Source organism: Coprococcus ammoniilyticus (assembly GCF_025567345.1).
Taxonomy (GTDB): Bacteria; Bacillota; Clostridia; order Lachnospirales; family Lachnospiraceae; genus Coprococcus; species Coprococcus ammoniilyticus.
The window spans coordinates 288,356-330,422 of record NZ_JAOQJS010000006.1 but is presented as its reverse complement, the minus strand read 5'-3'; the positions used below and the strand labels follow the sequence as shown (position 1 = coordinate 330,422).

Sequence of the window (42,067 nt, the reverse complement as noted above, 5' to 3'; positions counted from 1 at the left end):
TGTTATCACATCCAGTGTTCTTTGTCAACAACTTTTTTAATTTCTTTTTTGATGTTCTGCATGCTTTCCAGATGAGAATCATCATGAAATCATTTGTCGTTGTTTGTTACTGTCTCGAACAGCAACTTCGATATATTAACACATATCGTTAATGTTTGTCAACAACTTTTTTCGATTATTTTCAATCTTTTTTGTTGCTCAAGCTGTTCTCGCGACCAGCAAGTGATACTATACTAAATCTTTTCCAAGATGTCAACTATTATTTTCAAAAAAATGTCTTTTTTGTAAAGCCATGCCAAAAGCGGACTTTCATCGATCATCTGTATGACCTGATATGCCCAGCTAAATGTTGACAACAGCGTCACAATCCCCATAAAGATCCAGACAATTAAGATTCCCTGTCCGGCACCAAATATTGCACCTCCGGCTTTGTTAATGCTTTTTACGATTGGTATATAGTTTGCAACATCAAGCACCATAATCAATATATGAAGAAGAAGCAACAGCACCAGGAGTGTAAGCACATAGGAAATTCCTCGCATTACCATCGCTGTTAAAGACTTTGCAATATAACTGCATACATTATCCACCCCACTCTCCAAGAACGTTTCTCCGTTGCAGTTTGCAATCAGCCAGCCTTTCACATTATCCGGAAGGTCCAGATTTTCTATCGTATCAATCTCTTCATTTCTTGTTGCCGTCTTTGTTTCTTCCGGCAGTTCAAATTTTTCTATAATTTTCTGTTCTATGACATCATCCAGAACGGTATACTGACACAACAGTTTATTCACGCCAGGATATAATATAGCAGTAAGAAGAACTGCCAGCACAATTCCTATCGCGCTGGCAGCACTTTTAAAAAAGCCTTTTCTATATCCACGAAATACCAGTAGCAAAATAAATGCCAGAATTCCGAGAACTAACAGATTCATTTTTTCTCCTTTTCGTTCTTTAACTTTAATTTGATCACCTGGGTTTCATTTTCAAATATCGCAATATACTCCAGCTTATTTTTGGATGGCACAATATTGATCAGATTCTTATTAAAGGTCGTTGCAAACTTTCTTGCTCCATTCAGATAATAAATACTGCAGTCGAATTCCCCCGAAATGATAAGTTCATCATCTGTTGCATATATATTGGAAAATGAATTGTTATAATCCGTTTCTGCTGTCAGCTTACCACTCATATCATAGATATAGATATGGTATCTGCTGTCACTATCTTCATTATCTGCCGTGATATAACCCAGATATTTTGTATTTGCAAATACACCAAGCATCTCACGGTTCTCCAGATCGATCTCCGCTTTTTCACTTGGTTTTTCAGACATGGCGTATACAACGATCTTATTATCACCAAAACAGACAACTGTGTCATTGTCTACAAAATCTATGTATGGAAATATGGTGTCATCAAAGGTAAAGCCACCCATCAGACGATCCGCATTCTCGTTCTGTCCCACAGATCCGAAATTATAGGCTGCAAGATAATCCGGCACAGAAGTCCCGTCTACCTTCACATAACTGGTAAATAACTTGGCTCCGTCATCTGATATTGCAATATCCAGCGGATACCCACTGTTCTCGATCGATGTCTTCATCTCATATATATTCTTGCTGTCTTTATCGTAAGCATTGATATAATTTTCTTTTTCTCCCGACAGGATCACTACATAAACGCCCTGTGCTGCCACGTCGATATTGGTAATATCATAGTTCAGTGTCTGGTTACTGACCTTACCGGATTTATTAAATACATACACATCTCTGCCATTCAGATCTGCAACTGCAGCATAGTCTCCATTTACAACTACCTGCGGCATCTTCATGGAATAGCTGCAGTCCCAAACAGTATTACCACTCTGATCAATATAGGATACTCCATCTTTTGTTACCTTCAGGACATTATCACTGAACAATACATAATTGGCTATATTATCTCCGGATGTCTCGGTAGATGTCACCACGTCATATGCTCTATATTCTCTCGTGCTGATGTATCTGCGCACGGATACGATCGTTACCGCTGCAATTAATATCACAAGTAAAAGGATCAGCAGCTTTAATCTTCCTGACATTCCTGGTGTTACTTCTATTATGTTGCTGTCTGTATCCTGTGTCCTGTCCTGTTTTTCAAAACGACGTTTCCCAAAAGCAGGTTTTCTTTTTTTATTCAGTTCTTCAGTTGTTTCTTTTGTCATACTATACCTCTATATTATCTGCAATTTTAAATAAGAGTTTTTCTTTTCACATGTGGACAGTATATCATTTTTAGTTTACAGATGGAATAGCTATTTTTTCCCCCGGATAGATTGTATCTCCTTCTTTAATTCCATTTGCATTCATCAGGGCATCCACATATTCCGGAGACTTGTACATCTTGATCGAAATACTCATCAATGTATCTCCTTCTTTAATCGTATAATACTGCAGAATTCCCTCTGCCATTGTTTCCTGGGTATTTTCCTGAGTATTGTCCTGTGAAGTTGTCTGTTCCGTTGTTATCAGACTCTCTGTATCCGGTTGATCTACCTGCGTTTTGTTCTGTGCCCCATTTGATCCTGTTACTCCTGCCTTATCTGTGCCGGCAGACTCTGTCTGCGTTTCCGTAATAGCCGATGTTCCGGCAGCCGTACTGTCTATATCTTTTGTATATATTGTCTGTTCTGTGTTGCTGTTTGAAAATACTTGTACCCCGGAATCTCCATTTTCCAGTTCCATTTTGCGGATCGTAGATTCGATGTTCTTCATTTTATCATAGTTTCCGGATACAACAACTCCCATGGATAGTACAAATAAAGCTGCAAAAGATGCTACTGCATACCGGACATAGGTGCGGTTCTTCTTTGGTTTTTCAGGTGTGTCACCGCGCATGGCGCGGAAATTCTTTACAAGCTCCGCATCCTTCCGTACTGCTGCGTTCTGCTTGTCCTCACAGGACATATTCTTACGGCTGATAATGTAGCTCTGCATTGCTTCATTTCTGACATAATAAATATAATATCCACGTTGCCGCATCAGCCGGTTCTTCTCACATACATAAAAGGCATCATCACATTCCAGAGAATCCATAACAAACAGTACCTTATCTCTTCCCCGAAAATTTTCCAGATGAAGTCTGGTAATCTTGTCATTGATTTCTGTTGAAAATCCCATCCTGGATAAAAACCATCCCACAACTGACAGATTTTCAAAATATTTATTGATATCCGCATAGAGCTTGCTCCAGATATGATCATCAAATTTAATCTGTTCTACATCAAACTCCAGATTCTGTGCTTCTACCGCTCCACTGATGAACAAGGTCTCTGTATCCCCGTCTTTAAAATATTCTCCAAGCAGGATCGCACCGCGGGAGGTTGTATTTCCCGGCTCTGCAATCTTGCGAAGAAATGTCATTACATAATCTTCTATGTATATCTTCTTTTTATCCGGGGCATTTCCTATCTGTCTGATATTCTTTGGCATTCTGTAGTGACCATCATTTTTTGCATTTTTTTCTGCTGTCGCCTTGTCATATACAATCTCTATCATGATAACACTCCCCATTCTTTTATTTACTTTCGTTCTATCGAAAGTTCTCTATTTTGAGATTAATTCTGATAATAGCATTCCAGATAGCCTGTACTTATCAAATTTTGTCAACAGATCCTGCAATCCATATTTTTTCTTTTTTATTATTTCGACATTTTATTTTTCAGCTTTGTGTAAACTTTATCAATCCTGGTAATACTTTATAGTAAGATACATTTTCTGGAAGGTGTTTATGAATATCAGCAAAAAACAAACGAAACGAAAAACTGAATATTTTGATCCCAGCCGTAGCCATACCTGTAAAGCACTTGGGGATAAAATCATAGAAATGATATATGAAATGGATGGTGCTTCCAAAGATATCATCGTTATCTGCATCGGCACAGACCGCGCAACCGGAGATGCCCTTGGTCCTCTGGTCGGTGATTATATCCTGGCTCACAACACAACCTATCAGGTTGCAGGCACGCTGCAATACCCTGTCCATGCTTTAAATATCAAGGATACCATCGAACACATTTATGCGGACTTTGACAATCCTTTTGTGATTGCTGTCGATGCCTCTCTTGGCATGTCAAAGGACATGGGACTGGTCACGCTCACCAACTCCCACCTTTTTCCCGGAAAAGGCGTAAATAAAAAACTTCCGGCAATAGGCGATATGTCCATTACCGGAATTGTGAATCTGTCTGGTCACACCGGAGCAAATCTTCTCCAGAATACCAGATTATATACTGTTAAACAAATGGCAGAATACATCGGAAAGGCTTTGATCTATGCCGATCATCATCTGTCATCTCCCTTATAAACTTTGATAGCCTCAGATACTGTACTTGCTGATCCTTCTTCCATGATTGAGATCAGATCAGATAATTTTTCTTCTGTACAAAAATCCTTTCCGAGATATGTTTCATATTTGTTCGTGATCATAAGCTCGTATTCAGATATCTTCTTCTGCGTATCACCGAAATCATTTTCCAGTGTATCACGTTCGGATTTCAACCGGTCCAGTTTCTCTTTTCTGCGTCCGGTAATCTCATCCGTAATCAACTGCCTGGTTTCTTTCTCGAATGTACGAAGCGCATCCAGTTTTTCATCACTGATCACTCCACCTGCATCCTCTAATTCCTGAATCTTTTTATCATATTTACCCAGTCTGTAAATACTCTCATCCTTATCCTTTGCAATTGAATTCTTGATCGCTTTTACAGCCTTCTCATTGGCTATGATCTTATCGCGGGTTCTTCTTCCCTCCCGGATCAAATCCCTATGTTTCACCTTTGTCAGGTTAAATACAATAAAATAAATAATAAACTCAGCAATTATGATCAGTGCTGCAATCAACACGCACATTGCAGTATGACTTCCTGTCTTAAACTTTGTATTCATCAAAACCGCTATCACTGCTGCAGGAATTCCTCCACATGCAACCAAAAGAATTACAAACAGCTCCAGAAATTCGCTCATGCCTTTTGGGGAAAACAGACAATAATACATCTTCGTATTACAAAACGGCGGAACATGGTTCTTTTTGAATAAGGTCTTGATAGTCGCATTCAGCTGACGATTCTCCTCCCGGATATCTGCCGTCTCCTTATTGATCCTATCTTCCATTCTCTGGTTTTTCTTTTTATCCTTCTTCGTCTGCACCTGACGGATCTTGGAATTATTTACATCGATCTGTCTGTCATAGCTTGCAGCGATCTGTTCTTTTCTTTTCTTTAGCGTGGCACTGATCTCATCGCCGGTCGCCCGTTCTTCCCGGACGATTGCCCGTTTATTCTTCTTCTGGAGCAGTTTGATCTCCTCCAGCTTATCTTTTAAATCTTCTAATTCGGAGATTGCATCACGCGCTTCGATCAGGTATTCCTGGTCTTCATCATATACGTTATCCGCAGCCATAGCTTTCCTCCTGTCTGTAAATGTGCACGCACAAGCCTACACTTATATTTATTTTAACAAATAACACCTTATTAAACAACCCGAAGTTTTTTCTCTGTTTTTTCTGAAATCTGTCACACTTTTTTCAAACAAAATTAAGAGAATGTAAATTGCAAACCCTGTCGACATCTTCTATAATAGATACAGGCACGAATAATAAACCATTGCCGCTGATCACCAATAATACAAAGTTATATTTTACATAAAGGAGGATTTTCCCTGACCTATGAATATTTTATTTTTTCTGACTCCTAAGAGCGAGGTTGCATTTATAGAAAGCACATTTACTTTAAGACAGATTCTTGAAAAGATGGAGATCCATCGATATTCAGCAATCCCGATTCTGTCGGGTAACGGCGAATATGTCGGAACAATCACCGAGGGTGATATCCTCTGGTTCTGCAAGAAAAACGGATTGAACCATCTGTCCGAATCCGAAGATATCCGTTTGTCCGACATTCCGAAAAAATTCGAATATGCTTCCGTATCAATCAACTCAAATATGGAAGATCTGATTGCCCGTGCGATGGCACAGAACTTCGTTCCTGTAGTAGACGACCACAACAAATTCATCGGTATCGTAACCCGAAAAGATATCATCGGCTACTGCTATAAAAAGCTGAGCCAAACTTCATAATTTTTTCAAAAGCACTAAAAAGCCATCCAACCGATACAATTATTATACCGGCTGAATGGCTTTTTATTTATTATAACACGCCTGTTCTGTTGATTGCTGAGATTAAAGCATATACAGATGCATCAATAATATCATCCTTAATGCCTGCACCCCAGGTAACTGTTCCGTCTTTTCCTTCCAGACCTACATAAGCGACTGCCTGTGAGTTAGAGCCTACCTGTAATGCATGCTCCTCATAGCAGATGATTTTGAAGTCAATGTCAAAATGCTTCTTAATTGCATTACTGACAGCATCCAGACGACCATTTCCTTTACCATGATATACTTTCTTTTCGCCATATTTCATGATCGTGATCTCAGTTGAGATTCCATCTCCCTGAACGAAATGACACTCCAACATCCGAACAGGATTTTCTATATTGACATATGTACTCTGGAAAATATCCAAAACTTCGGTAGCGGATAATTCCTTATGTGCCTTATCAGATACATCTTTAACTGTATAACCAAGATCCTCACGGAATTTTGGCGGAAGGTCAAAACCGTACTTGGACTGGAGAATATAACCGATACCTCCCTTTCCTGACTGGCTGTTGATACGGATAACATCTCCATCATATTTTCTTCCGATATCCTCCGGATTCAGCGGAAGATATGGTACTGTCCACATACCATCTCCCTGATCCTTTCTGTACTTCATACCCTTTGCTATCGCATCCTGATGAGAACCTGAAAATGCTGCAAAGACTAATTTTCCCGTATACGGAGAACGCTCATATACATGCATATTTGTTACGCGTTCATATAATTCTGTCAGCTTTGGAATATCAGACAGATCAAGTTCAGGATCTACTCCATGTGTGAACATATTCATCGCAAGTGTGATGATATCTACATTACCGGTTCTCTCACCATTTCCAAATAAAGTTCCTTCGATTCTGTCTGCACCTGCAAGAATACCAAGCTCTGCATCTGCTACGCCGCATCCACGGTCATTATGCGGATGTAAGGACAGGATAACATTTTCTCTGTCAATCAAATGTTCACTCATGTACTCAATCTGGCTTGCATACACATGCGGAAGTGACATTTCTACAGTTGCAGGAAGGTTAATAATAACCTTACGATCCGGAGTAGGCTTCCATTCTTTAATAACTGCATTACATACGTCCAATGCATAGTCAATCTCTGTTCCGGTAAAGCTCTCCGGTGAATACTCAAACGGATAATTTACTCCGTGCTCTTCTGCCATCTGGTTCAACAATTTTGCCCCATCAACCGCAAGCTGTAAGATCTCTTCTTTTGATTTCTTAAATACCTGTGTTCTCTGTGCATAGGATGTCGAATTATACAGGTGAACGATCGCATGCTTTGCGCCGTCAATTGCTTCAAATGTTTTCTTAATGATATGCGGTCTTGCCTGTGTCAGCACCTGAATGGTTACATCATCCGGTATCATATTCTTCTCAATCAGGGTACGGCAGAACTCATATTCTGTTTCCGATGCTGCAGGGAAACCAATCTCGATCTCTTTGAAACCGATTCGTACAAGTTCTTTGAAGAACTCCAGTTTCTCATCCAGATTCATTGGAACGATCAGTGCCTGATTACCGTCTCTTAAATCTACACTACACCAGATCGGCGCCTTATCAATATACTCTTTTTCTACCCATTTTACAGACTTTTCCGGTGGCATATAATAGCCTCTTTTGTAATGCTCAAAATTCTTCATGTTTAACCTCCTGTTTCTGTTTTCTGTATAAGCTCCTGTAACGGCTTTTGTTCTTCTATTCATATATTACATAAAATATGGCAATAAAAAAACCTACATCTCATCACCTATAGAGACGTAAGTTATACGCGGTACCACTCTATTTCATACATGTTGTATGCTCTCGTTACAGATACAGATATGAATCTCTTATATCCTCCTGCTATAATGGGCAGGCTCCATCCCATCCTACTTCCTTTCAGCGGGCTACTCTGAGGCGAGTTCAAATCTGTTCCACTGCTGCCTCACACCAACCGACAACTCTCTGAATGCTTCATAGATTCTACTATTCCTCTTCATCGTATTATCTGTATCGACTTTAACACAGTGTCTCGCTGTCTGTCAACCCCATTTTTGCAGAAAAAATATGCACGCGGTAACTGTTCTTCCTGTACCCGCGTGCAAAGGATTGTCATTCCTACCATACAATATGACGTTTGTTCTTCAAGAGACAACCGCCCGATGCGATCATCAATATACCGGATGCAAGTCCAAGCACCAGAACGACTACGCCTAATGCAATATTTATTGCGCCTGAAGTTTTCATTGTCTTATATGCTTTCTCCATTTTCAGCACCCCTTCTGCAAAAATTTCATTTGAAAAGATGATACCACAAAGTCTCTCACCTGACAATGTTTCAGAGTAAAATTACGCCTTAAAATTTACATTAAATATTCTTTATGTTACACTATTTTTAAAAATGAACACATATGCTATTCTTTTTATTTTCAGAATGCAGAATGTCGTCTCGAAATGAAAAACGTATCCTATACACTATAGATAAGGAGTCTGAATTATGCCAGCTATTTCAAATGATTGGGCTGCGGAACTGAAGCCCGAATATAAAAAAGAATATTATAAAGAACTGTTTAATTTTGTTGGACATGAATATGCCACAAGAGAGATCTTTCCTCCTGCCGATGATATATTCAATGCGTTCCATCTGACACCATTATCAAAGGTCAAATGTGTTATCATCGGTCAGGATCCTTACCACAACGTAGGGCAGGCGCATGGTCTGAGCTTCAGCGTAAAGCCGGGTGTCGACATCCCGCCTTCTCTTGCTAATATCTATCAGGAGCTTCACGATGACCTTGGCTGCTATATACCCAATAATGGTTATCTTGTCAAATGGGCAGAGCAGGGTGTCCTGATGTTAAATGCTGTTCTGACCGTCCGGGCGCATCAGGCAAATTCCCATCAGGGACATGGTTGGGAACAATTTACAGACGCCTGTATGGAGATCTTAAACCGCCAGGATCGTCCGATCGTATTCATCTTATGGGGATCGTATGCACAAAAAAAAGCTTCGATGTTAAACAATCCGAATCATCTGATCTTAAAAGCTCCGCATCCAAGTCCGTTATCTGTCTATCGTGGTTTCTGGGGAAGCAAGCCTTTCAGCAAAACGAACAACTTCCTGACCGAGCACGGTGTTGAACCGATCGACTGGCAGATTGAAAACATATGACAATAAATCTGCCAAGCAAATAAGCAACGTGTCTGTATAAAGACAACGTTGCTTATTTATTTGGCAGATAAACAGATATGAGCAAGAAGGGCGAATAGCCCGGAATGCGAATAGCTGTACGATTTCGAAAGTCCGACGGATGGAGAAATCGGTATTATTGAATTGTCTCCCGCTTCTTGTCCAGTTCTGCCTGAACAACAGCAAGTTGTTCGATAATTTTATCTTTTAACATAGATATCTCGGAAGCATAGTTCTCTCCCAGATTGTCTTTTACCCGTTCTAACCGATCAAGGATATCGGTATAAGTCTGATTTACTTTTCTCTGGATCCATTTGCGATTGGATACAAAAAGGATAGTTCTTAGATTATGCAGTCTGTCTGCAAGTTTGATCATGACCACCTGTGCCGGGGCGTGGTCAAATAGACGTTTTGAATAGTCAGAGAAGGTCTCTCCTTCAAGTTTACTTAATAAATATACATGATCCCTGATATCCGTACCAAAGATCTTTTCAATATCTTCAAATGTACAGTCCGTATCTTCTACCGTATCATGCAATAACGCAACTACAAGTACAGTTTCATCCTCTACATGGCATTCGTCCTTTAATATATGGTAAACGCCAAGAATATGTTCATCATAATACGGCACTTTGCCATCTCTTCCAAGACGTGTCTGCCCCTGATGACATTGCCTGGCAAATGCCATTGCAGTCTTCACGCAATCTGCTTCTGCTGCTTCTGTCTGACAGCCACATTCTTCTATATAAGAAATTGTTCCATTCCTGTCTGCTGTATTTGTAAAACCCTGCATGTTCTGCTCCATTCTGTACCTTAACTGGTATTTAATATGACATAACCGGACATGTCCACCCGCACCTTGTATCTATTTCAGTATAACACAGCCGCCCATATCTTTCCAGCAAATCTGTCATTTTATAGATACTTCATTTTTTCATCTGCTTCGTTTTTCTGTCTTATACTTTTCCATAATTTGTCTGTCTCCAAGCTTGAATCCTGCCGGAATTTCGCATATACTAGATTCTGCTTTCCCGTAATATTCAACTATATATTGTTCCAACCTGTCCGTGCGGGTTGCAACAAGCGGACTTGAACGCACAATATATATGTCATTGCACTATATTCGTTTGTTCTCGTATCACCAGATCCGCATCAGAACACACATTATATACATGGCATTGCCTGTTACGGTGAATGATACAAATTAAGAAAGAGGTTTCACGATTATGGATATTATTTTGAAAATCAGTCAGGAACTTATGTGCCGACAGGAGCAGGTAGCTGCTGCCGTTAAATTGATAGATGAGGGATGCACGATCCCTTTTATTGCAAGATACAGAAAGGAAGCTACCGGTTCTTTAAACGATGAACAGCTTCGTACTCTGGATGAACGGCTCACTTATCTCAGAGGACTGGAAGACCGGAAGGAAAAGGTCATCGCTTCGATCGAAGAACAGGGCATGCTGACCGATGAACTAAAGAAATCAATTCTGGCTGCTGAAACACTCGTTGCAGTGGAAGATCTGTATCGTCCTTATAAACCAAAGAGAAAAACGCGTGCGACAATCGCACAGAGCAAAGGTCTTACCGGACTTGCCAACATCATCTCCCTTCAGATGACAAATAAGCCGATTCTGGAGGAAGCACTGGCTTATGTATCCGAGGAGAAAGAAGTCCACTCTGCAGAAGAAGCCATCGCCGGAGCTATGGACATTATTGCAGAATCTATTTCAGATAATGCTGAATATCGTACAGAAATCCGAAGCCTTACAATGGACAAGGGTATTTTAATGACAACTGCCAAGGATCCGGAAGCAGAATCCGTATATGAAATGTATTATGATTTCAGCACACCCGTACGCAAAATGACCGGATACCGTACACTTGCGATCAACCGTGGAGAAAAGGAAAAATTTCTCTCTGTTAAGATTGAAGCACCGGTTGATGAGATCACCGGTTATCTGATCCGTCAGGTGATCGTACGCGACAATCCAAATACAAATGACATTTTAAGGAACACTATAACTGACAGTTATGAACGTCTGATCGCACCTTCTATTGAGCGCGATATTCGAAGCAGTCTGACAGAAGCTGCTGAAGATGGCGCGATCAAGGTATTTGGCAGCAACTTAAAGCAGCTTTTAATGCAGCCACCGATCAATGGTCATGTGGTTCTCGGCTGGGATCCTGCTTTCCGTACCGGATGTAAGCTGGCAGTCGTTGATGCAACCGGAAAGGTGCTCGCCACTAAGGTTATTTACCCAACTGCCCCTCAGAACAAAGTGGAAGAATCCAAGAAGATCTTAAAAGATCTGATCAAGAAATATCATATTTCCCTTATCTCAGTTGGAAACGGTACTGCTTCCCGTGAATCCGAAGCGATCATTGCAGATCTTATCCATGAGCTGGATACAAAGATTCAATATGTGATCGTAAACGAAGCCGGCGCATCCGTCTACTCTGCAAGTAAACTTGCAACAGAAGAATTCCCGAACTTTGATGTAGGCCAGCGTAGTGCTGCTTCAATCGCAAGAAGACTTCAGGATCCGCTTGCCGAGCTGGTCAAGATCGATCCAAAAGCGATCGGTGTCGGTCAGTATCAGCACGATATGAATCAAAAGAAGCTGACAGAAGCATTAAACGCTGTTGTAGAAGATTCCGTAAACCAGGTCGGTGTCGATCTAAATACCGCTTCCGCTCCTCTGATGGAACATATTTCCGGTATCAACAAAACCCTGGCAAAAAATATCGTAGAATACAGAGAAGCAAATGGCCGTTTTAAGAACAGAAAAGAACTGTTAAAGGTTGCTAAACTTGGCCCGAAAGCATTTGAACAGTGTGCCGGATTTATGAGGATCACTGGTGGTACAAATCCACTGGACGCAACCTCTGTCCACCCGGAAAGCTATGAGGTTACTGAAACACTGATCCAGCATCTCGGTTATTCCATGGATGATCTTGCATCCGGTCAGTTAAAGGGCATTACAAAAGCAGCCGGTGATATCAAAGCACTCGCAAAGAAACTGGGTGTCGGAACAGTAACCGTCACCGACCTTGTAAAAGAACTGGAAAAACCAGCCAGAGATCCTAGAAGCGAAATGCCACAGCCGATCCTGCGTGGTGATATCCTTGAAATGAAGGATCTGAAGGAAGGCATGATCTTAAAGGGAACCGTCCGCAATGTAATCGATTTTGGTGCATTTGTCGATATCGGTGTTCATCAGGATGGTCTGGTGCATATCTCCCAGATGTCCGATAAATTCATCAAGCATCCATTGGATGTCGTCAGCGTCGGTGACATCGTAACGGTTAAGGTTATGAGCGTGGATCTTGCCAAGAAACGGATCCAGCTTACAATGAAAGGAATTAACTGATCGATTTCCCACGACAAATGTCTGATTCTGTCTTTTGCGCTTGATTTATATATAATTATAAGATAAAATAAAACTATATGTGGCCTGTTAAGGTTTATAAATTATATGTAAAGTTCAGGGAGGAACTATCGTTTTGAAGATAGGGATTATTTCAATAAATACACATACGAAAGCACTTAATTTTGCGTGTCCTTTACACACATATGCTTTCCAGCAATTTTTATCAGATCATGGCATCGAAAGTACAGTCATTGACTATATGCCTATCTACAATAACAAAGAATACGATCCGGTCTATCCTCTGCATTTTTATCTGCAACATGGCTACAACAAAGCTCTGACAGAAATAATGCCGGAAGGCCTTACAAAAGATGAACAAAAGGTCTGGACACATAAGCATAACCTGAAAATACTTACGATCAATAAATTTGCCAAGTTGTACACGATATGGCCAAAGCGGTATCAGAAATTTGAGAACTTTATCAATGCTCATTATATCCGCACCAAAGAAACCTATCACCATGACGATCTGGATGATCAGAAACTGGATTTTGACTGCTACATCTGTGCTACGGATGTTATCTGGCAGTACAATCCGGATAAAGGCTTTGACCGTGGATTTTTTCTGGCTGCCGAGCCTATGAAAAACGCTCCAAAGATCGGATATGCTGTCAGTCGTGGTGTCTTTAACGGCTGGACAAAAGAACAGGAAAAAGAATTTATCGAATATACAACGCCATTCGAGGCAATCGCTGCGAGAGAGTCAAGCTTTGCCGAACACATTCATGAACTGACGGGGAAAGATGTTCCGGTTGTACTGGATCCTGTATTTTTAAAGGATAAAAAATTCTGGCACGATATTGCGCTCCCGCCCAGAAATCAGGAACGCAAATATGTCCTGCTCTACGCTGTAATGGAGCGTGCGATCGACTCCATCCAGAAGGCTCTGGCATTTGCAAAGGAAAAAGGTCTGGAACTTATCATTCTGTCCTCCTATGAAAGCAATGTCCATCTGCCAAAAGAAGGCGATTACAAAGTCATCTATAATGTTGGTCCGGATGAATGGCTTGGATATATAGAACAGGCAGAATACATCTTTACAAATTCATTCCATGCCTGTGCATTCTCGATCTTATTTGAAAAGCAGTTTTATGTTGGTGCAAGACATGGCGATAAGGTTGATACAATCTTAAAAACCTTTGATTTAGAGGATCGCCGTTTTACAAAAACCTATGACAGTACAAAATCAGCAAAACCGATCGATTATAGCAAAGTTGGTCAGCTTCTGGAGGAAAAACGAAAAGCCTCCGGTGATTTCATACTGAATGCGATCCATTCTGTTGAAAAGAAATACAATCTGGCAGATACGCATTTTAAGAAGGAACCATTTAACCTGATCTATGCTTCCTCTGCTAAGAATAAAAATCTTGTCTGTCGGTTATTTACTTTTGGATTGAACAAATCGATCCGGGAAAAATCGATTGAATTTCGTCCAAATGAGAACTATGACGGCAACGCAGTTGTAAAACTGGCAAAGAATCCATTCCGTTATAAAGGCTTTACCTTCCTTGGATGGTATTGCCGTACAACTTTTCACGGTATCTACAAATGGTACTGTACGGACGGACAGTTCCACACCGCAGCCGAGATTCTATATCATGATGATATCGAATTATGTCGTTTTCAGGATCAGGAACAGACGGATGCCTTTACAAGGAATCGTTTCCTGACCGGAAATTCATTCTTCCTGCAGGCGGTATGGCAAAATAATGAAAACGGACATATTATTCCGAATATCGAGCGAAGCCTGCGTGCCTCTTTCAAAGAATATATGGTACAGGCTCGTAAAAAATAAATAATGATCCGGATTTTATCGGATAGAAACACAGGAGACCGTGTACAACTCATGCTTGTATACAGTCTCCTGTTTTAATTCGTCTTTATTTCTATTTTTTGATTCTTTTTATTTTGTCGGTTCTTTGCCCTCGTTTATATTCTGAACAAGCATGTGTCATCTGGCAAGATAGGTCTGTGCTGTCTGCTGATATATAACCATAGCTTTCATAACCTGTTCCAGTGTACTTCCATATGTCTGAGCCGACAACACCGTATACGCATAACTTAAAACACCATATGTTATCGCTCCACTCTCTCCTGCTGCCAATGTATTCATCTGTGTAATGTTCTGAATATGCACGGCAGGAATTTCTATATAAAACATATTGGATCCGATGGATACCGGAGTTACTGCATTTCCATTTAAGGTAAATGTTATATCACTCAGCTCCACATCACCTGCTTTTGTAAAATAATGACGGATCAGTGTTCCTGAACGTAGCACCAAGGAGCTTCCATAATAGGAAATTCCATCCGGCATATTTCCTGTCTGCACGGACTGATAGGATGCAAGTGCAGTCAGATCCATGCTTCCTATCTGACGTTCCGTCTCCGGCAGAATTGCATTTGCCAGATCACCGGTATGATAACCAAACAATTCCTGTGCGGCAGTTCCGTAATTCAGCATTGCCTTCACGACCGGAAGTTCTGCTGTATAGGTACTGCTCCGGCCTAACATATATCCCGCATAATCCTGAACCGAATACCGATATATTGTTCCGCAGGCAGTTCCATCGGACAGAAATACCTGTGCCCGGATATCATCCGCCATCTCCTTTGCTGCCACGTAACAGGTAAATACATAATACTGTTTTCCATTTACTGTCTGCTTCTCTGCATCCGTCACCTTCTGTTGCGTTGTGCTTCCATCCGGCATCGTAAATTCCATATATGCGCCGCTGTCATTTAAAACTGTATTTGTAAACCGCAGATAAAAGCAGATTCCCGTCTCCTCCTCCAGCCGGAGCGAATATCCGGCAAGTGATGCGCTCATACCATCTAACATTGCATTACACAGATCACAGATTCCATCTCCATCCTGATCTTCATGATACAGGTCTGTACTCAGTTCCGGATAGACGAATTCATATGCGCCATTTGCATCCCAGGCGCCTTCTGCTATATGACAGCTTCCGAAATCGGTCTTTGCAAAATGATCCGGCTTCGTTGCATATCCAACCAAAAAGAAATCATAATAGGTCCGGCCGGTCTGGTCATCCCAGGTCGCATCTACTCCATACCAGATACCGTCCTCCATCTGAACCAGATCCCACATATGGGCTCCACCGGTATCTGTCACTCCGGTCACAAGCACACATGGTATTCCATATGCGTCGCACAACAGCTTAAAGCCTCTGGAATATCCTGCACAGACCGTCTCCACCGTTCCATCACCATTCGCGTCACGAAATGCACTGTAAGCCGATTGATATTCACTGCTTGTCGTATTAGATTTTGCATAGGATGTACTGTTACAGATATAATCATGAATCTCTTTTATGGTCTGATATCTGAATGTACTTCCCGCGAGCTTCTTATTGATCGATTCCGTTGCTTCCGACACGATCGTATCCATCTCCGCCTTTGTAGCATCAACCGACGGTTCTTTGATATAGGTCGTAATACATGGAACTGTTACATCCTTTACCATACTGTTATTCTCATCCAGCTCAGACGAATAATATGAAATTCCATTTATTTTGTATGACATATAATAGGTTGCACCCGACAGCCAGCTAAGCTCCGGATGGTCATAGATCAGAGCAAGAAATGCCGGAGTCAGCATGTCACGTTCCCAGCTCAGCACCTGTGGATGAAAGGTATCCGGCATGACCATCTTATTATCCGATGTGATCGTAATCTTCTGATCCTTCCAAACGCTGGAATAATTCAACGTGATCGTACTCGTTGTAGAGCCATCTTTATAGGCATCATATAAGATATTATATATTTCTTTTGACACATCATCCAACTGATCATAATACCGGTCCGTTGCTGTCCTGTCTTCCCGAAGGTTATAGGCGGATATTCCATTTCCCATCGTGACCGCATTTACGTCACCCAGGATTTCTTCCCAGCCATACGAATTCTCTTCCGGCTCCGCAGCCAAGATCTCATCTTTATCTGTTTCTTCTTGTCGATCTTCAACCTGTGTAGATGTATCCGCTTCTTCCTCTGTCTGTTCTTCCGTTCCTGACAGAGTATCGTGCGTTTTATCTGTTGTTATCTCTGCCATTGTTGTTCCCGCTGCAAATACGGTTCCGCCGCCCGTTGCCGCCGCTGCGATCATGGCAAGCCCTGCCACAAATATTTTCAGTTTCCTATATCTTCTCATAGCATCACCCCTGTATCAATCTGCTGTGCATCCAGTCTGCGCACCCTCTTGTTTTATACTGTATTCCGTACCTTTTATACTGGTTCTATTTTATCATAGATGGTAAGAGGATACTATGAGATTTTTTATTTCTAAATAGCTGCATGATGTGCTTCGCGCATTTCATACATTTATCATTCCAATTCTGCAATCATCTGTTTTAAGTGTTCCGTCAGTTTTGTATTCTCTGCATAGTCAACCGGGCAGTCAATGATACAGACTTTACCAGATGCAAATGCCTGTTCCAGAACATCCTTCAAATCTTCTGTTTTATCTACACGAAGTCCAACTGCATGCATACTCTCTGCCATTTTTGCAAAATCTGGATTTGTAAAATCTACAAAACAGTGATCGCCAAATCGGTCATCCTGTTTCCATTTGATCAAACCATAGCTGTCATCCCGCATGACCAGAACGACGATCGGAACATTCATCCGAACAGCTGTTTCAATCTCCTGACAATTCATCATGAAACCACCATCACCTGTAACAGCAAGTACCTTTCTTTCCGGATATAACATCTTCGCTGCGGTTTAACCGGGTTGCGCTTCTGCTTCCAACAATCTTAACGAAGTTCCAGACCGACTACCCAGATATCAACATCCAGGTTATCGAAGATAATTCGATCGAGCTGCAGAACATGTTGGTAAAGGGGGATATCGACCTGATGTTAGAACAGCTTCCGTTTGCCGATGATATTGCATACTATACCTTAGGGGAAGATCATCTGTACCTGCTGGTTACGGATGAATATCTAAAAAATTGTTTCGGACCGGACTTCAGTCACGTCAAGAGCATCCTGATCAGCACCGGAAGGATCCAGGTTCTGGAACCTTGCAATTTTCTTCTCAATAAAACCGGCAATACGATCCGAAGTGCCATGAACAGCATCTTCCAGTCTGAAAAAATGGCTGTCAAGGTTGGTGTGGAATCCAACAATCTGGAAACCTTATATAATCTGTGTATCAACCACTATGGATGCACGGTTTATCCCGGCAATTTTCTGTCTGACCGGAAGCTGACTGACAACCTCAATGCGATCCAGCTTAACTATCCAAGCGCCAGCTATACACTTGGCATCGGCTATATGAACGGGCATTATCTGTCAAATGCCGCAAAGGAGCTTATCCGGCTGATGGAGGGGTGATGTGATAGCGTAACCTTGCTTATGGTGTTTGTATCGCCCCCGACATAGCACATATGACTCGCTCCGTTTTCTATAGAATGCATATGTCTAATTCGTAAATACTCCTGTGCCAACTCGCCTTCGGCTCAAACAGGCACTCGTATTTACTGACAATATGCATTCTATTACGAAAGCCTCGCTAATGTCATATCATGCTATGCCTTGGTCGATACAAACACCATAAGCAAGGACTGTATTTGAACGCATCTACCCATCATCCAATCTCAACATTTATCTCAGGCAGGCTGATATGTAACGGGATATTTATTAATACTTTCGGCTTACTACTTTGGATTATCTATCGCAGGTCGTCAACGGACTTTATAAGGGAGATTTTGATAGAATGTATAATCTGCCAGATATAGCCGCAAGCCGCCTATTTTCTTGATTTTTTCGTCATTTTGACGATACTTTTTCAGTACCGGATGTGCATATGTATATGGTATAATTTATATAAGCATATCGATCTGATGATATGTTGGAATTTAGGGTTATGGAGCCGTATATACAGGTATAGAATTAACATTTATCTTTTATATTCTGTTTGTGTCTATGGCAATATACCTTGTAATATGACATACACGAGGCTTTCGTTATGAGATACATATTGTACATTAGAGTAAGCTACACTAACCTCAAACTACGCTAACGCTTGTTTTCGCTAAGTGTACTTACATGGCACGCACTAACCTCAGACTTCGCGCTAACGCTCGTCTTCACTAAGTGCTCCGCTCAGCCGAAGGTGAGTTGGCACAGTAGTATTTACGAAAAAGACATATGTATCGAATAGAAAGCGAAGTGTGTCATTTATAAGGTATGTTAGCAAAGACATAAGCAGAATATAAAAATACATCTAATATAAACTGTATATATCGGACGAAGAAAGGAGTTGAAGGTTATGAACAAAAAGATTATCAGTCTCATACTCATGTTTATTATGATCGGGGAGCTCATGTTTACAAGCATGCCGGCAGCAAAAGCCAGTGGCTATCTTGAAATAAAGGCAACCGCTACATCGATGACCTCGGTAAAAATAACATGGAAAGCACAAAAAGGAGTTACTCAGTATAAAATCTATCGTGCCACAGAAAACAAAAACGGAAATGTCGGCAAATATAAGGTGGTAGCAACCATCTCCGGCAATAAGAAAAGTTACACCGACAAGAAATTAAAAACAGAGAAAACTTACAGCTACATGGTTCGTGGCTATAAGAATAAAAAATGTGTAATTAAAACCGGAGTTCCGGAATCTGCCTATACCGGACTGACATGTTCATTTGACGAATACCAGTTTGCAGAAGCCCCAAGAAGTACAAAGTCGATCACGCTGAAATTATACAGTTCAGGCGGCGTACTTCCCACCGGATATGAAATCTACCGGAAAGAAATGGGTATCGTGGGCTACAAGAAGATTGCCACAGTCAAGAAAAGTGTAGACAGTCTGAACTACAAAGACAAGACAGTAACAGCAGGCAAGACATACCGCTATAAGGTCAGAACTTATCTTAAAGTCGGCAAGAAGAAATATTACAGTGCATTTACAGACTACGAACAGATATCTGCAACAAACCGAAGCGGTAAATATACGTTCAAATTTGACAACAGTGTAAAATGTGCTGATAACGAAACAGTATATAAGATTACCAGCAAAGCCTATAATGACACATTGAAATTATATGACAATGCTGTACTGACGATTGAACTGGACGATGGTTCGACCATTGAAACAGGTGTTGATATCATTTCCTATCGCAAAGGTGATGGCCCATGGAAGAAATACAAAAGCAACCAGAGCCTGACTCTTAAGGCAAATGAAACACTCCGGCTCAAGGTTCGTGCTACACAAGATGTAAAGATTAAGAATCTCAAAAATGTACAGTCCTATGAACTGAATATGGATGTTACTTATAGTAAAATAAGCAGTTTTCTCTGGGCTTACCCTTATGCCGGTACAGCTAAGACTGTTATGAATTCAGAAGCGATTCATTAAATAACCGCATAATATAAAGTACCTCTGCTCCATGGTGGTTATATGATACAAGACAGAATTTCTGAAATGTATTGCATATGAAACTACTATGGGGTGGAGGTGTTGTTTTTTTGCCGACATTTTCTTGTTCAGTTCGATAAAATTATATGCTATACTTATTTTGTTCTGGTTAAACGAGGTGATCATGAGAAATATATTTTTTGTAGATAGTGAGAACGTCGGTGATTCCTGGATACAACTATTTGATTATCTGAATGACGATGACTGTATCCTTGTATTCTACACCGATAAATCTCCTAACATGTCCTATGCAAATGTTGTCGCATTGAAACAGTCCCCTTTTGAACCTGAGTTCATCCTCTGTGAAAACGGAACTGATAATGCCTTAGATTTTCAACTTGTAACCTACCTTGGTTCGTATACAGTTAAAAATCCGGACGACAACCTCATCATTGTTTCAAAAGATAAAGGTTTTGACAGCGTGGTACATTTCTGGACGGAACGCGGATACCATGTATGCCGCAAGGCTCCCTCCATTTTCCACACACTGGCAAATGAACTATCTGTACAAAAGCCAATGCTTCCTGCAATTCCAGCTTTTACTGCAGTACCGGAAAGTATTGATGATTCAGTAATAAAGGCAGAAAATCCAAAGCCGGACGTGATCGTAGAAGCCACTCCCGCTGCGAATCCTGTCAAAATTGCTGTTTCTGCTAAGATTGATAAACAGGCTGCTATTCCAGAAGCTGTATCTACGCCGCTGTATGATAAGGAACAGGTCGATACATTACTTTCCTGTGTCGGGAAAAGTAATCTATCCGCCATCCACAACATACTTATATCAATCTACGGTCAGGAAAAAGGAAGTTATATCTATGGTATAGTAAAGAGTTCATCCTACGAGATACCAAAGGTCAACTGGCAAAAGAAAACAAAATACCGTAAATTCTTATCGATTGTTTACTCTAATGCCGGTATTGCTCTCATTGATGATTTCTATAAAAAACTATACCCGCATAAAGCAAACCTTCGGGAAATTCACAACCTCTTCGTAACCAAGTATGGTCAGGAAAAGGGTACCGAATACTATCGCTACTATAAATCGCATGCAGAATTTCTGCAGAAGACATTCTAGCATGTAACAAAAAGGAACCAGAACAAAGTTCTCCCCCGCCACAGGAGCTGAAGCGCATATAGGGGATGTGGTAAGTAAGGCTGTGGTGGGGGAAGGATATGTACATGTGCCACTTTTCGGTCTCAGTGTTACATTTGTATCTATATGACCTTATCAAATTCTCTTATAATTTATAACTGCATATATCTATATAGCTCACTTCTTGTTCTTTTATGGTTGTATAGCAAACCAATCTGGGGTTCTGCTTTATATAGCACTGATTCTCAAAATCCCATTCACATATAAACACCTTTTCAAATGGTGATTTCTCTATAACCCTAAGAAAATAATCCGTAACACCGTTTCTTTCTTTTGTTTTTAACAGATGTTCCATACAATCAAATTCATCATCTAAAACAAATATAAACAAGTCCGTATCACCTTTAGGATGTAATTTCTCCTTTTTCCTTATTCCCGCAATAATATTATCTATATCAGCTTCTATCACTGGTATATCCGATTTAAATTCTGAGGGCTGCCCATCTTTGTAATTAAAACTTTTCGCAAGAAGTCGTTTATCTTTATCGAATTGACATTTTCCTTCTTCTGTAAATGAACCATTAATATTTCTTTCATAATCCAATGCAATAAAACGCATTTGTGCTTCACTTATTTCCTGTAATTTCTCCGTTTTCTCTCTAATAGATAATCTATCAAATTGTGTTGGAGATTTTGCTATTTTATTATTATGTTGCGTATGTGTTACTTCTAAATAATTCCCTCCTTGAAATTTTAGATCAGGCATACTCTTACTTGAATTATCATCATAATATTGATTGTCAAATATATAGCCTTTTAATTGTAAAATCTCCTTCGCTTCCTGTTCTCCTTGTTTCATTTTATTTTCCCCCTTTTATTTTAATTATATTTTCTTTGTTATCATTCCACTATGTATCTATTAAAACGTAACTCAAGCTCAATACTATGTAAAATGTCCATAATTCACATTCCACCATGTGTCTATTAAAACCCGGCATATCCGATACAGCCGACCAATCCTTGCGCCAATTCACATTCCACTACGTATCTATTAAAACAAAGATCCCGGCTCCGGTCTATTTCGTCCTCTATAAATTCACATTCCACCATGTATCTATTAAAACGATAAGGAAGCTGCATAATGTAACACAGCAGGAGTATTCACATTCCACCATGTATCTATTAAAACTATATAACGCGGGTGCTACGGCTGTTACCGGAATGAATTCACATTCCACCATGTATCTATTAAAACTGGTTGGATGGAGACAAGTAATCGGTAGTCAGCCTAATTCACATTCCACCATGTATCTATTAAAACAACTGCCAGACACATCATCTGCCAGGACTTAAATGATTCACATTCCACCATGTATCTATTAAAACTAAAACCGGCTTCTTTAAGATAATTTGTAAATTCTTCATTCACATTCCACCATGTATCTATTAAAACTTCAAGCACAAAGAGTATAATAGATGTCCTTACTTATTCACATTCCACCATGTATCTATTAAAACTGCGCATGGGTTAAATAAAATTCTATAAGAAAAAGATTCACATTCCACCATGTATCTATTAAAACGATAAATATTTGATAACCAGAATCGCTATTGCAACATTCACATTCCACCATGTATCTATTAAAACGAGTAAGCAAGTGCATGATATTTACAAGAAATACAAATTCACATTCCACCATGTATCTATTAAAACATTAATCGGTGTTGGAGTATTAAATTTTGCAACACATTCACATTCCACCATGTATCTATTAAAACTTACTCCTCCTTTTCGATTCTTTACACCTAAATTAATTCACATTCCACCATGTATCTATTAAAACCAGCTTCACAAAGTGATGCTTTACACAGATTTATGATTCACATTCCACCATGTATCTATTAAAACGGTTGTGTCAGCATCTCCTGCATATGATGTTGTTGATTCACATTCCACCATGTATCTATTAAAACGGTTGTTGTTTCAACACACGATAAGAACTATTCTTCATTCACATTCCACCATGTATCTATTAAAACGAAAGTGTTTGCCCGGACATTAAACTTTGACGCAGATTCACATTCCACCATGTATCTATTAAAACAATGATACGCTCGCCACCATTCCGCTCACTTCAACATTCACATTCCACCATGTATCTATTAAAACACAGGCATACTCATTGATGTAGTTAATATCAATAACATTCACATTCCACCATGTATCTATTAAAACTCGTGGACAATCGGTAACAATGCTACGACATATGCATTCACATTCCACCATGTATCTATTAAAACGATATTTGTGCATTTAAGTTAGCTAGGTCAATGCCTATTCACATTCCACCATGTATCTATTAAAACGATAGAATTATCGCGCAAAATAAAAAACTAGGTTTATTCACATTCCACCATGTATCTATTAAAACTACAATCAGTGCCGATGCAACACCGCCCATAATTCATTCACATTCCACCATGTATCTATTAAAACATGGTTTGTTTGCATTTTGTTACACCGAACTTGACATTCACATTCCACCATGTATCTATTAAAACCATATTTGATGAATTCATATCAAAATACTATATGCGATTCACATTCCACCATGTATCTATTAAAACAGTACCATTTCCTAATGATTTTTTTAAGGCAGAAACATTCACATTCCACCATGTATCTATTAAAACATCGAGGATATAGTTTACAAGCGTGTGATGAAATTCATTCACATTCCACCATGTATCTATTAAAACTCAAAGATTCTCAACCCAAACAAGTCACAAAAATTCATTCACATTCCACCATGTATCTATTAAAACTCTATCATATGATTTTACATATTTAAACGATTTTCATTCACATTCCACCATGTATCTATTAAAACTTCTTTACCTTAAAAGTAAAATCTAACTTTAACCCCATTCACATTCCACCATGTATCTATTAAAACTACTAGCTGAATGTTCATTGTAAGACACAAGCCATTATTCACATTCCACCATGTATCTATTAAAACCCTAAGACCTTTGTATAATAGTCAAAGACCTCCTGCATTCACATTCCACCATGTATCTATTAAAACTATGTACAGCCGGATGGAACTTACAGCATGGGTCACAAATTCACATTCCACCATGTATCTATTAAAACATATTTGAAATTTGTGACAAAGATTTTGATGATGAATTCACATTCCACCATGTATCTATTAAAACTAATTACAAATATCTTCCTCCTCTATCTCTATGTCTTCATTCACATTCCACCATGTATCTATTAAAACTCGTTTGTGCGTTACTGTATTTATGTATGTAAAAATTCACATTCCACCATGTATCTATTAAAACGAAAAAATGATGCAGAATATATTAAAAATATCATCATTCACATTCCACCATGTATCTATTAAAACATCAAGCATAAAGAATCTGTCATTGCGTTATTCAAAATTCACATTCCACCATGTATCTATTAAAACTTGTAATCTAGTTACACAAACTGCGGCGTTTGCTCTATTCACATTCCACCATGTATCTATTAAAACTCCCCGGTATACACAAGTTCATCAGAAGTATATACATTCACATTCCACCATGTATCTATTAAAACGATAATCACGTTAGATTATCTTTAGTGGTAGCGGTATTCACATTCCACCATGTATCTATTAAAACATCGAACTGGGCGCGTTCGCTCATGGTGATTATTTATTCACATTCCACCATGTATCTATTAAAACTTTTTCCACTTGCGTAACAGTATTCTAACATTTTATTATTCACATTCCACCATGTATCTATTAAAACTGTTTACTGGCTCTAACATTCCTAACGCGCTGTGAAATTCACATTCCACCATGTATCTATTAAAACCTATCCCTTGACCGAACCGCGATATATAAATCATCCTATTCACATTCCACCATGTATCTATTAAAACCAAAATATCAGTTTTGCGAATAGTTGCATAGATAAAATTCACATTCCACCATGTATCTATTAAAACCTAAACTGTCGGTAACAGCTCCGCTCTGAATATTTTATTCACATTCCACCATGTATCTATTAAAACTAACTTATATTTACACGATGACAGCTTTTATACATATTCACATTCCACCATGTATCTATTAAAACCTCTAATTCCTGCTGACTTATATATCCTCGTTTCAAATTCACATTCCACCATGTATCTATTAAAACAAATGCTGCGGCTCAGTGCGTTACTAATCTAATCGGATTCACATTCCACCATGTATCTATTAAAACTACGCATCGGGAAATACATCAGCCAACATTAATTTATTCACATTCCACCATGTATCTATTAAAACGCCTGCCGCTTTAGCTTCTGTGAGCAGATGCACCGATTCACATTCCACCATGTATCTATTAAAACTTGAGGGTGTAAAGTCAAAAATGAATGTAATTGAGTATTCACATTCCACCATGTATCTATTAAAACTAGCTGATAAACAACTACGTCACGACCGATGCCGTATTCACATTCCACCATGTATCTATTAAAACGGTATATCGGCAACTCTGACGAACTCTTTTGTAGATTCACATTCCACCATGTATCTATTAAAACTAGCTGAGTGTTCATTGTAAGATGCAAGCCATTCATTCACATTCCACCATGTATCTATTAAAACTTAAGGATAGTGTGCCGACTAGCAGTATATGCAACATTCACATTCCACCATGTATCTATTAAAACGGTTGACATTTGCGCCATCTTTCCGCTAAAATTGAATTCACATTCCACCATGTATCTATTAAAACTTCTACGGCATCTACTCCTGCACCGAGTTTGTTTGTATTCACATTCCACCATGTATCTATTAAAACCATAACAAGTTCCGAAGCCTGTCACCACGTCAATTATTCACATTCCACCATGTATCTATTAAAACAAATGCCGCGGCACAGTGCGTAACTAATCTAATCGGATTCACATTCCACCATGTATCTATTAAAACTATAAGATTTTGTTGTAGTATCCGTTCCGGAATTTAATTCACATTCCACCATGTATCTATTAAAACTGTATACGCAAGGGGAACAGGAAATCCGTTAGATAAAATTCACATTCCACCATGTATCTATTAAAACGGACCAGTACGATGATAAAAAAGTAATGTACATACATTCACATTCCACCATGTATCTATTAAAACGGTTGTATACCAAACCATTTACATATAGATTCCGTATTCACATTCCACCATGTATCTATTAAAACACTCAAAAGGATTCAGCGAAACAGTATGTTGTATCATTCACATTCCACCATGTATCTATTAAAACATGTTATCACAATCACACCGTCAGAATTTACTTCAATTCACATTCCACCATGTATCTATTAAAACGCTATTCACACCGTTCAGGTCGAGATGGGAATATCATTCACATTCCACCATGTATCTATTAAAACAGGATTCTATGTCAATTATAGAGAATTTCAAACCATATTCACATTCCACCATGTATCTATTAAAACGATACGTTGGTCAGTCGGTAAGTATATAGCTCTCATATTCACATTCCACCATGTATCTATTAAAACGGCTACCACTTCCGAGGGGTTTTTTGAGCGAACTAACATTCACATTCCACCATGTATCTATTAAAACGGGTTCCCGATTTACCAAACTTTTCATACGCGAATCAATTCACATTCCACCATGTATCTATTAAAACAGGGTATGCTTATCGGTGTATGACTGCTTTTTTGTATATTCACATTCCACCATGTATCTATTAAAACTTCAAACGCTTCTTTTCTACACGCTAGGCGGTCATAATTCACATTCCACCATGTATCTATTAAAACTTGCACTCATTCCGTATATACCGTTTAACTTATTTTATTCACATTCCACCATGTATCTATTAAAACTGCTACAATCTCAACCTCAACTGTAGCAGGATTTGAATTCACATTCCACCATGTATCTATTAAAACTGCATGTGCAACGCTTACAAGTATCGTTTCCGCGCATTCACATTCCACCATGTATCTATTAAAACACCGAAGATCATTAAGGCGATAGTGGCAGTATGGGATTCACATTCCACCATGTATCTATTAAAACGATACAGACGATTAAGGTTGAAACGGACGAAGAAAAATTCACATCCGTTTTCAATTCACATTCCACCATGTATCTATTAAAACGAGAGAAAGAGGGAGAAAGAACATGAAAGAGAAAAATTCACATTCCACCATGTATCTATTAAAACTACACCGTTTGACCTTTTTCTTGTAACGGCAATCGTATTCACATTCCACCATGTATCTATTAAAACTGCTAAGAAAACAGCCAAATAAGGATTACCTACAAATTCACATTCCACCATGTATCTATTAAAACACGTTATTGTAACTAGGACACGTGACCAGTACACTGATTCACATTCCACCATGTATCTATTAAAACTGTCGTTTACTACTTCTAACATTCCCAACATACTGATTCACATTCCACCATGTATCTATTAAAACCAGATCACAGCTAACCTTGTGTGCGTTAAGAAAACGATTCACATTCCACCATGTATCTATTAAAACCCAGGAGCCTCGACCTTACGACCACCAGCTTCAAAATTCACATTCCACCATGTATCTATTAAAACTATGAACCGGTTGATACGATCATACCGGCTATATAGTATTCACATTCCACCATGTATCTATTAAAACTTGAATCCCTTACTTGTCTTACCTTCTTTGTCGGTATTCACATTCCACCATGTATCTATTAAAACGATCAATGCCGTTCTGTCTATACAGCCTTAATTCTTTATTCACATTCCACCATGTATCTATTAAAACAAAAAGAGATAGGCTATCTACTGTTGTAGTCATGTATTCACATTCCACCATGTATCTATTAAAACAAAACCATTTTCTTTCCAGAATTTTTGCGATTTGTATTCACATTCCACCATGTATCTATTAAAACTACGTTTCATTTCAATTATACTTACCGCGTATAGGATTCACATTCCACCATGTATCTATTAAAACTAAATGCCTCGGCACAGTGCGTTACTAATCTAATCGGATTCACATTCCACCATGTATCTATTAAAACTGTAACTATCTTCGTGATGGATGAGATCGGGGCTATTATTCACATTCCACCATGTATCTATTAAAACTTTAATGCGTTTTAGTAAAAGGAGTGTGAATCTATAATTCACATTCCGCCATGTATCTATTAAAACGCATGACCTCCAATCCCGTTTATCTCAAAAAAATAATTCACATTCCACCATGTATCTATTAAAACGTATGATCGTGTTACTATCGAAACCTTGCTCAACACATTCACATTCCACCATGTATCTATTAAAACACACTTCGTACATCTTATAGTGTTACAAGGGAATAATTCACATTCCACCATGTATCTATTAAAACGATAGGTACAAGTCAGATTCTACGTCTTTAGCTATATTCACATTCCACCATGTATCTATTAAAACAAAAAATAGACCCGGCTGATTGCAAAATCAGTTATGATTCACATTCCACCATGTATCTATTAAAACGGTAAAAATGATAGATTGTCTGCTGATTCTTTCGGTATTCACATTCCACCATGTATCTATTAAAACACGTGGCGTATTGTCCGTAAGTTGGCGTATGATCCGAATTCACATTCCACCATGTATCTATTAAAACCCAATGGAGCAGGATATATATATCGTCCAATGTTTTATTCACATTCCACCATGTATCTATTAAAACCAGATTACAGGTTCGCTTTATTGTGTCAATAAATTCATTCACATTCCACCATGTATCTATTAAAACAGTGATATCAAATACCGTTATCTTCATAAATAAAAGCATTCACATTCCACCATGTATCTATTAAAACATTCTAGATAACAACACTCAATCAACGGTAAAGAGTATTCACATTCCACCATGTATCTATTAAAACAAGAACCAACAACAGAAGAACCAACGACCAACGTCATTCACATTCCACCATGTATCTATTAAAACTAACTATCTTTGTGATGGACGAGATCGGGGCTATCATTCACATTCCACCATGTATCTATTAAAACCAGTGAAGCAACACATAAATATCATCCAGTGTCTTATTCACATTCCACCATGTATCTATTAAAACAAATACATCATCAAATACATTCAGTCTGGAACCGTATTCACATTCCACCATGTATCTATTAAAACATCATAGTGTCCGATGCGTGTGGTTATTCTCATTCATTCACATTCCACCATGTATCTATTAAAACTACGCATACTCGGTATATGCATTGTCTTTGAGATAAATTCACATTCCACCATGTATCTATTAAAACATTCCCTTGCGTTTGTTTCTGTCTGATTATTTTTTGATTCACATTCCACCATGTATCTATTAAAACGGAAAGATCGTATTCTAATGCATCGCCCTGTTCAGCGATTCACATTCCACCATGTATCTATTAAAACCAAACGCTTCTTTTCTACACGCTAAGCGGTCATAATTCACATTCCACCATGTATCTATTAAAACTTCTTTACATCTCTTCCAGTGTGACCATAGCCTAATTCACATTCCACCATGTATCTATTAAAACTTGAGAACACATTACGTCAGAGATTAAACGTAGTGAATTCACATTCCACCATGTATCTATTAAAACGCTATACGCATCAGCACCAATGCCGAGTTTGTTTGATTCACATTCCACCATGTATCTATTAAAACCTAATTTTGATAGCAATTTGTTCATAACCTGAGTATATTCACATTCCACCATGTATCTATTAAAACTGTTACCTTTGCGGTATACTTCGCCTTAAATGTTATATTCACATTCCACCATGTATCTATTAAAACTTTCAGTTGTTACATTTTTAAGATCATTGTAAGTTGATTCACATTCCACCATGTATCTATTAAAACCCTTTCAAAATTGCATGACGATTTAGTGGCACGTTTATTCACATTCCACCATGTATCTATTAAAACTTGCTATAACTTTTACTTATAGCAATAGATCTGCATTCACATTCCACCATGTATCTATTAAAACTATTTACAGAAAAGTAAATGTCACGGAGATTATATTTATTCACATTCCACCATGTATCTATTAAAACGAGGGCGTAAAGTCAAAAATGAATGTAATTGAGTTATTCACATTCCACCATGTATCTATTAAAACGCAAAAAAATTTGCATAACGGAATATGTCAAAATCATTCACATTCCACCATGTATCTATTAAAACATATAATCTCCGTGACATTTACTTTTCTGTAAATAATTCACATTCCACCATGTATCTATTAAAACACAGCTTCGCAAAGTGACGCTTTGCACCTGTTCATGATTCACATTCCACCATGTATCTATTAAAACCAACACTATAAAAAAGCAATATTTTACAATGCTTTCATATCCTCTTTCTGTCGACCTTGCTTCAATACTGGGAATACACTTTCTATTTTTTAATTGTATATTCCATTTTTCTATATTTCATCACATTGTCGACTGACGGCAGTTTTTGCAATATTTATGGTCGACAATTTCAAATAAAGAAACTGGCTTTGTCATCTTCCTTACCCCAAAATTCTTTATTCAACCATTTTTCCTGCCTGCTTTTAAATATAATAACGGAATCCAATTCATGATCAATATATTCATCCAGCTCCTGTTTCAGCTTCACAAGTTGTACTTTTGTGATATCTCCCTCAAAAACAGAATTTTGTATATGGGACAAATACCTTTTACAAATCTTAAAAATATGATTCCATCGTTTTTGTCCATTGTTTTCTTTATTTATGTCATATACCAATACTACATACATATTTCACCACCATATTCTGAATCCTTCATATTCTTTTTCACCGATCAGATGCTTGATCAACTTGTATAACTCTAAACGCATCAGATACTGATATGTAACAGGGCGACCTAAATCTTTATGCATAATTGTCTGCTGTAATTTTTTCTCCAACTCCTGTGCAATCAATCTGGATGCATCCCTATTCAAATGCAAATAGTTCAACTCCTTCGTAAAACTTTTTTCTGTTATCTGATTACGGTTTAATAAAGAAAAAAGAAGTCGATCTCCTATCAACGGTTTGAAAATTTCTGCTACATCCAGACATAGCGAAAATCTTCTGACACCAGGTTCATGGAGATAACTTATCGTCGGATTCAATTGTGTATGATACACCTCACTAAGAACCTTTGAATAAATCAGAGAATTAACAAAAGAAATCAACGAATTAATCATGTTATCAGGCGGATGCATAACTCTTTTATCAAACTCTATTTCCTGATCAATGATAACATTCCACGCTGCATAATAATGTCTTCGTATATTTCCTTCTATTCCCATTAACTCTTGAATCGTTGATGTTTTGGGTAATTCTTTTCTCAACGAATCAATTTCTGACATATAGGAAGACACATCCTTACCTCGCCCGTTATAATACCGGAGATTTCGGTAAATATTATCGGCAGCCGCTTCTATAATTTTTTTTGCAATGGTCAATCTCTTGCCATAATCAGTATAATGTTCAACCTGTTTTACCAATAATTGACCTGCCAACAGCTTTTCTTTTGGATAAAAGCTACCTGTATAAAAATTATAATAATTGAAGAAATGTATCGGGATTCCATATTGAGAAATGTAACTCAAAAATGTTGTATTAAATGACATTTCTGACATGACATAAATATCATCAATTCGTTCAATCGGAATATCTCTTTTTTCTCCACCTGTAGATATAAATTGAAGTGTATTATCTTTTCTTTTTAAATCTCCACTATTGTAAATATAAAAACTTTGTCCCATTATCCCTCCATGTTAGATAAAACACAAATCATGATATGCGCACTTTCCACATATTTTTTGTTTTTCAAATGCTGGTGGTTGTTCCTGCATTTTTAACTTTTCTATATCTGCAACTATCTTCTGCAACTGTACTTCATCATCCTCTGACAGTTCAACAACAATATTTTTCTTGATCAATGGATAATCAATCTTTGCCGTTAAACCCTTAACTCCTCGTTGTTTCAAATAATATAGATAATATTTAACCTGCCAGATTCCTGCTTCTTCTATTGCCTTGCTCTTTTTTATCTCATGTAATTCCTGATGCTCTTTTATAAAATCAATATTTATTACATTATCGATATTAATGTGTTTATCATCACGCCGGTAACTGTTCTCATCAAGTAATTTACCCAACATAACATTTTCATTATCGGATTCCATGTTTATTTCATTTATGAAATACCATAATTTTCTTTTACACACAAAATAATAATAAATCATTACACCAGTAACTCGATTTTCCACAATTCCTCCTTATATGAAATTCCACTCATCATCATACTTCGTTAACGATAAGCCCATACCCCGTCCTGTCATTTCATCAAAATCATATAATAAGCATGTCCTGTGAATATCTAATCTGTCATTTATACAATTCAAATCCACACCATCTAATTTTCTCCGATCCGAATACAGATTCAGATTAAGAGTTATATCTGCCAGTTTTGCTTTCAATATCCTTCGTATATTACTGTCAACATATGGTGTATCTAAAACACCCGTTATTGCCTCGATCAGCTCCTGATTTTCCTGATATATTCTATCTGGGATTACTGTAATACTTTTTATTCCACGAAAATCCTCATCGATATCTTTCTTAGATGTATAATCTAACGGCTGCAACGATTTAAATTTAGCCAGATTCCTTTTTATCGTTTGGAAGTAATCCGTATTCTTTAATGCGTCTACATCATAAACTTTATTCATATACTGAACTTTATCTTTTTCGGAAAAAAGCATTCCATTATATTCCTCTAATAATCGTACAGATCTATCATATATATCACTGTCATATATTCCTTTTCCATTCTTCATACATCCTGAATAATTAACATAAATTAATACATTTGCATCGGTTATATCCTTTTTTCCTGCTCTATTACACCGTCCCATTCTTTGCAATAAACTGTCAGCCGTACACATCTCCGTATAAAGAACATCAAAATCAATATCCAGACTTGCTTCTACAATCTGGGTTGTTACCCATATACCTGTCATCTCATCATTATCGGAAAAATCCATTATCATCTTTTCCAACTGATCTCGATGTTTCCGAATATATCTGGAATGAAGCAGGAATACCTCGTCTGTTCTTTGGGATAATTCTTCATATACCTTCTGTGCCTTTGATACTGTATTGCATATGACCAAAACTTTTTTCTTGTATCCATCTTCCGCAATTCTGTCAAAATCAAATTCTTCATGAAATAATGCGATCGTATGCCTGTCTGTTCCCATTGTATCGGAAAAATCTCTAAAAATATAATCCCGATCCTTTATCAACCGATATTTTCGCATAAAAAATTCTAAAACCGGCGGAAATGTTGCTGTTATGATTGCGAATTTTCCTTCCATTTGTTTTAGTTCTGACAAGCCGTAAATTAATGCTGCTACTATCTTAGGAGAATATGACTGAATCTCGTCTATAATTAATTTTGAATATTTCAGTGTTGCTGCAAAAATCTCAGTTCCCGGGGCTTTATAAACAAATTTAAATAATTGATCTACCGTGCAGACAGTAAGTGGATACGAGAACAATTTTGCCTGCTCATATCTGGTATTCCCATCTGTAAATTTCCCATCTGTTCCATCAAAATAACTGCTTAAGCTATCAGAATGAAGCAATGCTACATCCTTATACATATACCTGTTCTTTATTCTGCTATATATGGCATTAGAAGAAACTTTTAACGGTAATGTATAAAAACCTTTCTCACCATTTGCCCATAATAAAGCTGCCTCTGTTTTTCCCGATCCAGTAGGTGCTATAACTACAACATTATCATCACTATGTTCCTGCATAAAAACCTGCAACTCACGCAATGAATTTGAAAAGTAATCGCGAATCGTGCTGCATAATTTTTTCTCAGCAATGTCACTGTGTAATTCTGCTTCTTCATATCCTGCACTTACCGTCCAGTCAAACTTATTCAACAATCCCTTTATCAGCATATATTCACACCATGTTGGCTCATCTACACTTCTCAATTTCATTGTAGGATTATTCGAATACAACAGTTGATTACGATTTGCGGCAGAAAATTTCACATCTTTCTTTCCCAAATATTCCTGCAAATATTTTTTATACCATTTATCGTAATAGTCATAAAAATTTCTATCAGAAAAACTATCCTTCCGATCATGATGATAATAGACTGCTGTCAACAACATAGAAAAGTCATCGTCTGTACATCCAGGTATTTCCTGCTTAATCTGTTTCTCTGATAAACTAAGTGCACTAAGGAAACCATGTGGTATCTGACTTTCTGCCATCCTTGCAAGTCCGGGATTGACAATTGTTTGGAAAATATAATTAGCTTTTCCAAGGTCATGCACTCGGCATGCCTCTAAAACCAGATTCTTTTCCTTTTCTGTAAAATACATATAAAAAATCTCAAAGAATTTTCCTGCACAGTTAACAATATCCTTCTCATGTTCTCTTAAAGTTTTTTGCTCCTGAACAGTTTGCTGTTTCAAAGAATCCAAGTAAGAAATGATCATCTTCGACTCGTTTTCATTCAATTTATCCATCTGGTTGTCCAAAAGATAAATCAATATGTTTCTGATGTCATTTACATTTTTAACCTCTTTCTTGGTGTCATTTGACTTTGCATAATATTCCATATCGTATTGTCAATCCCTCTCTTATCTTGTTATGCGAACGCAACAACATCCCCATAGGTATCGATATATGCATTCACTACTGAAGTATCCTTCGGCATATAATGCGCTTTTATCTTTCCACCATCCGGTTTCCATCTGCGATATCCCTGCGGTGTTATCTCGTATTCCTTTGTTAACATGTAAGTCGTGCTTGTACGTCGTCCAATATCCAGTTCTGATTGAAATGGAATATAGATATTATTTCGAATCGTTGCTGATTCAACTTTCTGTAATTCAACAATTTCTACATTTTGAATATCCAGCAAATCTTCATACCGCCCTAATGATGGATAAATAATCGGACACTTCAGTGCCTGATAAATCTTATCAAAATCTTCCTCCTCAGGTATAATATGTAAAACCATCCGATTATCACAGATCAGTTCTACATGTGCAATCCCCTTAAACACACCATAATCTTTGTCTTCACCTTTGATACAGAGCTGATGTCTTCCTTCTTCATACTTTGTATCGAATTTGAATGAATATCTTGTGTATAATTCTGATACAGAACCTGCGTTTTCTCCCTGGATACTTACCTGCATCTTGTGATAACTGTCAAATCCACTAATTGCATGAATCATACCAATAACAGTTGAATATGGTGGCAACGGATAAGATTCTTTTATAATGAAACTACTTGGTTTTCTGTAGTTCGCAAGGTTTTGAAAACAATCAATTCTAATTGCTCGCTCCATAATATTCATCAACTTCCTTTTTCAACTGTTTAAATACATCCGCAACGGTCTTTGCATGCAATGTATCTTTTAATTCTGCATCATTCTGGAAAATACCTGTCACAACTCCAACACAAGTATTGTTCTTTATATCCTCATCACTTTCAATAATCTCTTCAAGCATCTTCGTGTTTATCGCACCATTTTCCAAAGATACTCTATTTTCAAAGAACGGATTTTTTCTTATATATCGACCACCGATTGCAAATACAGGACTAAGGTTCTCTCTTCTTCCCTTTATATCACGATATAAATACTGGATTGTATCAAGGAATTTCTTTACTCGATCTGCTTTTTCTTCTGCAGATATCTCAAGATCTCCATCCACACCAATACGATCAAGATCTATCGTGATCGTATATGAATAAAATGATTTCTGTATCTCACTCTGTGCGATCGCATTATCAAGATCCTGACGTTTTGCCAATCCAATATTGGTTAAAAATTCCAGATCGCTCTGATAAGGCTCTAATGATACCGCATTACTCAGTCGAACAACTGCACTTCTGGTATCTGCTCCGCCTTTTTTATCCTCTCCTTTTGCGCTGGTCTTCATATAACCAAAAAAGTCAATTTCCGGGTAATCTTTTATATTGGCAGTTGGTGCAAACTGAACCACTCCACTCTTACCATCAACAGGTGTTGTATCCCAGCCTAACTGCTGAATAATATTGTATCTTAATGCCTGTCTTGATATATAAGAATACTGCTCATATGTTCCTCGTGATAATTTTTTGAGTGTCGTAATATTACCTACGCCCTCTCCATAATTTGCACTTTCTGCAAGAAATACCATTGTAAGTGTTAAACCATTCCTAATCATTAACCTTTTCCTCCTTCTTTTCATAATGACTTCCTTCTAATCCCATAAGGAATGCATATCCATACTCTCTAAACTTCTCTCGATTATCCAGACACTCTATGAATGCATCCGGAACTGTCAGATTTACAGAACAATAGATACGCATTATAATTTCCATAAAATGAGAAACATCTCCAACTGCAACTGCATTCAGTAATCGATATACAGTACCTCTGATTCTTGAATCATCGCTTGTGCCTTTCGCAGCCAACAGTTTATTTCTTAATTCATATCCACACTCTCTAACTTTGTATCGATTCACTATCGCACCTCCTATCCTATTCTTATCTACATTGTCTTTCTTCAATAAACTTACACGAATCTGAATGTCATATACCCAGTATGCATCTACCAAATATGTCTTTGTATCCAAAGACTGCCTTAACAAGATATTTAATAATGGATATTGATTTCTATACCGAAGAATATTCAATATTACTGTTTCATGTATATTTATATATTCAGTCCCCTTTTTTATATATGGGTATTTACTTAATACATCAAGTCCAGCCCTTACTTTCTCATCATTTAATATTGCAAGGATATTTTTATTAATAATATCAAATGTATAACGTTCGCTTTCATCTCTTCCTCTGGTTATAACCTGAATATTACCAAGTTCTTCTGTCTTCATCTTCAATAACAGATTCAATGTTCTGGAAATCCATGAAGTATATCGTTCTTCATCTTCTCTTTCCGCATCCTGCATGACGCCATCCTTACGATTTGCTTCTAATAATTCCTGAATGTTCTGATCCGTATTAATAAACAAAAATCGATTTCCCATCAGATAAAAACCAAGCGGAGATAACGCATATACAAATGCACACACCGGACACAGGAAAGCATCTACCTTACAATTCCAGAAAGCTGATTGTTTTCTTGCCAGATCATCTGCCTGATCCTTCATAAATGCAAGTGATACTTTCGTCTTCGAATCAATCATTGCACTACAATCAATGCATATCTCCTTTGCCTTCTTTTGATCAATTGCTATATAAGTCCGAAATGGTTCTGAAAAATCATTTTCAAAAACCTCTCGCATATTTTTCGCTGCATTTGCACGTAATAGAAAACATTTTCCATCCCAGAAACGATTGATGTAATTGTATATAGCACTTTTCATGATCAAGGTTTCTGCACAAATGGGCTGAATAAGAAATTCATGTAACTGAACCAATCGATCCCGCAACAGTTCCGGTTCCATAGATTCTTTCAGTTTTACCGCCTTAAGCAACTCATATGCTTCTGTGGTATCAACCTCATCCTTTATACTGGCAATGCCCGATTTATAACTGTTAGACAAAAGTTTATCGTTAATGAATTTGATATCATCTTTCCACTTTTTACCATCCCATTCCGGCAAATCCAGTACAGCTAACAAATTCTTAATCTTATCCAATATTGTTTGATATACACTATGTGACCTGTAATATGTCGTGATCCCACGGAAGTATAAATCCGTCCAGTCCGTTTTCTGACAGAAATCTGTATCAAGCCATAATTGCTGATTATCCTCCGTATAGCCATAATCCAAATCTTCCGATGCATCAGCAATTTCGTCCAGTATATAATGCATACCTACGATTCCCGCATTTTTCAGAAAATCACCCATTGGTATATAGATTCTACCCAAACTTATAATCCTCCTTTCTTCTAACCTAATACTTCAAACTTTCCATTTCCCGTCGACCTGCGCGCTCCAATTCCGGATCTCTGCAAAACATTTAATAAAGCAACAGAACCTTTCAATTTGAAAATGCCAAGCGACGCATCTGTATTTCTTCCAAACACTGGTATTACAACCTTTTTCCCTTTGATTGCCTGAATAGAAAAATCATCTGTCTCAACCGGAATATTCATTCTTTCAATAAAGATCTTAACATTCTCTTTCACAACGTCTGCAAACTCATTCTTATCAAACGTATAATAAGTATCTGAATTCGTATCATTATCATGATATCTTGCCAATAATGGGCTCTGCATTTTTATGATGATTTCATCGTCTGTAATATCATTTATATTCTGAATATACACAGACATTAATTGCATGGAATTTTTATTCATCGAATAATGTCTGAATTTCATAGTCTGAAACGCATTAAACAAATATAAAAATTCCTTATCATCAGCATCCGTAAAAAATACCATGAATTCGTCCTTATCAAGAAGTATCTTATCAGCTGTAAACTTAGCTCCAGGCAAATAATACGAATAAGTAAACGTCTTCATGATTGATCTGCTCTTATCATATAAACGCTGATACAAATCTTCGGAAATATTCTTCGTCGCAGCCTTTAAAAAACTTGTAAACAATCGATCCATCTCTTTCGGAAGAAACGAGTATTCCAATTTAAAACAAAGCTTAATCTGATACATTTTTTCACCTCCTCATAATTTATTTGACTTTGTATTATCAAATTAGCACATCTTTAACGCAATGTCAATAACAATGACTTTAAAATAAATTAATTGGTATTGGTTTTGATTTCAAGTAAAATCATTTTATTGTATTTTTCTACTTTTCCATATATAATTTTAAATACATTGTGGAATGTAAGTATTAATTTATTATCAAGACATTTAATAATGGTCACATATTGGAATGCACCTTATATTCCACAATGTATTTTTTATTGCGCTTCTTAAAATATAATAATCTATACCATGTACAAAAAATCGTCCATCGTATCAATTTCACTTCATAATTATAGGGATTTCATATTAGGAAATATAGAAAACTAAAAAGTTTCTATGCTAGACCCGCCACCTTTTATTATGGAAATATTATACCTTTATTTGTCATAATGTGCAATAATATACGCATATTTTGTCAAATTTTAGAAAATACACTTTCAAATACCAATAATTCAAATGCAAACACCCCCGCTTATACAAGCGAGGGCGTTTTGCAAACCATGTAATACATTTAGAACCTCACAACTTCCGGCTCATGTGTAAATGATGAGAATGTTGCTGTGGCATTCTTAAAATAAAATACCTCGGTGTTACCATCATCTGCGGAATACATCTTCTGTAATGAAGGGTATGCATCCAGCATAGACTGTCTTGCTTCTCTGCGGTCATCTTCCACCAGTTCTCCTGCCACACGAAGCCATTCTCCATTCATAAAAGCACAGATCTCAACCTTCGGATTTGCATGGATCTGCTTTGATACATTTTTTACTTTGCCTGTCTGTATGTATAACTTGCCTTCAAAAATATGGGCAGTTCCAAATGGTCTGACTCTTGGCTGGTCACCCTCTACAGTTGCTAAATAATAAGTTTCTGCGTCCTTTAGAAATTTTGCTACTCGTTCCATAGCATTGTCCTCCTGTTTATAAGCTTTTTAATAGCTTACGCCTCATACACTGGCTCAAAATCCTCTACCCCATGTCCACATATCGGGCAAGTGAAATCTGCCGGCAGCTCGCTTCCTTCATATACATAATTACAGATACGACAGCGCCAGCCTACAATCTTCTTGTCCTGGGCTTTCGGTTCTGCTTTTGGTTTTACCTTTGTCTGATAATCCGCATAAGTCAGCGGTGCATTTTCATTGATCAGCTTGGCATCTACGACTTCTGCGATAAATAACGTATGTGTGCCAAGGTCGTGCTGTTCTACTACTTTTCCGCTGATCACGGCACAGGCATTCCATCCCATATACGGAATGTCATTGCAGTCCTTTGGCATTTGCAGATCTGCGAATTTATCCACATCTCTGCCGGACTGGAACCCGAAATGTTTTATCGTCGCAAATGAGCAGGTCTGATCCAGAATACTTAAGGCGAATATCCCGCTCTCTTTCAACAGATCACATGTATAATTCGTGTTTAATACAGATATTGCAACCCGAACCGGATTACCTGCCACCTGCATACATGTATTTGTGATGCAGCCATTTACCTTCTCCCCTGATCTGGTGGACAACATGAATACACCATAGGATAAATTATAGATTGCTTTTTTGTCCATATGCTTGTACCTCCCTTTTACAAAATACGATTTGTTTTTTCATCCTTGCAAACAAATAATTTTATATTCATTATACCACAAACCGAATAAATTTATAATTCTTTTCAAGAATTATTCTCAATAATATACATTGTGAAAAAATCAGGCAGCTTGATATCCCCGATTCAGGATTGCTGCCTGATTTTTCTGCTTCTGTCTCTACTATATAATAAATAACCGGTAGCTGCTATCTTCTACTTCCCGCATTTCTCCACGCATGGAGCACTTGTATCAAATGCTGAGTTAAATGCATAGAAGTTCTTTGTATCCATCTTGTCACGGACAATGCCAAGGCTTTCACCGAAACGCTGGAAATGTGCGATCTCACGTTCACGAAGGAATTTGATCGGCTCATATACATCCGGATAGTCCTTGCAGAGACGCAGGATATTGTCATAAGTCGACCGGGCTTTCTGCTCTGCTGCCATATCTTCGAAAAGATCCGTGATCGGATCACCCTTGCTCTGGAATTCGCAGGCGTTAAATGGAATGCCGCCTGCTGCCTGCGGCCAGATTCCTAAGGTGTGATCGATGTAATATTTGTCAAATCCCGATGCCTTAATCTCCTCGATCGATAACCGGCAGGTAAGCTGGTAGATGATCGTGGCAACGATCTCCAGATGTCCCAGCTCCTCTGTACCGATATCGGTAAGAATTGCTTTCACCTTATTGTCCGGCATCGCATAACGCTGGGACAGGTACCGCATAGATGCACCCATTTCACCATCCGGTCCGCCGTATTGTGAGATTATCGCCTGTGCAAGCTGTGCATTTGTCTCTTTGATATTTACCGGAAACTGTAATCTTTTTTCATAGATCCACATTTAACAACCACACTCCCTTTCCCATGGCCAAGGTTTGTCAACCCAGTCAAAATAATTGTCATCATTTACCTGATATCGGTTCAATGGACCATAGGCGGTCGTGTATTCGCGGACTGCCTGCTGCCGCATTGCTTTATAATTGCTGTATGCTGCCAGTGCCTTCGGACATTCCGGGTGAGTGTCCAGATACAGGGAAATGTCATCCAACGCGAAGGACACTTCTGTTATAAAGGCAAAGAGCTGCTGTTTGTTCATATTATTCATTGCCTATTTCCCCCTTACACCACAAAAGATCAGATTCAGATCCGGGAACATGGTTCCTTCGCACAGACCCTTTTTCGCATCATAGAGTTCCCCAAATTCCTGACTTGGCACATACGCCATACCAACCGGATGCGGACTGAATCTGCCACAGGTCTCGACATCCTTTCTTGTTGTTTCGCAATGATCCTGTCTGGAAGAACATCCGCCTGTGCCCTGACGGTTTCCATTGCAGGAAGA

General features: G+C 38.1%; 32 protein-coding genes, 1 CRISPR repeat array and 1 other annotated feature (1 of these 34 only partly in view). Of the genes, 9 read left to right on the top strand and 23 right to left on the bottom strand.

Annotation, left to right across the window (positions count from 1 at the left end):
* Positions 1-233: 233 nt before the first annotated feature.
* The 3 genes from OCV60_RS11585 to OCV60_RS11575 all read right to left on the bottom strand — a co-directional run bounded on the left by OCV60_RS11585 (position 234) and on the right by OCV60_RS11575 (position 3,536).
* The gene (locus OCV60_RS11585) at positions 234-932 is read right to left on the bottom strand and encodes a CvpA family protein (RefSeq protein WP_117808663.1); all 699 of its coding nucleotides are present in this window, start codon (positions 930-932) and stop codon (positions 234-236) included.
* Complete coding sequence (locus tag OCV60_RS11580; RefSeq protein WP_262530207.1) at positions 929-2,203, bottom strand: DUF5711 family protein; 1,275 nt, start codon at positions 2,201-2,203, stop codon at positions 929-931. Before OCV60_RS11580 ends, OCV60_RS11585 begins: the two co-directional genes overlap by 4 nt.
* A gap of 70 nt (positions 2,204-2,273) precedes the next feature.
* Entirely contained in the window at positions 2,274-3,536 is a 1,263-nt protein-coding gene (locus OCV60_RS11575) for a LysM peptidoglycan-binding domain-containing protein (protein ID WP_262530206.1), read from the bottom strand.
* Positions 3,537-3,768: 232 nt separating this feature from the next.
* Here OCV60_RS11575 and yyaC point away from each other — a divergent pair, with 232 nt between their 5' ends.
* A complete protein-coding gene (gene yyaC, locus OCV60_RS11570) occupies positions 3,769-4,344 on the top strand; it encodes a spore protease YyaC (protein WP_021943380.1) in 576 nt (191 codons plus the stop codon).
* On the opposite strand, the gene OCV60_RS11565 is transcribed toward yyaC, so the two are convergent.
* Positions 4,323-5,438 (bottom strand): hypothetical protein, encoded by a 1,116-nt coding sequence (locus tag OCV60_RS11565; RefSeq protein ID WP_262530205.1) that lies wholly within the window; start codon positions 5,436-5,438, stop codon positions 4,323-4,325. The genes yyaC and OCV60_RS11565 overlap by 22 nt on opposite strands.
* A gap of 265 nt (positions 5,439-5,703) precedes the next feature.
* On the opposite strand from OCV60_RS11565, the gene OCV60_RS11560 reads away from it, so the two are divergent.
* Complete coding sequence (locus OCV60_RS11560) at positions 5,704-6,114, top strand: CBS domain-containing protein (protein WP_008401207.1); 411 nt, start codon at positions 5,704-5,706, stop codon at positions 6,112-6,114.
* Between the two features lie 70 nt (positions 6,115-6,184).
* Here the strand turns inward: OCV60_RS11560 and OCV60_RS11555 are convergent, their stop codons facing one another.
* A complete protein-coding gene (locus tag OCV60_RS11555) occupies positions 6,185-7,846 on the bottom strand; it encodes a 2-isopropylmalate synthase (protein ID WP_044945179.1) in 1,662 nt (553 codons plus the stop codon).
* 108 nt (positions 7,847-7,954) lie between these two features.
* Positions 7,955-8,194: a binding site (T-box leader), on the bottom strand.
* Positions 8,195-8,303: 109 nt separating this feature from the next.
* Complete coding sequence (locus OCV60_RS11550; RefSeq protein ID WP_021943377.1) at positions 8,304-8,453, bottom strand: hypothetical protein; 150 nt, start codon at positions 8,451-8,453, stop codon at positions 8,304-8,306.
* Positions 8,454-8,682: 229 nt separating this feature from the next.
* On the opposite strand from OCV60_RS11550, the gene OCV60_RS11545 reads away from it, so the two are divergent.
* Positions 8,683-9,357, top strand: coding sequence for a uracil-DNA glycosylase (locus OCV60_RS11545; protein WP_021943376.1), 675 nt, complete (start codon positions 8,683-8,685; stop codon positions 9,355-9,357).
* Between the two features lie 154 nt (positions 9,358-9,511).
* Here the strand turns inward: OCV60_RS11545 and OCV60_RS11540 are convergent, their stop codons facing one another.
* A complete protein-coding gene (locus OCV60_RS11540) occupies positions 9,512-10,168 on the bottom strand; it encodes an HD domain-containing protein (protein ID WP_262530204.1) in 657 nt (218 codons plus the stop codon).
* A 227-nt stretch (positions 10,169-10,395) separates the two neighbouring features.
* Here OCV60_RS11540 and OCV60_RS13175 point away from each other — a divergent pair, with 227 nt between their 5' ends.
* The 3 genes from OCV60_RS13175 to OCV60_RS11530 all read left to right on the top strand — a co-directional run bounded on the left by OCV60_RS13175 (position 10,396) and on the right by OCV60_RS11530 (position 14,604).
* Positions 10,396-10,569 carry a ferredoxin-thioredoxin reductase catalytic domain-containing protein gene (locus OCV60_RS13175; protein WP_416810457.1) on the top strand — a complete coding sequence of 58 codons (174 nt, stop codon included), beginning with the start codon at positions 10,396-10,398 and terminating at the stop codon, positions 10,567-10,569.
* Between the two features lie 32 nt (positions 10,570-10,601).
* Positions 10,602-12,749, top strand: coding sequence for a Tex family protein (locus OCV60_RS11535; RefSeq protein WP_262530203.1), 2,148 nt, complete (start codon positions 10,602-10,604; stop codon positions 12,747-12,749).
* A 133-nt stretch (positions 12,750-12,882) separates the two neighbouring features.
* Positions 12,883-14,604 carry a polysaccharide pyruvyl transferase family protein gene (locus OCV60_RS11530; RefSeq protein ID WP_262530202.1) on the top strand — a complete coding sequence of 574 codons (1,722 nt, stop codon included), beginning with the start codon at positions 12,883-12,885 and terminating at the stop codon, positions 14,602-14,604.
* A gap of 156 nt (positions 14,605-14,760) precedes the next feature.
* Here the strand turns inward: OCV60_RS11530 and OCV60_RS11525 are convergent, their stop codons facing one another.
* Positions 14,761-16,980, bottom strand: coding sequence for a transglutaminase domain-containing protein (locus tag OCV60_RS11525; protein ID WP_262530201.1), 2,220 nt, complete (start codon positions 16,978-16,980; stop codon positions 14,761-14,763).
* A 173-nt stretch (positions 16,981-17,153) separates the two neighbouring features.
* Positions 17,154-17,540 carry a thiamine pyrophosphate-dependent enzyme gene (locus OCV60_RS11520; protein WP_186847746.1) on the bottom strand — a complete coding sequence of 129 codons (387 nt, stop codon included), beginning with the start codon at positions 17,538-17,540 and terminating at the stop codon, positions 17,154-17,156.
* Here OCV60_RS11520 and OCV60_RS11515 point away from each other — a divergent pair.
* The 3 genes from OCV60_RS11515 (at position 17,534) to OCV60_RS11505 (ending at position 21,330) form a co-directional block, all read left to right on the top strand.
* Positions 17,534-18,166 carry a LysR family transcriptional regulator substrate-binding protein gene (locus OCV60_RS11515; protein WP_317258985.1) on the top strand — a complete coding sequence of 211 codons (633 nt, stop codon included), beginning with the start codon at positions 17,534-17,536 and terminating at the stop codon, positions 18,164-18,166. The genes OCV60_RS11520 and OCV60_RS11515 overlap by 7 nt on opposite strands.
* A gap of 937 nt (positions 18,167-19,103) precedes the next feature.
* Positions 19,104-20,195, top strand: coding sequence for a fibronectin type III domain-containing protein (locus tag OCV60_RS11510; protein ID WP_262530199.1), 1,092 nt, complete (start codon positions 19,104-19,106; stop codon positions 20,193-20,195).
* Positions 20,196-20,379: 184 nt separating this feature from the next.
* Positions 20,380-21,330: a PIN domain-containing protein gene (locus OCV60_RS11505; RefSeq protein ID WP_262530198.1), complete on the top strand. Its 951-nt coding sequence runs from the start codon at positions 20,380-20,382 to the stop codon at positions 21,328-21,330.
* A 163-nt stretch (positions 21,331-21,493) separates the two neighbouring features.
* Here the strand turns inward: OCV60_RS11505 and OCV60_RS11500 are convergent, their stop codons facing one another.
* From OCV60_RS11500 to OCV60_RS11435, 14 genes are all read right to left on the bottom strand, one after another.
* Positions 21,494-22,207 carry a hypothetical protein gene (locus OCV60_RS11500; protein ID WP_262530197.1) on the bottom strand — a complete coding sequence of 238 codons (714 nt, stop codon included), beginning with the start codon at positions 22,205-22,207 and terminating at the stop codon, positions 21,494-21,496.
* 37 nt (positions 22,208-22,244) lie between these two features.
* A CRISPR array of direct repeats spans positions 22,245-30,757; the repeat unit is 30 nt; unit sequence ATTCACATTCCACCATGTATCTATTAAAAC.
* A gap of 169 nt (positions 30,758-30,926) precedes the next feature.
* Entirely contained in the window at positions 30,927-31,205 is a 279-nt protein-coding gene (gene cas2, locus OCV60_RS11495) for a CRISPR-associated endonuclease Cas2 (RefSeq protein ID WP_008401184.1), read from the bottom strand.
* A gap of 3 nt (positions 31,206-31,208) precedes the next feature.
* Positions 31,209-32,201 (bottom strand): type I-B CRISPR-associated endonuclease Cas1b, encoded by a 993-nt coding sequence (gene cas1b / locus OCV60_RS11490; RefSeq protein ID WP_117808677.1) that lies wholly within the window; start codon positions 32,199-32,201, stop codon positions 31,209-31,211.
* A gap of 12 nt (positions 32,202-32,213) precedes the next feature.
* Positions 32,214-32,708: a CRISPR-associated protein Cas4 gene (locus OCV60_RS11485; protein WP_243000420.1), complete on the bottom strand. Its 495-nt coding sequence runs from the start codon at positions 32,706-32,708 to the stop codon at positions 32,214-32,216.
* Positions 32,709-32,717: 9 nt separating this feature from the next.
* Entirely contained in the window at positions 32,718-35,087 is a 2,370-nt protein-coding gene (cas3, locus tag OCV60_RS11480) for a CRISPR-associated helicase Cas3' (RefSeq protein ID WP_262530196.1), read from the bottom strand.
* A 29-nt stretch (positions 35,088-35,116) separates the two neighbouring features.
* Entirely contained in the window at positions 35,117-35,824 is a 708-nt protein-coding gene (gene cas5b, locus OCV60_RS11475) for a type I-B CRISPR-associated protein Cas5b (protein ID WP_243000418.1), read from the bottom strand.
* Positions 35,808-36,686 (bottom strand): type I-B CRISPR-associated protein Cas7/Cst2/DevR, encoded by an 879-nt coding sequence (cas7i, locus tag OCV60_RS11470; RefSeq protein WP_262530194.1) that lies wholly within the window; start codon positions 36,684-36,686, stop codon positions 35,808-35,810. The genes cas5b and cas7i overlap by 17 nt, the downstream gene beginning before the upstream one ends.
* Positions 36,679-38,361 carry a type I-B CRISPR-associated protein Cas8b1/Cst1 gene (gene cas8a1 / locus OCV60_RS11465; RefSeq protein ID WP_243000416.1) on the bottom strand — a complete coding sequence of 561 codons (1,683 nt, stop codon included), beginning with the start codon at positions 38,359-38,361 and terminating at the stop codon, positions 36,679-36,681. Before cas8a1 ends, cas7i begins: the two co-directional genes overlap by 8 nt.
* A gap of 20 nt (positions 38,362-38,381) precedes the next feature.
* On the bottom strand, positions 38,382-39,104 hold the full coding sequence (cas6, locus tag OCV60_RS11460) for a CRISPR-associated endoribonuclease Cas6 (protein WP_262530192.1): 723 nt from the start codon (positions 39,102-39,104) through the stop codon (positions 38,382-38,384).
* 550 nt (positions 39,105-39,654) lie between these two features.
* Positions 39,655-40,047: a pyridoxamine 5'-phosphate oxidase family protein gene (locus OCV60_RS11455; RefSeq protein WP_262530191.1), complete on the bottom strand. Its 393-nt coding sequence runs from the start codon at positions 40,045-40,047 to the stop codon at positions 39,655-39,657.
* Between the two features lie 35 nt (positions 40,048-40,082).
* Complete coding sequence (locus OCV60_RS11450) at positions 40,083-40,703, bottom strand: flavin reductase (protein ID WP_008401174.1); 621 nt, start codon at positions 40,701-40,703, stop codon at positions 40,083-40,085.
* A 233-nt stretch (positions 40,704-40,936) separates the two neighbouring features.
* Positions 40,937-41,566 carry a manganese catalase family protein gene (locus OCV60_RS11445; protein ID WP_118484702.1) on the bottom strand — a complete coding sequence of 210 codons (630 nt, stop codon included), beginning with the start codon at positions 41,564-41,566 and terminating at the stop codon, positions 40,937-40,939.
* Positions 41,567-41,830 (bottom strand): spore coat protein CotJB, encoded by a 264-nt coding sequence (locus tag OCV60_RS11440; RefSeq protein WP_008401169.1) that lies wholly within the window; start codon positions 41,828-41,830, stop codon positions 41,567-41,569.
* A 3-nt stretch (positions 41,831-41,833) separates the two neighbouring features.
* Positions 41,834-42,067, bottom strand: the 3' portion of a protein-coding gene (locus tag OCV60_RS11435) for a spore coat associated protein CotJA (protein ID WP_262530190.1). 90 nt of this gene lie beyond the right edge of the window; the window shows 234 of its 324 coding nt (coding positions 91-324); the start codon falls outside the window, past its right edge; its stop codon occupies positions 41,834-41,836.

What these genes read in the sequence shown, in the direction of transcription:
- OCV60_RS11510 (WP_262530199.1), top strand. Translation starts at nt 19,104, where the DNA reads ATGAACAAAAAGATTATCAGTCTCATACTCATGTTTATTATGATCGGG.
- cas1b (WP_117808677.1), bottom strand. Translation starts at nt 32,201, where the DNA reads ATGGGACAAAGTTTTTATATTTACAATAGTGGAGATTTAAAAAGAAAA.
- OCV60_RS11455 (WP_262530191.1), bottom strand. Translation starts at nt 40,047, where the DNA reads ATGGAACGAGTAGCAAAATTTCTAAAGGACGCAGAAACTTATTATTTA.
- cas7i (WP_262530194.1), bottom strand. Translation starts at nt 36,686, where the DNA reads ATGATTAGGAATGGTTTAACACTTACAATGGTATTTCTTGCAGAAAGT.
- OCV60_RS11445 (WP_118484702.1), bottom strand. Translation starts at nt 41,566, where the DNA reads ATGTGGATCTATGAAAAAAGATTACAGTTTCCGGTAAATATCAAAGAG.
- OCV60_RS11520 (WP_186847746.1), bottom strand. Translation starts at nt 17,540, where the DNA reads ATGTTATATCCGGAAAGAAAGGTACTTGCTGTTACAGGTGATGGTGGT.
- yyaC (WP_021943380.1), top strand. Translation starts at nt 3,769, where the DNA reads ATGAATATCAGCAAAAAACAAACGAAACGAAAAACTGAATATTTTGAT.
- OCV60_RS11565 (WP_262530205.1), bottom strand. Translation starts at nt 5,438, where the DNA reads ATGGCTGCGGATAACGTATATGATGAAGACCAGGAATACCTGATCGAA.
- OCV60_RS11500 (WP_262530197.1), bottom strand. Translation starts at nt 22,207, where the DNA reads ATGAAACAAGGAGAACAGGAAGCGAAGGAGATTTTACAATTAAAAGGC.
- OCV60_RS11555 (WP_044945179.1), bottom strand. Translation starts at nt 7,846, where the DNA reads ATGAAGAATTTTGAGCATTACAAAAGAGGCTATTATATGCCACCGGAA.
- cas5b (WP_243000418.1), bottom strand. Translation starts at nt 35,824, where the DNA reads ATGGAGCGAGCAATTAGAATTGATTGTTTTCAAAACCTTGCGAACTAC.
- OCV60_RS11540 (WP_262530204.1), bottom strand. Translation starts at nt 10,168, where the DNA reads ATGCAGGGTTTTACAAATACAGCAGACAGGAATGGAACAATTTCTTAT.
- cas6 (WP_262530192.1), bottom strand. Translation starts at nt 39,104, where the DNA reads ATGTATCAGATTAAGCTTTGTTTTAAATTGGAATACTCGTTTCTTCCG.
- OCV60_RS11585 (WP_117808663.1), bottom strand. Translation starts at nt 932, where the DNA reads ATGAATCTGTTAGTTCTCGGAATTCTGGCATTTATTTTGCTACTGGTA.
- OCV60_RS11450 (WP_008401174.1), bottom strand. Translation starts at nt 40,703, where the DNA reads ATGGACAAAAAAGCAATCTATAATTTATCCTATGGTGTATTCATGTTG.
- OCV60_RS11545 (WP_021943376.1), top strand. Translation starts at nt 8,683, where the DNA reads ATGCCAGCTATTTCAAATGATTGGGCTGCGGAACTGAAGCCCGAATAT.
- OCV60_RS11535 (WP_262530203.1), top strand. Translation starts at nt 10,602, where the DNA reads ATGGATATTATTTTGAAAATCAGTCAGGAACTTATGTGCCGACAGGAG.
- OCV60_RS11560 (WP_008401207.1), top strand. Translation starts at nt 5,704, where the DNA reads ATGAATATTTTATTTTTTCTGACTCCTAAGAGCGAGGTTGCATTTATA.
- OCV60_RS11575 (WP_262530206.1), bottom strand. Translation starts at nt 3,536, where the DNA reads ATGATAGAGATTGTATATGACAAGGCGACAGCAGAAAAAAATGCAAAA.
- OCV60_RS11505 (WP_262530198.1), top strand. Translation starts at nt 20,380, where the DNA reads ATGAGAAATATATTTTTTGTAGATAGTGAGAACGTCGGTGATTCCTGG.
- cas2 (WP_008401184.1), bottom strand. Translation starts at nt 31,205, where the DNA reads ATGTATGTAGTATTGGTATATGACATAAATAAAGAAAACAATGGACAA.
- OCV60_RS11550 (WP_021943377.1), bottom strand. Translation starts at nt 8,453, where the DNA reads ATGGAGAAAGCATATAAGACAATGAAAACTTCAGGCGCAATAAATATT.
- OCV60_RS11580 (WP_262530207.1), bottom strand. Translation starts at nt 2,203, where the DNA reads ATGACAAAAGAAACAACTGAAGAACTGAATAAAAAAAGAAAACCTGCT.
- cas3 (WP_262530196.1), bottom strand. Translation starts at nt 35,087, where the DNA reads ATGGAATATTATGCAAAGTCAAATGACACCAAGAAAGAGGTTAAAAAT.
- OCV60_RS11440 (WP_008401169.1), bottom strand. Translation starts at nt 41,830, where the DNA reads ATGAATAATATGAACAAACAGCAGCTCTTTGCCTTTATAACAGAAGTG.
- OCV60_RS11525 (WP_262530201.1), bottom strand. Translation starts at nt 16,980, where the DNA reads ATGAGAAGATATAGGAAACTGAAAATATTTGTGGCAGGGCTTGCCATG.